A 57177-nucleotide genomic window follows, 5' to 3' on the forward strand; every position below is an offset into this window, starting at 1 on the left:
GTCAGCGACAGCGGCAGCACGCCATAGTGCTTGCCCGCACCCATGTGGCGGTAGGGCACCAGACGCTCCCAGGCACGGGCGAAGGGCTCCACCAGGTCGCTCTTGTTCAGGGCGATGAGGGGCTTGATGCCTTCGGCCTCGGCGGCAATCAGCGCGCGCGCCAATTGGCTCTCTGAAAACACAGGCTCTGCCGCGATGAGGATGAGGACTTGGTCCAGGTTGGCGGCAAACGACTTGGTGCGGATCTCGTCCTGCCGGTAGAACAGGTTGCGCCGCGGCTGCACCTTCTCGATGGTGCCCTCGTCGCCCTGGCCGGGCGGCGGCGCTTGCCACAGCACACGGTCGCCCACCACGGACTGGCTTTTCTTGCCCCGGGGGTGGCAGATGCGCCGCTCGCCGTCGGGGGTCTCGACCATGCAGTGGCGCCCGTGGCTGGCGACCACCGTGCCTTCCATGAGGGCGCTGCGCTCAGCCATGGTGGTGTGGGTGACGGGTCATGCGGCGGCGGCTGTGGTCAGGCCACGAGTGCATCGAACTGGGTCGCGCACTCGAAGTCGGTGGACGAGATGCCGTGCACGTCGTGGGTGTTCAGGCGCACCACACAGCGGTTGTAGTGCACCGACAGGTCGGGGTGGTGGTCCTGCGCGTTGGCAACGAAGGCCAGTGCATTCACGAACGAGATGGTCTCGTAGTAATTGGCGAAGTGAAAGGTCTTCTCGATGGCCACGTCGGCGCCGTCGCCGGTCAGCTTCCAGCCCTCGACCTTGGCCAGGTTGGCGACCACTTCGGTCGCGGTCAGGGCGCGGCGGGTCTGGGTGGACCAGTCTTTTTTCTTGAGCATGGAGGTTGTTGTCATGGTTGGGCCGTAGGTTGCATCCGCGCCAGCCGTTCGGTGGCGGGCGGGTGCGAGTAGTAGAACTTCACGTACACCGGGTCGGGTGTGAGTGTGGAAGCATTGTCTTCGTACAGCTTGAGCAGGGCCGACGACAGGTCGGCGCCGCTGGCCTGGGACACGGCATAGGCGTCGGCCTGGAACTCGTGGCGGCGCGACTGCTGCGAGAACAACGGCGAGATGAAGAACGTGAACACCGGCACCACCAGAAGGAACAGCAGCAGGGCCAGGGCGTCGTTGGGCGCAGCCGCCATGGCGGGGTCCAGCGAGATGTTGGGCCGCACGCCCAGGCCCGTGTAGAACCACACCTGGGTGGACAGCCAGCCCAGCAGCGCGAACCCGGCCAGGCTCAGGGCGAACATCGTGACGATGCGCTGGACGATGTGGCGGTGCTTGAAGTGGCCCAGCTCATGGGCCAGCACGGCCTCTACCTCGCCCGGGGCCAGCTGGCGCAGAAGCGTATCGTAGAACACCACGCGCTTGGCGGCGCCAAAGCCGGTGAAGTACGCATTGGCATGCGCGCTGCGGCGGCTGCCATCCATCACGAACAGGCCCTTGGCCGAGAAGCCGCAGCGCTGCATCAGCGCCGTCACGCGGGCCTTGAGCGATTCGTCTTCCAGTGGTTGAAACTTGTTGAACAGCGGGGCGATGAAGGTGGGGTAGACCACCATGAGCAGCAGGTTGAACCCCATCCAGAAGCACCAGGCCCACAGCCACCACAGCGGGCCTGCTGCGCCCATCAGCCAGAGGATCATCGCTGCGATCGGCAGGCCGATGACGGCGCCCACCAGCAGGCCTTTGGCCGCGTCACCCAACCACAGGCGCCAGGTCATCTTGTTGAAGCCGAAGCGCTCTTCCACCACGAAGGTCTGGTACAGAGAGAGCGGCAGGTCGATCAGCCCGCCAATGGCGGCAAAAGCCACCAGCAACGCCAACTGCTGCCCCATGCCGCCGCCCAGCTGTGCCAGCAGCGCCTGGTTCAGCGCGTCCAGGCCTCCCAGCAACGTCCAGCCCAGCAGCACGGCGGCGCCGAGCGACATCTCCAGCAGCCCCAGGCGGGCCTTGGTCACCGTGTAGTCGGCGGCCTTCTGGTGTGCGGCCAGCGGTATGCGTTCTGCAAAAGGGGCGGGCACGGTGTCCCGGTGGCGCGCGACGTGCCGGATCTGCCGGGATGCCAGCCAGAGTTTGAGCGCAAGCCCCAATGACAGCGCGGCGGCAAACGCCAGGGTCAGCAGCAGGGAGGGGGAGAGGTCGTCGGAGATGGGCATGTGGGCCGAGAGTTTACCGGGGGACGCTCTGAAGGGCCGCATGCTGCACCTGTCGCCGTCGGGGGCATCGGCGACAATGCCCGCCATGTCCGAAGCCCAACCTACCCCGACACCCGTGCTTGCCAAGTCCGACCAGAACCTCGTCTGGCTCGATTGCGAAATGACTGGCCTGGAGCCTGACACCGACCGCCTGATCGAGATCGCCGTTGTCGTGACAGGCCCCCACTTGGAGCCTCGCATCGAAGGGCCCGTGTTCGCCATCCACCAGTCCGACGAACTGCTCAATGGAATGGACGCGTGGAACAAAGGCACCCATGGCCGCAGCGGCCTCATCGACAAGGTGAAGGCCTCCACAGTGACCGAAGAGGACGCCGAGCAGCAGATCCTCGCCTTCCTGGCGAAATACGTGCCCAAGGGCGTGGCCCCGATGTGCGGCAACAGCATCGGACAGGACCGCCGCTTTCTGGTGCGCTACATGCCCAAGCTGGAGCGGTTCTTTCACTACCGCAACGTGGATGTGAGCACGCTCAAGGAGCTGGCCAAGCGCTGGAAGCCCGAGGCCTACACCACCTTCAAGAAGGCCCAGAAGCACACCGCCCTGGCCGATGTGCACGAATCCATCGAGGAGCTGGCGCACTACCGCAAGCACTTGCTGGCTGTAGACGTCGTGGATGCCGCGGGTGTAAAGGCATCCTGACCGCTGCGCCCGCCTGGAGGTTGCGAGGCGGAGCACGGCGGCGCATTTCGCCATCTCCCTGCGCGTCTCAAAAAAAAGGGGTTGCGGGGAAACCCTTAATCATGCGATAATCGCTGGCTGCGCAGGAATCCCTCGCAGTTTGTGCATCTCCCCTCACACACCGGGCTTGCCAGCCGACTGTCTCAAGATAGTGCAGGACTGGCGAATAACGCCCACCCGCTCAGGCCTTCAGAGCCAGCGCAGGTTTCGTTTGATGGTTGATGTTTTTTAACCATTTGACGAAGCCAATCGTGGGCTGCGCCCGCGACCGTCTTCGTGAGAGAAAAATCATGACTGACACCTCCTTGGTGCAGGGCGAATTCGCGCCTGCAGATACTTCCTTTGCTGCCGACATTTCCGTGCAGTCCTCCCCCCTCGACGCCGTGGCAGACATTGTGTCCGCTGAAGCCGACGTGGCCGTGACGGCTGAGCCCAACGGCTTCGTCGAACTGGGCCTGGCCCCTGAACTCGTTCAGGCCGTGGCTGATCTGGGCTACACCCAGCCCACCAGCGTGCAGCTCAAGGCCATCCCCCTGGCCATGGGCGGCGGCAACGATGCCACCAAGTTCATCGACTTGATGGTCTCCAGCCAGACCGGCTCCGGCAAGACGGCCGCCTTCCTGCTGCCCGTGCTGCACACGCTGATCAACCAGCAAGCCGCTGCCGAAGCCGAAGAACGCGCCGCTTTCGAGCGTTCTGTGGCCGAAGCCGCTGAGCGCGGTGAACCCGCTCCCAAGCGTGCCAAGCGCAAGGACCCCACCAGCTCGCGCAACTTCAAGGCTGCCACCCCTGGCGCCCTGATCCTTTGCCCCACGCGTGAACTGGCGCAGCAAGTGGCGCACGACGCCATCGACCTGGTCAAGCATTGCCGCGGCCTGCGCGTTGCCAACGTGGTGGGCGGCATGCCTTACCAGTTGCAGATCGCCAAGCTGCAGAACGCCGACCTCGTGGTGGCCACCCCTGGCCGCCTGCTGGACCTGCAGCGCTCGATGCAGATCAAGCTGGACAAGGTGCAGTTCCTGGTGGTCGACGAAGCCGACCGCATGCTCGACCTGGGCTTCTCGGACGACCTGGCCGAACTGAACCAGCTGACCGCCCAGCGCAAGCAGACCATGATGTTCAGCGCCACGTTTGCGCCACGCATCCAGCAGCTCGCCATGCGCGTGATGCACGACGGTGGTTCGGGTGTGCAGAAGGTCACCATCGATTCGCCGCAGGAAAAGCACGCCAACATCAAGCAGATGCTGTACTGGGCCGACAACGCCCAGCACAAGCGCAAGCTGCTGGACCACTGGCTGCGTGACACCGGCATCAACCAGGCCATCGTGTTCGCCAGCACCCAGGTGGAGTGCGACGGCTTGGCCAACGACCTGCAGCAAGAAGGCTTCTCGGCCGTCGCGCTGCATGGCGCCCTGAGCCAGGGCCTGCGCAATCGCCGCTTGATGGCGCTGCGCGCCGGTCAGGTCCAGATTCTGGTGGCGACCGATGTGGCTGCACGCGGCATCGACGTGCCCACGATCACCCACGTGTTCAACTTCGGCCTGCCCATGAAGGCCGAAGACTACACCCACCGCATCGGCCGTACCGGCCGTGCGGGCCGCGATGGCCTGGCCATCACGTTTGCCGAGTTCCGCGACCGCCGCAAGATCTACGACATTGAGTCGTACAGCCGCCAGCAGTTCAAGGCCGAAGTGATCCCTGGCATGGAGCCTTCGCAGCGCCCGCCACAGGCTCCCCGCGCTGGTGGTGATTTCAGTGGCCGTGGCCGCCCCGGCGGTGGTTACGACCGCGACAGCCGTGACCGCAAGTTCGGCGGCCCGGCACGTGGCAACGGCAACGACCGTGGCGGCTTCGGTGGTGGTTTCGGCGGCGGCTTTGCCGGTCGTGATGCCCCGCGTGGTGGCGCTCCCCGCGGTGACAACAATGGCGGCGGTTTTGGCGGCCGTGATGACCGCGGTTTTGCCCCTCGCCGTGATGGCGAAGGCTTTGGCCGCAAGCCTGGCTTTGGCGACGCTGGCCGCGGTGGGTTCGCTCCCCGTGCCGATGCCGGTGCACCGCGTGGTGACTTCGCGCCCCGCAGCAAGCCTGGCTTTGCCAAGCCGGCTGGTGGCGGTGCCAAGCCTTTCGTGGCCCACGATGCGCGCAAGCGCCCTGCGCGCCCCGCTCGCTGATCGACAAGCTTTGCTCTGATCCGCTGCCCGATGAAGGCCGCGAGCAGGATGCACAAGGAAAAGGCTGGTACCGAAAGGTGCTGGCCTTTTTTGTTTTGGCACCCGCCTGAAGGCCTGCAGAAGGTGAGGGCGGCTCGACAATAATGGCTTCGGAGGAATCTGTTGTGTCGTCTTCTTTATCTTCAGTCGCGGACTTTGAGCACATGTTCGACCTTGCGCCGGTCTCGCTCTGGGTCGAGGACTACAGCGCCGTGAAGCAGCTTTTTGACAGCTGGCGCGCTGAAGGCGTCACCGACCTGCGCGCTCACCTGGCGCAAGATCCCGCCCGTGTGCGGCAATGCAGCGCTGCCTTCAAGGTGCTGCAGGTCAACCGGCGCACCCTGGAGCTGTTTGCTGCCGACAGCCAGGACGCCCTGTTGGCAAACCTCGACAAGGTCTTTAGGGACGACATGCACGACGCGTTGACGCACGAGCTGGCGGCTCTGTGGGCGGGAGAGCAGGAGTTTTCGAACCAGAGCGTCAACTACGCGCTCGACGGCCGGCGCCTGGATGTGCAGATTCGCGGGCGCATCCTGCCCGGCTACGAAGACAGCTGGGCGCGCGTGCTGCTGTCGCTCGAAGACATCACGGCCCAGGTGCGCGGCGCCAGCCGGTTGCGGCGCAGCGAGCAATACGCCAGGGACCTGTTCGAGCATTCGCCCGTGTCGCTGTGGGTGGAGGATTTCAGCGCCGTCAAAAGCCTGCTCGATGGCGTGCGGGCCCAGGGCATCGACGACTTCAAGACCTTCATCACCGTGCACCCCGAGTTCGTGTCGCGCTGCATGCAGGAGATTCGTGTCATCGACGTGAACCAGCAAACCCTGCGCATGTTCGGCGCCAGCAGCAAGGACATGCTGCTCAACAACATCGGCCGAGTGTTTCGCGGAGAGATGCACGAATCCTTCGCCGAACAGCTGATCGACCTGTGGGAGGGCAAGACCTTCCAGCAGCGCGAGGTGGTCAACTACGCGCTCTCGGGCGACGCCGTGCACATCCACATGCAGTTCTCGGTGCTGGCCGACCACCTGGCCGACTGGGGGCTGGTGCTGCTGTCGCTGGTGGACATCACCGCCCGCAAGAAGGCCGAGGCATACCTCGAATACCTGGGCAAGCACGATGTGCTCACCCAGCTGCGCAACCGCGCGTTCTACGCCGAGGAGCTCAACCGCATCACCCGCAAGGGGCCGTGGCCGCTGTCGATCATCGCCATCGACCTCAATGGCCTGAAGGTGGTGAACGATGAGCAAGGCCACGCAGCGGGCGACTCCATGCTGCGGCGGGTGGGCGAGGTGCTGGCGAAAGCGGTCGACCTGCCCGCCTGCGCGGCGCGCATCGGCGGAGATGAATTCACCGTGCTACTGCCGGGCATGGATGAGCGCAGTGCGTTTGCATTGCAGGACCGCATCCTGTCGATGGTGGACCTGAACAATCAGTTCTATCCGGGCCAGCCGCTCAGCCTGGCGATGGGGGTGGCGTCATGCCGCTCGGGCGACGCGGTGGAGGCCACCATCCACCGTGCGGACCAAGCCATGTACGCCGAGAAGCTGCGCTACTACCAGGACAAGAGTGTGGACCGGCGGCAGTTGGGCAGGGACGGTGCTGGCTGACCCCTGCGGGGAAGCAGCGCTGCTGCTGTGGGCTTGCGCGCTGCTGAGCTCATGCCCAGCCGCAGCAGGCCGTCATCCGGCCGCCGGCGCGCGGCCGATCTCGGGCCAGCGGTGGTGCAGCACCATCCACGCGACCAAGCCCACGCACATCATCAACAGCGATGACAGCGCCAGCAGCACGGTGGAGTGCATCACCAACGGCACGATGACACCCGCGACCAGTCCATTGGCAGTGGAGCCCACGAAAGCCTGCATCGACGACGCCATGCCGCGCCGCTCCGGGTACAGGTCGAGCACCAGCAGTGTCACCACCGGCACCATCAGCGCCCAGCCAAAAGAAAAAACGGCGATGGGCGCCAGCGCCCACGCCACATGCACCGGAAACAGCAGGTTGGCGGCAAGATTCAGCACCGCCACGGTGAACATGATCACGAACCCATGCCGGATCTGCCGCTTGGGCGCGATCTTGCCCGCCAAACGCCCGCTGAGCCAGGCGCCGCCCATGATCCCCGAGATGGTGAGGATAAAGAACCAAAAGAACTGCGTGGGCGCCAGTGCCAGATGCTCGCCCAGGAACGCCGGAGCCGCCAGCACGTACAGGAACATGCCATTGAACGGCACGCCGCTGGCCAGCGCCAGCAGCACAAAGCGCGGGCTCGAGCCCAGTTGCCAGTAGCCGCGCATCAGGTGCGGTACGTTGAAGGGCTGGCGCAGGTCGGCGTGCAGGGTTTCGGGCAGCAGCTTGAAGTTGGCGACCCACAGCACCACGCCCACCAGGGTCAGAAACCAGAAGATGCTGTGCCAGCCCGTGTGCACGAACAGCCAGCCGCCCACGATGGGCGCAATCGCCGGGGCCACCCCGAAATAGATCGTGACCTGGCTCATCACCTGTTGGGCTCGCGCGGGCGGGAACATGTCGCGGATCACCGCCCGCGACACCACGATGCCCGCGCCCGTGGACAGGCCCTGCAGCGCCCGGAAGGCGATGAGTTGCCCGATGCTCTGCGACAGCGCGCAACCCGCCGAAGCGATGGTGAACATCGCAATGCCGCACAGCACCACCGGCCGCCGTCCAAAGCTGTCCGCCAGCGCGCCGTGGAACAGGTTCATGAACGCAAAGCCGAAGAGGTACGCCGACAGGGTCTGCTGCATTTCCACCGGCGTGGCGCCCAGTGCCGTCGCGATGCCGGTGAAGGCGGGGATGTACGTGTCGATGGAGAACGGACCCAGCATGCCCAGGACGGCGAGCAGGGCGGCCAGGGCCCATTGCGGGGCGCGCCAGAGCGATTGGGCGTTGGGATTCATGGGGCAGGGCGGGTGGGTGGCGTCACGGGCAATGCATGCCTTGTGGGCACTGTGTGTGGATGCGCGTGCGGGGAGTACGATCTTAAGGCGTCAGAGCGGCGACGAGGAGGCCGACGCCCTGGGCGCGACGCAGCAGCAAGGCCTCACGCAACAGTTCACGTTCACGAAGCTTTGCGCTTTTGGGGCGTGAGCTGCCCCGAAGCAGAAAACCTGTACCAGCCGTCCATCCAGCCTTGCCCAAATAGCGAGAGTGTTTGCTCGTAGTAGGCCGTGGGCCGGATGGGCGTGGCAGCCAGCCGACTGCGCTGCGCCTTCAGTGCACTGTCATCCCCTTGCGCTTGCAAGAACGGCAGCAGGGCCGCAGAGAACCCGGCCGGGCCGGGGCCGGAGCCTTGTCCTGTGAGCACATCAACAGCCTCCGGCGGGTGGCCTTGTTCGCGCACATACCGCGCCATGGGGGCCAGCGCTGCGAGCACCGCTTTGCGGCCTGCAGCACCGGGTGCCAGCATGCCCGCCCACAGGTAGACGCGGATGGCGTTGTAGCCACCCTGGCCCTTTTCCTTGCCCTTCTCGTCGACGAGGAAGCCTTGTTGCGCGTCATACAGCGTCCAGTCGGGGGTGTAGCCCTTGGGGGACGACCCCACGATGATCTTCTCGGAGCTTTGCGCCAGTTGCTTCCACGCGGGCTGTTGTGGGTACAGCGTGGCCAGCCGCTGCATCACCTGCAGCGGCATGTAGCTGGGGTTGAGCTTCCAGCGGCCCTCGCCCTCGGTAAAGCCGCGCGGCGCGGGCAACAGGCTCAAGCCCAGCGCGGGGATGTCCGCCGTTTCTTCGGCCACGATGCGCTGCGCCAGGCGCGCGCCCAGTGCGTGGTAGCGCGGCTCTTTCCACAGCCGCGCAGCCTCGCCCAGCACGTACGCAATCCAGATATCGGCGTCCGACGCCGCATTGCTGTCGATCACGCCCCAGCTCCCGTCCGGGCGCTTGCCCCACAGCCACGCGGACAGGCGGGCGCCCAGGTCGCCACCGCACAGGTTGTTCTCGGTCCACCGCAGCAGCGTATCGAAGCCCTTGCGGTCATTGGCCACCAGTGCAAAGAACAGCCCATAGGACTGCCCCTCCGAATAAGTGCGCCCACCTTCTCCGTCGTCAGAAATCACGCGCCCTTCGCCGCTCACGAACTGCGCCTTGAACGTGTCCCAGTCCGGCCAATGCCCACCTTTGGGCAGCGACGGGACCGGCGCAGCGTTGGGGGCAGGCTGCGCGCGTGCAGCCGACCAAAGCGCCGGCGTCAACGCACTGGCCCCGATGAGCAAGGCTTTGCGTCGGTGCAGCGGTGATGGCATGGCGGGATCTCCTGGGTGGTGTGTACAAAAAGTAGGGCGGGGCTGTGCAAGTGCTGCCTTGTGCATCAAGGACCCGGCAGGGATCGGATGACATTCGCTACTCAGGCAGGCAATGTTTTGCCCGGCGCGTGCGGAGACTGTAGACAGCAGGCAATGGTAGTCCACCAAAAATGGTAGATCACGAACGACACGTGAATGTTGACGGGTTGGAACGTGATTGACCGCAACCTTCTTGCCGTTCATGCACAGCGATTGCTGCATGAGTGCTGGGTGAATATGACAGTTGACTTCCGGGTGGAGAGGCATGAAGGCGGTCGCTGGATGGCGTTACGGCTGGATATATCGACTTTTCGCATCAAATATCTCAGCCGCAAGAATAATCGAGTTTCTCTTGTACTTTGAGTTAATAATTATTTCTGTGACCGTTTTGCCCGAAGTATATCAGCTTGTTGATAAACAAAATCTTTATTTTTCAAGGTGCCTATGATTTCTTTGAGAGATATTTTCCCCAATGGCGTTTCGATTCTCAATGGTGCACGAATAGCAAAGCTCAGGTGACGAGTCACTGCTCTAGCGGTGCTCATGGCCATGCAAGGCTCCAATAAATTTGACTCAGAATTTCATCTTCGCTTTTTCGGCACACAACAAGACAAGACTTGATCATTTCTTATCGCGCAAATTGAGTGTCTATAAGTGTTTACCCTTGTTTGTTAGATTTTTGTCTAGTACATTGTGATTAGTTTAATGTGTGTGCATATTAAAGATGCGTAGTGCCCCAATGGTTGGCGCAAGTCTGACTAACTCTTGCTGCGAGGCAAATTCATGTAGCTGGATGGATTTCAAAGTAATTCAAATTGTTGCAGAGAAAATGGTTCAACTTGGTATGTGTTGCAAATGCTGCAAAATTTTTGGTGTATTCGGCTTTATTGGCGGTCTACTGCGCAATTTCATGGTGCAAAAAATTCCATAGAATATTTTCTACTGCGAGTGTCCGGCTAGCTCGTCAGCGCATCAATCCAGCCGTGATAGCCAACCGAAAGGATCGAAATGCCTATCAAGATGACAATGAAGAAAATTGCAGTGGGGCTTTCAATGAGTGCCATTGCAACTTTAGCGGTTCTGCCTACGCCTAGTATCGCCGTCACTCCAGATCCACATTATTCTATCAGTGGCTTCTGGACTTTTCCAAGAGCCTTTACCGAATTGTTCGACTGGCGTTCTTTTGCGGGTTGGGGATCTGTCGGTGCAATCAATACCGTGGCGCTTGCACTGACTGGCGCCAGTGAAGGCGATGTGACTACTGCAGCCTTTACCACACTTTGCGGGTCAGGCACTGCCGCAGTTTTAGCCAACTGGAAGCCAGTTAGTGATCCGTCTGCCTCATCTCATATTAAAGCAATTATTAAGGCGGCTGGGGTTACTTCTGTTGCCTCAGCTTGCAATTGGGTTGCTCCCAGTATCTTTGGGCGTATGGATTTAGAGATTCGTAAGGCTCAGAACTATATAAATTATTCGATGAATGCCACTGATTTGGATGATCTCAAAACTGCTGCGTCGAGGATTACTGCATCGACTGAGTCGGCGAGAGTTACGTTCCGCAATATAGCTTTTCATCAATCGGAGTTGGATAAGGCCAAAAGAGAATATCATGCCCTTTACTGCGATGAGGGCGGTTCTGGTGGAATTGGTCTCATTGCGGCACGATGCATGCATCTATCAATTGAAATGGCGAAAAGTGCAACCAAAATTTCCGAAGCCGCAAAAGATGCCTTGTATTTTGGTGATACCAATTACTTTCTCATACAGCAAATTGGCCGACTCATTAAAACCTAAATAACAACAGCAATGCGCGTCATGACTCCAATATACCGTAAAGCGATTGCCGCCTTTCTTTTTGGTGCGGTTTTAATCAGTACTCTATTAATACTCACCAGAGAAGAGCCTGAAATTCACAAAAATTCTGGTGAGAGTCGGGCTGGTGTCATGGCGCGTGCGCCTTCCGTTGAGCGTGAAGTCAACAACGCCGCGTGGAGTTATGCGGCTATGCCGAGTGGTGCGTATTCGAAAATGGATCCTGCTGAATTTGCAAAAATACCCCTGCCTAGAAGCGGGCATCCTTCATTTGATCGGGCAAATTTTTTAATTTTTTGTCAGGATTATATTAATTCTGTCGACGCTTTACAAAACCCAATTGCAGAGCTCACAGCTCAAATGCCAAATAACCCGAGTGTTGAGTCATTCATCTTTATGCGTGAAGTGCAAAGAATTCGTTGCAAAGACACAAAGAAAGATGAGTACGAGAAAATTGAAGCATTGATGAATGAGGCCGCCGAGGCAGGTGATCCCGGAGCTCGTACCTATCTAGGGTCCAAGATTCTTTTGGCAGATTTGAAAACCTCCGAATCGTCGACTGGCACAATTGAAAAGCGTCCTACCCCGGCCGAAGTAAAGACTGCGGCAGAACAAATGCTTGAGTTGGCAATGACTGGAAACCGATTGGCCGTTAGCCAAGCATATATCGTGACCAGTACAGATCGCTACGGGTTGAATGATCCAATCGCAGCGGCAGCATGGAAAATGGTAATGTTTCAACGTCCAGATGCATCTTCATTTGACATGGATATCCCTGACGTACAACTACCAGAAACGATGAGTGAGTCCGATAAATCAAAGGCAGTTGCCAGGGCAAGGGAGTATTTCAATTTGTGTTGCAGACGCTTGGATACCTTGTCTGGTCAGGTCCAGTCGTCCAAGTGATTGTTGAATGGGACCTCTGAATATGGCGTAGTCACTCGCAGATCCCGAAAGCCACCTCATTGGTGGCTTTTTTTACGAACATGTGTTGGTGTATCCAGCCATCTTGCTACCCCAAATAACCGCACTCATGAGCTCTGGCACTGCCTTGCCGGCGGGCGACATGATGGGTTGTGCCGGATTTTGATGTCGTGACACGTAGTACCACTTCGCGATGAAGAGCGATCTATGGCGCGAGCAGGGGTAAGCAGGCGCACTTTCACCACTGGCCCCAATCGCGGCTTCGTACGTTCCGGCTTGGCAGCGAACACCGTGCATTGAGTGTCTGTTGGCTTGCTCCTGAAGCGATCGAAATGGCGGTAGCTTGGCTGTCAGCGACCGGCCTTCTCACGCCATTCAAAATTATTGCTTTTAGCGTCAACTGGGCTGAAGCAAAGGTATACATTGCACTTTGGAATGGGGTTGATCCCGATAACCAGAGCATGATAATTTTTTCGAACTAATGTCGATCCTTTAAACCACGAGGTAAATTTTGAGAGATCACTTGATGCTTTTGATTTTCGTCTTGTCGGTATCAGCTCTCACTGGATGTGCCCCACGTGGGGATGCGAGAGCGTCGCGGCCGGCTGTTCAGCGGGACATTGAAAGCTATGCAATAGCTAGCTGCCTAGCTCAACAAACGAACGAGTATGTCAAAGATCAAGGTGATGCTTGGGCGTCCGTCATCGTTCAGCGTATGAAAGGCGATTTTGATGCCCTAGCGGAGATTTCAGAGCAAGTAAAGCGTGAGAGTGCTCAAGACAAGATCCCGATGACGCGTGACGAGTCGAATCCTATGAGGTCCAAAGCGTTGCCAGTAATGCACTGCGGAGAGCTTATTGACAGGCCTGCGGTGCGAGCTGCGATCCAGAAGGCCGTTGTAGCTCTCCGGCCATCGTACGCGCAAGAGTGAGGCGGCGGACGGCAGGGGCCGTTGGCCTCTGCGCGAGCCCTCGTCGACTCGCCAGCACTAATGGATGGATATGAGACGGCCACATAAACATCACATATCCGCGCCAAAGAAAAAAGCCGCTGCTACCATTTTGATAGCTGCGGCTTTTCTGGCCATGCGGCCTAAGTTTGGTGGGTCCTGAGTGACTCGAACACTCGACCTACGGATTAAGAGTCCGCTGCTCTACCAACTGAGCTAAGAACCCAAACTTTTCGTAAATCTGTCTGCATTGCTGCAGAGCCTCGAATTATGCACTAGTTTTTCAGCACTTTGCAAGTGGTGCCAAAAATTATTGCTGCGCGTTGCGGCTGGCCAGCTCGATGAACAGGCCGCTGTGGTCCAGTTCGCCCAGGCCGTGTTCCACGCCTTCGGCGTACAGGTTTTCGAAGAGTGCGGTGATGGGGGCGTCGAAGCCGATCTCGCCGGCGGTGGCCAGGGCGTTGCGCATGTCCTTGAGCTGCACCGCCATGCGGCCGCGGGGGGCGAAATCGCGCTCGACCATGCGCTGGCCGTGCAGCTGCAGGATGCGGCTGTCGGCAAAGCCGCCGCTGATGGCTTCGCGCACCTTGGCCATGTCGGCGCCGCCCTTGGCGGCGAACAGCAGCGCTTCGGCCACGGCGCCGATGGTGATGCCCACGATCATCTGGTTGGCCAGCTTGGTCAATTGGCCCGCACCGTGTGGGCCGACGTGGGTGGCACGGCCAAGCGCCTCGAACACGGGTTGGCCGCGGGCGAAGTCTTCGGGCCGCCCGCCGACCAGGATGGCCAGGGTGCCGTTTTCGGCACCCACGGTGCCGCCGGAGACGGGGGCGTCCAGGTGCGTGAGGCCCATCTCGCCCAGGCGGGCGGCGTGGTCGCGGGCTTCGCGGGGCTGGATGGACGCCATGTCGATGAAGAGCGCGCCTTTGCGCATGGCGCTGGCAGCGCCGGTGTCGAAAAGCACCTGCCCGACCACGGGGCCATTTTCCAGCAGGCTGACCACGATGTCGGCATGCTGGACGGCGCTGGCAGGGGTGTCATGCACGGTGATGCCGAACGCGGCCAGGGGCTCGGCCTTGGCGCGGGTGCGGTTCCAGGCGTGGACCTGGTGGCCCGCTTCGCGCAGGCGGCGCGCCATGGGGCGGCCCATCATGCCAATGCCGAGGACGGCGATGCGAAGCCGTGGAAGCTGTGGAAGTGGCGGGGTGGTGGTCATGGCGCTGTCCATCCTCTGATCATTCTCTGATGTTGTCTCTCTGGACATCATGGTCCTTTTTGGTGCGCGTCCCTGTCACGGAGCTTGCAGCCCGGCCCGATTGCCCAGATGATTCCGCAGCACAAAAAAGGAGACACATCCATGAGCCTGCCCCTGAACGACCCCGCCTGGCTGGAGCGCATGTACAACAACCGCGCGCTGGTGCCCGACCACATGGATTACCTGCAGCGCTGGGCGAAGACGTCCGCCGACGTGCGTGCCAGCCAGCCCTGTGTGCTGGATGTGGCGTACGGCACCGGAGTGCGCGAGACGCTGGACATCTTCCCCGCGGCGCGCACCGCGCCGGGCGGTGTGCCGGTGCTGGTGTTCATCCATGGGGGGTACTGGCGCGCGCTCGACAAGTCCGATCATTCCTTCATCGCGCCGCCGTTCACGCAGGCGGGTTTTTGTGTGGTGGTGGTGAACTACGCACTGTGCCCCGGCACGCCCGAGGCGCCGGTGACCATCCCGCACATCGTGCGGCAGATGGAAAAGGCGGTGGCGTGGGTGGCGCGCAGCATCACGGGCCATGGGGGCGACCCGCGGCGCATCACGGTGGCCGGGCACTCGGCGGGCGGGCACCTGGCTGCCATGATGCTGACCAGCGTGTGGTCGCTGATCGGCAACGGCCTGCCCGACGGGCTGGTGCGCAGTGCGCTGTCGATCTCGGGCGTGCATGACCTGGAGCCGCTCAAGCACACACCGTTCCTGCAGGACGCCTTACACCTGACCGATCAGCACGTGCTGCAGGACAGCCCCTCGCGCCTGCTGGCGCCGGAGCACGGCATTCTGTACTGCGTGGCCGGCGGCGACGAGAGCGAAGAGTTTCGCCGCCAGAACGGCCTGGTGCTGCAGTCCTGGGGCGAGCATTCGGTGCCCCGCTGCCAGATATTGCCGGGGCTGCACCACTTCAGCATCCTCGACACGCTGGCCCAGCCGGGCAAGGACCTGCACCACATGGCGCAGAACCTGTTGCGGATGTAGGGCCGGCGGTCCGCGGCCTGGCGGCTACATCAGCAGGTGCTCGCCCGCGTTGTCGCCGCCCAGGATCACGTAGTTGACCTTGCGGATGTCCATCAGCTTCTTGCCGCCGGCGTAGCTGATGGAGCTTTGAACGTCCTGCTCCATCTCGATGAGCGTGTTGGCCAGTTGGCCCTTCACCGGCTCCAGGATGCGCTTGCCTTCGACGTGCTTGTACTCGCCCTTGTTGAAGTCGCTGGCAGAGCCGTAGTACTCCTTGAACAGCGCGCCATCGACCTCGACGGTCTGGCCGGGCGATTCTTCGTGGCCGGCGAACAGCGAGCCGATCATCACCATGCTGGCGCCAAAGCGGATGCTCTTGGCGATGTCGCCATGGCTGCGGATGCCGCCGTCGGCAATGATGGGCTTGGTGGCCACGCGCGCGCACCACTTCAAGGCCGACAGCTGCCAGCCGCCCGTGCCAAAGCCGGTCTTGAGCTTGGTGATGCACACCTTGCCCGGGCCCACGCCCACCTTGGTCGCGTCGGCGCCCCAGTTTTCCAGGTCGATCACGGCCTCGGGCGTGGCCACGTTGCCGGCAATCACGAAAGCCTTGGGCAGGTGCTGCTTGAGGTAGCCGATCATGTTCTTCACGCTGTCGGCGTGGCCGTGCGCGATGTCGATGGTGATGTACTCGGGCGTCAGGCCCAGGGCCACCAGCTGGTCCACGGTGTCGTAGTCGGGCTGCTTCACGCCCAGCGAGATGGAGGCGTAGCAGCCCTGCGCATGCATGTCCTTCACGAACTGGACATTGTCCAGGTCGAAGCGGTGCATCACGTAGAAGTAGCCGTTTTTCGCCATCCAGGTGCAGATCTTTTCGTCCACCACCGTCTTCATGTTGGACGGCACCACCGGCAGCCGGAACGAGCGCCCGCCCAGCTCCACGCTGGCATTGCACTCCGAGCGGCTCTCGACGAGGCACTTGCGGGGCAGCAGCAGAACATTGTCGTAGTCGAAGATTTCCATGAGATTCCAAGCTCCATCAAAGGACGCAGCAAAACGATTTTTGCTGCGGTGGGCGCTTGGCTTGCCCCGGCTTGGTTTGTGGGCGGGGCCGTGGTGGCCGCTCCGAACCCCGCACTGCGCGGGCACAAAAAAACCGGGCGTCAAGAAACTTGGGCCCGGTGATTGATTCTACCCGCCTGTTCAGTGCACGTTATAACGATGCGGGTATGACCGGTATGGCCTTGCTGCTTTCAGGTCGCAGGGTCGGCCCTTTGGGCGGCCACCGCGTTGGGGTCAGCGGCAGGCGGACTGTGCAGCCGCCACCATGCGCCCCTGAGCGTCCTGCACCCAGCCCACCATGCGCAAGCGCTCTGGCTGCGAGCCTTCGGGGATGCGCATGGGGCGAATCTCCTTCCAACCCGAACGCTCCTTTTTTGATAGCTGGTTGCGCCCGTCCCATGTGCCCTGCAGCAGATTGCGCACCACATTGCGCGCTACCGCGGTGCCTTCGGCGCCTGCAGGGATCGACTCCACCATCAGCAGGTTGAACGTCCAGGGGCCCTCGGCTGCACCGCGCTGCGAGCCGCCCCGTGGTGGGGTGAGCGAAATCGCCGCACCGAGATAGTCATTGAACGGCAACCCGTGGGCCACGCGCAGCCGGCCGGGCGCGGGGGCTTCGGTGGTGGCGATGTGCACATCCGATCGCGTCGGCACGCTGCGCCCCAGCGCCTGCAAACGTGCCAGCGCATCGTTGGTGGCCGCTGCCGACAGTGGGGCATCGTCGCCTGCGGCGGTCGGCACGATCCAGTCGATGACCAGTGCAGCGGACTGCGCCGACGGCGCAGGCGTGTTCGGCTCGCCCCAGCAGGCCTCGCAATCGGCGCTGATGAAGCGTTCGAGCACGGCGACAGGCCGGGGTTGACCGTCGCTGGAGCAGGTGGCTTGCGCAGAAGCAAGCAGCGGCAGGCAGGCGCTGATGAGCGTGGCAGCAGCTACGGCAGACCGCATGTCAGGTACCGGTCCGGCATTCGGGGGGGAGCGGCGTACCCGGAATCACAACCTCGGGGCGGCACGGATCGGCCTTGCGCACCTGCCGGATGCCTGCGGTGTAGTCCTCTTGTGCAACCCGAGCAGCGGTGCCGTCGGGCATATAGGCTGTGAATTCGTAGCTCAGGTTTGTGAGGGTTTGAGAATCCACGCTGATGGCGTATTTGCAAGCAGCCTCCTGGGCCCACAGCTGGCTGCTGGACTGGGCAAGGCCCTTGGCCTGGATCTGAGGTGCGTAGTGGCTCTGCAGCACCAACAGGTTGCTGGTCACCCGGTACTGGGCCAGACCTTGCGCGTTGCGCATCGGGGTATCCACCGTCTGCACCGACACAGGTGCCCATGTGCGGGGGCCGACCGCCTGGACCGGCCATGCAAAGGGCTGCACATGCGCAACCATCCAGGCGCACACGGCGGCATCCTGCGAGTACGTCAATGCAGGCATGGGTACAAGCGGCGGCACACCTGCGCCGGGGCCTTCTTGCGCCGTATCTCCGTTGCCACCGCCGCAGCCGGCCAGCACGACCGACAGTGTTGTTGCGCAAGCCAGCACGTGCCGGCGAATGTTGTCCTTCACAGCAGGTTCCTCCCATGGATGCATGTCACTGCATCATAGGACGAAGGCTTTCCTACAATGCCTGGATGTCCCCACAAGATTCGCTAGCTGGCTTCGAGCCCCTTTCTGCGTCCGCTGCGCAGCAGCCCACGTCGCCCCTGCTGCAAAACCTCAACGACGAGCAACTGGCCGCCGTCACGCTGCCGGCAGGCCATGCGCTGATCCTGGCGGGCGCGGGGTCCGGCAAGACGCGGGTGCTCACCACCCGCATTGCCTGGCTGCTGCAAAACGGCTACGCCACGCCCGGCGGCATTCTGGCCGTGACGTTTACCAACAAGGCCGCCAAGGAGATGGTGGCACGGCTGTCAGCCATGCTGCCGGTGAACGTGCGCGGCATGTGGATCGGCACCTTTCACGGCCTGTGCAACCGCCTGCTGCGCGCGCACCACAAGGCTGCGGGGCTGCCGCAGTCGTTCCAGATCCTTGACACGCAAGACCAGCTCTCGGCCATCAAGCGCCTGTGCAAGCAGTACAACGTCGATGAAGAGCGGTTTCCGCCCAAGCAGCTGTCGTACTTCATCGCCAGCTGCAAGGAAGAGGGCATGCGCCCCGGCGACGTGCCCACGCAAGACAGCGACAGCCGCAAGAAGGTCGAGGTCTATCAGCTGTACGAAGAGCAATGCCAGCGCGAAGGCGTGGTCGATTTCGGCGAGCTGATGCTGCGCAGCTACGAACTGCTGCGCGACAACGAACCCATCCGCGAGCACTACCAGCGCCGCTTCGCGCACATCCTGGTCGACGAGTTTCAGGACACCAACAAGCTGCAGTACGCCTGGCTCAAGCAGCTGGCCGGCAATGAGATCAGCGGGCGCTTCGAGGCGCGCGGCAGCGTGATCGCGGTGGGCGACGATGACCAGAGCATCTATGCCTTCCGCGGTGCACGCGTGGGCAACATGGCCGACTTCGTGCGCGAGTTCGACGTGCAGCGGCAGATCAAGCTCGAGCAGAACTACCGCAGCTACAGCAACATCCTCGACTCGGCCAACACGCTCATCAGCCACAACAGCAAGCGCCTGGGCAAGAACCTGCGCACCACGCAGGGCCCTGGCGAGCCGGTGCGGGTGTACGAGGCCAGCACCGACCTGGCGGAGGCGCAGTGGATGGTCGACGAGATCCGGCAGCTCGTGCGCAGCGATGGCTTCGAGCGCAAGGAGATCGCCGTGCTCTACCGCAGCAATGCCCAAAGCCGGGTGATCGAATCGGCGCTGTTCAACGCCAGCGTGCCCTACCGCGTGTACGGCGGCCTGCGCTTCTTCGAGCGCGCCGAAATCAAGCACGCGCTGGCGTACCTGCGCCTATTGGAGAACCCGCAGGACGACACCAGCTTCTTGCGCGTCGTCAACTTTCCGCCGCGCGGCATTGGCGCGCGCAGCATCGAGGTGCTGCAGGACGCAGCCCGCGCCACCGGCTGCTCACTGCACGATGCCGTGAGCGCGGTGCCGGGCAAGGCGGGGGCCAACCTGGGCGCGTTCGTCGCGATGGTGGACGTGCTGCGCGAGCAGACCCAGGGCCTCAACCTGCGCGGCATCATCGAGCAGATGCTCGAATCGTCGGGCCTGCTGGAGCACTACCGCGCAGAAAAAGAAGGCGCCGACCGCATCGAGAACCTGGAAGAACTGGTCAACGCGGCCGAGAGCTTTGTCACGCAAGAGGGCTTTGGCCGTGACGCCGTGGCCCTGCCGCTGGATGAGCACGGCAGCCCCCTCACGCAGAGCGCGGTCAGCCAGGGCCTGGACCCCAACGCCCCCGTGCTGGACGAGGCGCTGCAGCAGCCCACGCCCGGCATCGTCGACGCCGACACGGGCGAGACGCTGTCACCACTGGCCGCATTCCTCACGCACGCGGCGCTCGAAGCGGGTGACAACCAGGCCCAGGCCGGGCAGGACGCGGTGCAACTGATGACGGTGCACGCCAGCAAGGGCCTGGAGTTCGACGGCGTGTTCATCGGCGGCATGGAAGAGGGCCTGTTCCCGCACGAAAACTCCGCCAACGAGCGCGATGGCCTCGAAGAAGAGCGCCGCCTGATGTACGTGGCCATCACCCGCGCACGCAAGCGCCTGTACCTCAGCCATTCGCAGACCCGCATGTTGCATGGGCAGACGCGCTACAACATCAAGAGCCGCTTCTTCGAAGAGCTGCCCGAAGCCGCGCTCAAGTGGATCACGCCCAAGCAACAGGGCTTTGGTACGTATGCTCCTAATTCAGGAGCTGGTAGCGCTTATGGGTCCAGCGGTAGAGGCCCTTTTGGCTTCAAATCCGAGACCTTTGCCAGCCCCCCGGTGCCGGTGCAGAAGGCGGCGCCCTCGCACGGACTGCGGGCGGGTGTTGCGGTCTTCCACACCAAGTTCGGCGAAGGCAAGGTGCTGGCGATCGAAGGCACGGGCGACGACGCGCGCGCGCAGGTCAACTTTCCGCGCCACGGCACCAAGTGGCTGGCGCTGTCGGTGGCCAAGCTCACGGTGGTGGACTGAAGCAAGCCCGCCATGCCGATGAGCAGCACGCTGTCGTGGCGCACGCAGTGGGCCGAGTACCGCAGGCCCTGGAAACTGTCCGCCCTGGCCGTGGGCATCGGTTTGCTGCTGCTGGGAGCTGAGCTGACGCCCGCGCCAGACTGGGACGTCCCCATCAGCTTCATCATGGGCCTGCTGGCGTATGCCACCGCTCCCTGGAGCTTGCGCGTGCTCATGGAGCGGCAGTGGCGCGTTCTGCCCCTGGCGGTGTTCATGACATGGTTCACCGTCGACGGGTGCTACGCGATCTACTGGTATGTGAAGGACCCGGCCGTGCTGGAGCTGATGCGGGACGTGAACTTTCTCGCCTCACTGACGCTGTACGGCATGTGCGGCTTGGTGTGGCTGTACCAGGGGTCGCTGCGGCAGGGCTGGCAGGCCCTCTGTCAGCCCCGCTTGTCGCGCCGGTGAGCGCCATGCCGCACCACCGTTGAAAGGCATGTGTTGAGCGTTGCGGCTGCACCTGGTCCTATTTGGCTGTGGGTCCCGCCATCGTGATCTTCATGGCCTGCACAAGCCGTGGGAGTGTTTCGTGCTTCGCAATGCTGTAACGCACTGTGAGGCTCTTCATTGAGTTTTCATAACTCGGTGAAACGGTGGATTGCCCTGCACTATTGCGCCAGGCCTGCCTGCTCAGCGTCATTGCCCAGCTTCTTTGCCATTCCAACGGTCGTGCTGCAGCGCTGCAAAGCAGCCTACAACTCCTTACCCCTGCGCGGCCAGGGTCTCCAAGAATGGGTCAACGCATGGCGCCCATCCTCTGTTCCCTGGCGTCCACTGCGATCCATTCTGGGAGGACAACCATGGCATCACCCCCGTCGCTATATGCATCCGAATTTCGTTTCCAACCTGTGAGCCGGGCTGCCGCTGTCGTGCTGCTCGCCAGCTGGCTGGCCGCCTGCGGGGATCGCGCCAACGAGACAGCGGCAGCACCGTCGACAGGGGCGGCAGCGGCGGCATCACCGGCATCTCCCGCAGTGCCTGCAGTGGCTGCCACGCCGGTGTCGCCGGCCCATCCGACTGCTGCTCCTGCTGTCGCCGCTGTGCAGGCCGCACCCGTCAAGTTGCCACTGGCCGTACAGGGGGTCGCACCTGCGGGGCTGACCGTGCGCATCAAAGGTGCCGAAGTGGGTGGCGATGCCACCGTGCTGGACGTGAGCATCTCGTTCGCCAACCGCATCACCAACTCGACGATGCTGGCGCTGGCCGACACCTACCTGCAGGACGAAAGCGGCGCCAAGCTGCACATCCAGCGCCCCGAAGGCAACCGGGACATCACCATCCGCGAAGGACAAACGCTGGAGGGGCAGCTCGTCTTTATGGGCAGCGTGGCGACCAGCGCGCGGCAGCTCAAGCTGGTCTTCAACGACGGCAACCAGGGCGACAACATCGTGGCACCTGGCCTGGCCATCGACGTGCCACTGCCCGCCGCCAAGGGCTGACCGCGTGGGGTGTGTGCGATCCAATGCAGTCTCGCAAGGCCTGGTGCTTGCGTCGGTGGCAGTGGGGCTTGTGGCAACGCTGCTGATGACCCCGTCGGTGGGTTGGGCACAGCAGGTGCGAGGCGCTGATGTGCGCAGCGGCCGGTCGCTGAAAGACTTGCCCACGCAATTGCGGCCGGCTGCCGCAGCACCCGCCACACGGCTCAGCCCGGTAGATGGGCAGGGAGCGCTCGGCGCCTCATCGCGGCAGACCTTACTCCAGGCCGCAGCGCCCGCCACCTCGCTGGCGGCTGCAGCACAGCCGCAGACGACGCTGCTGCGGCAGGCAGAGGTGCCGCCGCAGCGGCTGGCCATCACCCGCAGCTTGCTCGCAGAGCTCCATGCGCGGCCTACCGCGCAGCAAGCGATCTCCATCGACCTGCCTGCCGACGTGCTGTTCGATTTTGACAAGGCCACCCTGCGGCCTGATGCGCTGCCCACGCTGCAGAAGGCGGCAGAGCTGATCCAGAGCTATCCGAGCGCGCCGTTGCGCGTCGTGGGCCACACCGACAGCAAAGGCTCCGATGACTACAACGACACGCTGTCGCAGCGCCGCTCTCAGGCAGTGGCGCATGCACTGCAAGAGCGCACGGGCCGCAGTGCCGCAGCCCAGGGGCGCGGCAAGCGCGAACCTGTGGCTGCCAACACCACGCCGGACGGCCAGGACGACCCCGCGGGCCGCCAGCGCAACCGGCGCGTGCAGATATTGATCGAGCCACCGGCGGGTGGCGTCCCCTCATGAAGGAGAGCTTATGGCGTTGATCACATGCCCCGACTGCAACCGACAGGTGTCCTCACTGGCCGTGGCCTGTCCGGGGTGCGGCTACCCCATCGCTTCGGCCCATGGCGAGTTGGGCCCGGGCGGCCAGAAGCCGCTCAGCGCCCTGCAGTCGCCCCAGGTGTGGGGCCGTGTGACCGGCGTGGTGGGCGCCTGGCTGGTCGCACCGTGGATCGCCCGCATGCTGGCCGTGGTGGGCGCCTGCGTGATGGGGTACTTTCTGTTTCGGGGCGGCCGGCAGTGAGCGGATGAACTGAGGGCTGTTTGGCGCGGTGCAGCGCGGTGATTCCGTCTGAAGCAGAGGCCGTAGCAGCCGCCGGTTCACAACCGCGTCGTCAGAGACGCACCCAGTGGTTGTCCATACGCGCACCGGCCAGGGCGTGGGCATGCGGATGCGCGACAGGGCGGTCCCCCTGCGCGTCCTGCAGCGTGCGCGTGAGCCCTGCCGCCCAGAGCTGGTCTTGCGCATCGGCGGCCAGCGCGCATACTTCTTCGAGCGGAATCAGTCCGCGCCAGGTGCCGTCGGCCGCGAAGTGCGCCACGCCGTCGACCCGGGGGCAGCTCACCGCCCAGCCAGCGCGGGTTGCGGCAATGCTGCCACCGTAGCCATACAGCGACCGCGGCGCCGCATGCGGCGTCAGCTGGCGTCCATCGAACCGCGCCAGGATGGGCGCCGCCGCCTTCGCGGCGCTGTCGCCATGCTCGGCCTGCAGGGCAATCCCCAATGTCTTGCCATCGGGGCTCCACGCCAGGTGGCGCAGGCTCAGGCGTTTGTCCTCCAGCCGCCATTGGCCCAGCAGGTCGCCCTTGCGGCCGTCGAGCCGTACCAGAGACGAATCCATGGTGTCCAGATCGCGCTTGACCCGGCCCGTTTCAGGCGATGTGGGCACGCCGCCGTTGGCAACGATCAACGTGGGCGCGCCACGACTGCCGGTGTCCCAGATCAGTTCGTGGGCGTCGATGCCGTGGGTGGGCCACTCGGCGATTTTTTGCAGCGTGGCGGCATGCCGCACGCCGATCAAGCTCTGGCCGGTTTCCGTATCGGTTTCGGTGGTGTAGACGCGTTGGCCGTCCGGGCTGCACAGTGCATGGCCGTTGAAGGAGCGCTCTCCGTCCTGCCACAGCCACAGGGGTGGGCGGCTGCCCCGGCCTGGCTGCCAGTGCACCATCCAGTCGCCCGGTCGGCGGGACACGGCCAGCACCGCGCCGCCGGGCAGCACGCACAGGCCATGGGCGCGGGTCGGCACCTCCATCGCAGCGCGCACCTGCAGGGCCTGGCCCGCGCCTTCGTGCGCTGACAGCGAGCCTATGTAGAAGCTGCCCTCGCGCTCCCAGGCAGCCGCGAGCGAGATGCCTGCAGGGCCGCCTGCGCCGGTGCTGGCCCATGCGCTGCGCGGCAGCACCGTCCACGCGCTGAGGCCAGCGAGCATGGCCAGCACCTGCCGCCGGTTCTGCCCGAGCAAGGGGGGCGCTGGCTGCGCGCAGGGGTTGTGTTTACTAGTCACCGTCCGCATCCGAAAACCCGATGCTCACCTGCAGCGCAGGCGCCACTTCGGATTCGGCCAGAAACTTCAGCGCCGTCAGGTCCTTGGCCGTCTGCTGGATGGCCGCCTTGCTCTGCAGGCCAGACTTCTGCACCTGGGCCATCGACGCGTCGACCTTGTCGGTGGCCTGGCGCAGCTTGTCGGCCAGCGGGTTCAGGCCCTTGCCGCGCAAGTACATCTCCAGAGGCACCAGGGCCTCGCCAGCCGCCGGTATCTCGGCGCTGGCGGGCAGGGTGGTCACGCTGCGCAGGCCGCCCCAGGTGGCCGCCCAGGCCGCCAGCGTGTTGCCGCTGGCGGTGCGGGGGTAGTCGGGTGTGCGCGTGCCCTGTGCTGCGCGCAGCGGCTTGTCCATCTGTGCCCAGCGCAGGCGCTCGATGCCGCCCACCCACTGGTTCACGAATTCGCTGATGGCCTGGGTGGACTGCTCCTGCTCGTCCTCGGCGCCCCAGTCGGTGGTCGCCGCGTCGGCGTAGGCCTTGGCCAGGGCGGCCGATTCCCGCGCCACGTCCTGGGCCACTTCGTGCGCGTAGCTGCAGGCGGGGCTGCCGGGCTGGGCCGGGCGCGTCCACAGCAGCCATTCCAGCGCGGGCAGGCCCTTGGCGGGCGTGCCGATGCGCTCGAAGGCCTTGGCGCCCTGGGGCTGGGTGGCGATGGCTTTTTCGATCAATGCGGGGCGCGTGGGCGTGAAGTCGATGGAGCGCTGACTGCGGCGTGCGATGACCGGGCCGACCGACACAGCGGCGAGCTGCTCCCACGAGCGGGCCGTGGCCTGCCAGGCGGTGCGTGCGGATTCGAGCGCGGCCTTGCCGTCTGCTGCCGGGGCCTGGCAAAGCGCAGCCACGGCGGGCACCAGGGCGCGGGCATCGCGGTCAAAGTCCTGTGCGCGTGGCAGGGCCCAGTGGCCGTAGATGCCTTGCAGGGCATGCACCGTGTCGTAGAACGGCACGGCGTTGCGCTGCCAGGCTGGGGCAGCGGCGGGCACCTGCGCTTGTGCCACCGCAGGCAGCACTGCAGGGGCCAGGGCCGTCAGCCAGAGGCTGGCGCGCAGCATGCGCCGCAAGGTGTTGATCTTCATAGTGACTCCACGAATTTCACAAGCGCGTCCCGGTCGGCCTTCTTCATCTTGAGCACCTGGTCCTTGGCCTCTTCGGCCTCGCCGCCATGCCACAGCACGGCTTCGAGTACGCCGCGCGCGCGGCCGTCGTGCAGCAGGCGGGTGTGGCCGTTCACGTCCTTGATCAGGCCCGTGCCCCACAGCGCAGGCGTCTTCCACTGCCGGCCGTTGGCACCGAAGTCGGGCCGGCCGTCGGCCAGGCGCTCGCCCATGTCGTGCAGCAGCAGGTCTGTGTACGGAAAGATGCGCTGCCCGCTCAGCGCCTTGCTCGTCAGCTGCGGGAAAGGCCCCTCCTGGGTGACGTAGCTCGGGCGGTGGCAGGTGGCGCACTGGGCCTGGCTGAACAATGCCTGGCCGCGCAGCACCTGTGCATCGTTGATGTTGCGGCGCGCGGGCGGGGCCAGCGTGGCCTGGTAGAAGATCACGTCGGCCAGGGTCTTGTCGTCGATCTCGACGCCGGGCTGACCCTGGTCGCCACCGCTCTTGCCGCTGGGGGCGGCCAAGCAGTCCTTTTGTGTGGGTGTGCAGGCCTCTTGCGCGAAGTGGCGCGAGGTGATGCCCATGTCGCCCAGGAAGGCACCGCCCGTCTGGTGTGCAATGGTGGCCACGTTGGCCTTCCAGCCGAAGCGCCCGATCATCATGCGGCCGGCAGGGCCGTCCCACACCTTGTTGGGTACGCCCTTGATGGGGCCGGGCGCGGCGGCCTGGTCGGCTGCATTGGCCAGGATGTCGGCCTCGGCAATGGCTTCGAGCAGGCCCACGCCGATGATCTGCGGCGCAATGCGCGGGCTCGTCATCACGTCCTTGTGCAGGGGGCCGTAGCCCAGGTCGGCAAAACCGTAGATGGGCTTTTGCAGCGTGTAGGGCGTGCCGTCGGCGAACTTGCCCTTGATGGTGTCGTAGCGCAGGGTCACGCGGCCTTCGGGCTTGACGCCATGGATGGCCGCGTTGTTGAACTGGTCGCCGTACACCGGGTCGTGCACCGGCCCGCCGTGCACGTCGGTGCCGGGGATGGACAGGCGAATCAGCAGTGCGACCGTAGGGTCCTTCGTTTCGCCCAGGCGGTTGAAGATCGCTGGCGGCTCGCCCCGGCCGTCCTGCACATGGCAGCCGCCGCACGAGCGCGCGATGAAGTGCGGGCCGAGGCCGTCGCGGGCTTTGGTGGACGCAGGTGCCTCCACCCAGTTGCGCCGGAAGAACGAGTTGCCGATGACGAAGCGCGTGCGCTCCTCATCGGTGAGGTTGGCGGCCGGGAACGAGAAGGCATTGCGGCCGGTGGCGAACACGGTGGTTTCGCCGCCGGTTTTTTCGCCCAGCGGGTCAGGCTGGGGCGCCGCCGTCAACGACTGCAGGCCCAGGCCGCCGAAGCCGGCGATTGCGACGATGCCGATGCTGGCTGCTGCCAGGCGCACGGTGCGCCGGCGGGCAATGGCTTGCGCAGGCTTCATGCTCAAGGCTGGACCAGGGTCAGTTTGGTGATGCCGATCGCGTTGGCTGCGGCCACCAGGTCTTTACTCTGCTGCGTGAGGCTGTCGATGGTCTTCTGGATGCGCTGGCGACCCGGCGCGTCCTTGCCGCCGATGATCTCGCGGTCGAACGGTGCCTGGATGCCCTCAGCGGCAGCGACCGAGGCCGCGATCTGCTTGGTGGTCTTGTCGGCCAGCGCCGCGTCCTTGGCGGCCACCAGGTCGCGCAGCGATGCGCCCTTGACCACGCTGCCGTCGGCACGCTGGTACTCGCCCAGCCACACGTTCTGGATGCCCTTGGCGTTGGTCACCGCGTCGCGGTGGGTGTTGTCCGAAAAGCACGAGTGCTCGTCTTCCTGGTCCTGGCTGTTCAGGGCCACTTCCAGGCGTTCGCCGGCCAGCTCGCCGCGCGAGAGCGAGCCCAGGCCCACGAGCATCTTGCGCACGGACTCCTGGCCGCCCCGCGCGAACTTGCTGCGGTAGTTGTTCTTGGTGTCGGGCGCCCAGGCCTTCACCAGCGAGGTGAGGTCGTCGATGAGCAGGTCGGTCACCACGGTCAGGTACTGGCGGCGGCGGTCCGCGTTGGGGGCCTTGCCGTCCACGAAGTCTTCGAAGTTGCGGTCGCCCGGGCCGGTCTCGGACAGGTCCTGGCCCCACAGAAAGAACTCGATGGCGTGCCAGCCCGTGGCGATGTTCTCCTCGCCGCCGCGCTCGTTCTGCGCCGACAGGTTTTTCTTGTTGATGACGAACTTGCGGTTGTTCACGAGGCCCGCATTGGTCTTGCCCTGCACGCTGTCCACGAACGATTCGTCCATGGGCCAGGCGTTGATGCGGCCCTCGGGCCCGTTGTCGTTGTCGATGGGGCCGCCGTAGAAGCGGAAGGCCTCTGTCTGGCCGTAGAACTCGCGCGCGGCCAGCCATTTTTTGCGGGCGTCGGCCAGCGTGTCTGCCGAAGGCTTGGCGGTGAAGGCCGCCACGGCCTCGCGCAGCGCCTGGGCGCTGGCAAGCGCGTCGGCGTAGTTGGCGTGCACCAGCTGTGCGTAGTGCGCGGCCACGGCCTGGTTCGTCACGGCCTGCTGTGCTTGGGCCTGCGAGGGTGCTGCTGCAGGGGCAGCGGTTTGCGCGCCCGCGCCAGTGCCGTATGCACAGGCGGACAGTGCGGCCACCAGCAGGGAAGTCTTCAGGGAGGGGAACGTCATGCAGGGTCTCCAAGGAATCGCGCAGGCTGCCGCACGGGCGGCCTGTGGCCGGGCGTGGCACCGCGAGGGGATGGCGGGAACGGAGAGGCCGCACTTGGCTGGGTGAGCCCGCGCACCGGTCGGTGCTGGGGCGCGGTAGTGGCTGGGTGGGCGGTGGGAGCCGAAATTATACAAATGGTAGTGATTCGTATTCGACCCAATCCCCTTGCGCGCAGCCGGGATCGGGTGTCACAAAACCGACGCAAAAGCTTCACGGCGATGTCACCTGCGGTTTTTACGCTCCACAGGCTTTGTAACCAATAACCCCCCGAGGAAGACCCCATGACTCAACGTGTGGATGCGCCCGAGCAGGCCATTGACTTCAACAACGAGAACGCCAACACCTCCGCCAACCCCACGTTCGAGTCGGTGCTGGGTGCCCGCCTGTCGCGCCGTGGCCTGCTGCGTGGCAGCGTGGGCTCCGCGGGTACCGCCATGCTGGCCGGCTTTGGCGTGAGCGCTTGCGGCGGCGGCAGCGACGACCCCGCGGTGACGCCTCCGCCCGTGACGCCACCGCCCACAGGCCCCAAGCTGCTGGGCTTCGGCGCTGTGCCCAAGAGCCTGGCCGACGTGCTGGCCGTGCCTGCGGGCTACACCGCCAGCGTGATCTTCGCACTGGGCGACCCCATCGCCGCTGGCGTGGCCGCGTACAAGAACGACGGCACCGACGGTGATTTCGACAAGCGCGCTGGCGACCACCATGACGGCATGGAATGGTTCGGCCTGGGCGCCGACAGCAAGCGCAACGACAACGCCACCGAACGCGGCCTGCTGGCCATCAACCACGAAGCGACTACCGACGAGAAGCTGTCCTCGTATTTCCTGCACGCCAACGGCGGAACCACCACCTTGCCCCGCCCCGCAGCGGAAATTGACAAGGAAACAGCCATCCACGGCATCGCCGTGATCGAAGTGGCCAAGTCGGGTGGCAAGTGGGCTTACGCGCAGAACTCTGCGCTGAACTTTCGCCTCACGTCGCTCAGCCCCATCGAGATCTCGGGCCCGGCGCGCGGCAATTCGCAGCTGTTCACCAAGTTCTCGCCCAACGGCACCACCACCCGCGGCACGCTGAACAACTGTGGCACGGGCAAGACGCCCTGGGGCACCTTCCTGACCGGTGAAGAAAACTGGTTTGGCTACTTCACCCGCGGCGCCGCGGACGACGCAGCGCGCAGCAACGACAAGAGCGTGACGTCCCTCAAGCGCTATGGCCGCACCCAGGGCGCTGCATCGCGCCACGGCTGGGAAAGCGGCGGCGCCGACGACAAGTATCAGCGCTGGAACAACAGCAAGACCGGCACGTCGGTGGACGGCACGGACGACTACCGCAACGAGATGAACGGCATGGGCTACATCGTCGAGATCGACGCCTATGACAAGACCCGCATGGCCAAGAAGCGCACGGGTCTGGGTCGGTTCGCGCACGAGAGCGCAGCGTTCGGCAAGGTGGTGGCCGGCCAGCCGCTGTCCATCTACATGGGCGACGACTCGCGCGGCGAGTACATCTACAAGTTTGTGTCCACCGCTACGTGGAACGCGGCCGATGCCAACGCCAACGACCGCCTGGCCATTGGCGACAAGTACCTTGACAGCGGCAAGCTGTACGCAGCCAAGTTCAACGCCGACGGCACCGGCAGCTGGGTGGAGCTGTCGCTCACCAACACCGCCATCAGCGGCTACACCACCTACAAGTTCGCCGATGCGGCCGACATCGTCATCAACACCCGCCTGGCCGCCGACGCCGTGGGTGCCACCAAGATGGACCGCCCCGAGTGGAACGCCGTGAACCCCGCCAATGGCGAGGTGTACTTCACGCTGACCAACAACAGCGCCCGCAGCGCCAACCCCGGTAGCGGCCAGTACCTGCCTGACGCGGCCAACCCCCGTGCCTACACCGACATGAAGGGCACCACCAAGCAGGACGGCAACCCCAACGGCCACATGGTGCGCCTGAAGGAAGGCACGTCCGTCCTGGCCTTCACCTGGGACGTGTACCTGTTCGGCGCCGAAGCCAGTGCCGACAAGACGCTGATCAACATCTCGGCCCTGACGGACGAGCAGGACTTCTCGAGCCCCGACGGCCTGGCTTTCAGCAAGGCCACGGGCATCTGCTGGATCCAGACCGATGACGGTGCCTACACCGACGTCAGCAACTGCATGATGATGGCGGCCGTGCCCGGCCAGGTGGGCGACGGCAGCAAGAAGACGCTGACGTACACCAAGACCGACGGCAGCAAGTTCGACGTCGTCACGCCCGTGGGCAAGGCGGCCACGGCCGATACGCTCAAGCGCTTCCTGGTGGGCCCCAAGGGCTGCGAGATCACCGGCCTGACCGAAACGCCGGACGGCAAGACGATCTTCGTGAACATTCAGCACCCGGGCGAATCCACCGGAATGGCAAACCTGGGCGACCCCGCCAAGTTCCAGAGCCAGTGGCCTGCCAACGCCGGCTACGGCGCAGGCAAACGTCCCCGCTCCGCCACCATCGTGATCACGAAGAACGACGGCGGCAACATCGGTACCTGAGGTCGGAGTGCGGGAGGGCTGACCTCTCGCGCGTTCGCATCGACCGTTCAGGCCGGCCCCATGGGGCCGGCCTTTTTGCGTTCTGGCACCGCTGAAGGGCTGTGATTGGCGGTGATTTGCAGTGATTTGCAGCAAGGCGCAGTGTCGGGTAGTGATGCTCACTCATGACCACCAATGCCACTGATGCCACTGATGCCACTGATGTCCCTCATGTCACTGATGGGCAGTGATGAGCAGTGACGGCCCCGGGCGCCGCTGTCTCAGTAGTCGGAGCCGTAGGGTGACGGGGGGCGGGTGCGGTACGTTGGCGCGGGTGCTGGCGTCGCTGGAGGCGCTGACGCCGGTGAGGACGCTGGCGCGGACCCCGCCGGTGCAGGCGATGCGCTGCTCCCGCCAGGCGCTGCGGGGTAGCCCATCTGCCCGGTGCCGTCCTTGCTGCCCTTGCGGCCCGCAATCTGCCAGGCGGTGCGCTGCTGGATGAGGCTGGCCAGGAACTCCATCTCCTCGTCCGTGTGGTTGATGGCGCCAGCGGGCGTGAGCAGGCGGCCATTGCGCGGCGCGTTCTCGACCCAGAAGGACTGGTGGTAGGACGCCTCGCTCACCACGCTCTCGCCGCCGGTGGCCAGGTCCACGATGCCGTAGCAATTGCAGAAATATCCCCGGTTGCCCTGGTCCGCAAAGACCTCGGCATACACCCCCGTGCCGCGGATGCCCGCAGTGGCCGTGGGCAGGATGACCTTGCGGTCGGCGCCCTTGCCCCAAACGCTGGCCACGGCGCCGCTGATGAGGCGCAGCACCTTGACGGCGGTGGGCGTGTCGCCCTCCAGCGCCACGTGGGAGTTCTGGCGCACCAGGAAGGCGCCGTCGCCCACGGCAAACACCACCGTGGCGCCCGGGCCGGTCTCGATGCGGTCTCCCGCGGTGATGGTGTGCTGCGGGGTCAGCGCCTCGCCGTTGCGCCGCACGTCGCCGCGCAGCTCCACGATGTTGCTGCGCGACTGGGCCTGGGCGGCCGTCCAGCCGCCACCGGCCACCCAGAGCGCGGCCGCCTGCAGCAGGCTGCGGCGCCGGTGCCAGGCCAGCTCGTCTTCAGTGCGACCCAGCAGCTGGATCGGAGGGCGGGGGCGGTGGGGCTTCATGGGTGGCCTCGTCAGAGGGGTGGTGGGGCGGCTCGAAACAATCGCGGAAGGTGAACACGACCGATGTGAAGAACATGGCGGCCAGCATCATCGCGGCACCCACCATCACACCACCGGAGGCCGCGCCGCTCAATCCCATCGCAGCCAGGAGCGCTGCCGCCAGCGTCACGACCACGCCGCCCAGCAGGAAAACGCCCAGCCACCCGACTCCATAAACCATGAAGGCGCCAAAGTTGCGCAGGCAGGCCACGATGCTGAAGAACAGCGCCTTGACCGGCGGCACGCCGTGCCAGTGCACCAGCCCGGGTGCATGCCAGAACAGCAGCGACAGCGGCAGGTACAGCAGCATCGCCGTCCACATGGCGCTCTGAAAGGCCGCGTCTTCCGCCATCTCCTTGGTCAGGGGTGCGCCGCCCAGGTACACCTTGGCAAACTGCCCGCCGTCGATCAGGGCCGACAGCCCCATCACCGCGAGGAACCCCACGGCGTACAGCGCGCCCAGGACCAGCATGTCGCGCAGCCGCTGCTGGCCGGTGCGAAACGCCACCAGCAGCACGGCCGGCGTGGGAAAGCGCCCTTGAGTGGCCTCGGCCGCCGCCACCATCATCGCCAGCGTGGCCGATGGCAGCAGCGCCAGCGCGATGGCCGGCCCCACCAGCGGGATCAGTGTGGCCAGCGACATGGCCGCCATGGTCATGAAGAACAGCGCCGCCAGCGCCATGGGCTGCCGCCAGAACGCGCGGACGCCCAGCTTGACCCAGGTCATGCCGGTGCGGGCGGGAACGATGTGGAGTTTCATGAATGCAATCGGGAAGAAAAGAGGACCTGCGCCCGCCTGTGCCATCCCCCACCGCCCTGGCCGGGGCCCGCGGCAAAGCGGTGGTGGGAGAAGAACAGGGCTGAATTTACCCCAGTGCCCCAATCCGGGCGCCATGAAGGGTGTCCAGGGTACGGGCTGCGAGGTGGATCTGTGGGCGTGGGGACGGCTAGCCGGTGTGTGGCCAGTGGGCTGCCAATGCGGGGGGTGCCGCGGTGGCGTGGCCGCGCATCAGGCCCTGCGCAGCGGCGACTCGGCTTGGTGTGAAGGGCAGTGGGGCTCAGACAATGGGGCTACAGATGAAGCGGGCGTGCAATTCTGTCCTGCAGCACGCGTTCGAAGTGCGTGGGGTCGTGCGGCGTGAGCATGGCGGCCTCGCGCGGCAGATGGAAGTCCCACAGCCGCGAGATCCAGAACCTGAGGGCCCCTGCGCGCGCCATCGCGGGCAGCAGCTCGCGCTCTGCGGCGGTCAACGGGCGCACGGCCTGGTAGGCGTCCAGCATGCGGGCGGCGCGTTCGGCATCGTGCCGGCCGGTCGGCAGGTCGATGCACCAGTCGTTCAGGCACACGGCCAGGTCGAACAGCCAGGTGTCCACACCCGCAAAGTAGAAGTCGAAGAAGCCCGTGAGCTCTTCGCCCTCGAACATCACGTTGTCGCGGAACAGGTCGGCATGCACGGGGCCGCTGGGCAGCGCCGCGTAGGCAGAGCCCGCAGCCACGTGGTTCTGGTAGGCCAGTTCGGAGCGCAACAAGGCTGCCTGCGATTCGCCGATGTGCGGCAGCACCACGGGCACGGTCTCGTTCCACCAGGGCAGGCCGCGCAGGTTGGGCTGGTGCCGTTCGAAGTCGCGCCCGGCCAGGTGCATGCGCGCGAGCATCGTGCCCACGGCCGCGCAGTGCACGCCCTGTGGCGCCAGCTGGCTCTTGCCGCGCAGTTTGTTGACCACCGCGGCCGGCTTGCCGCACACCGACAGCAGGATGTCGCCATCCTTGTCGGCCCGCGGGTCGGGCACCGGCACGCCACCGTGCGCCAGGTGCTTCATCAAGTGCAGGTAAAAGGGCAACTGCTCGGCCGTGAGGCGCTCGAACAGCGTCAGCACGAACTGGCCCTGGTCGCTGGTCAAGAAGTAGTTGGTGTTCTCGATGCCGCCCTCGATGCCGCGCAGCTCTACCAGCTCACCCAGTTGCAAACGGCGCAGCAGATCTTGCGCCTCGGTGTTGGAGACTTCGGTAAAAACGGCCATCGCTCAGGGGTGCGTAAGGTGAAGGACTGACGAGAGGGGTAGCGGGGCGTGCGGTACGCCCCGGGGGTGACTGCGGCGCAAGAGGCGCAGTAAGTGCTGTTTAGAACTTCAGCACGTTCCACACGCGCGGGCCGGTGGTCGTCTCGGCGCCGCTGTTGCTGCCAGCGCGGCTGCGGGCGCCATCGGGCGACTGCACTTCGTAGCTGGGCAGGTTGCCAGCCTTGGGCTGCACCGAAATCGTCTGCGTCTGGCCGCCCACGCGCAGCTCGTCGACCCGGCTGCCGGCGTCTTCGATCTGAATGCGCTCGGTGCGCTGATTGCCGCGTCCACCGGTCTGCTCTGGTTCTGATAGCGCCTCGCGCTTGTCTGCCGTGCCCTGTGGGGCAGTTTGACTGGTAGTTTGGGCCAGGACGGGGCTGGAGGCCATGGCCAGCAGCAAAAGGAGGTGTACAGCGCGCATGGGCGGGATTGTAGAGCGCCGGCCGTGGCCGGGCTGCGCGTGCACAATTCGCCCATGACCGAAGAATCCTCTGCATCCCCCAGCTCCGCCACAGCCCTTGAAGGCACGCTGACCTCCGCCGCGCAACCGTCTGGCGGCAAAAAGACGCTGGTGCTGGTGGACGGCTCCAGCTACCTGTACCGCGCCTTCCATGCCATGCCCGACCTGCGCGCGGTGCCGGGCGACCCGGAAAGCCCCGCCACCGGTGCCATCCGCGGCATGATCAACATGCTGCAGGTGCTGCGGCGCGAATTCCCGTCCGGCTATGCCGCCTGCGTGTTCGATGCAAGCGGCCCCACCTTCCGCGACGACCTGTACCCCGAGTACAAGGCGCAGCGCTCCCCCATGCCCGACGACCTGCGCGCGCAGATTGAGCCCATCCACGAGGTCGTGCGCCTGTTGGGCTGGCCCGTGGTCTGCGTCCCCGGCGTGGAGGCCGACGACGTGATCGGCACGCTGGCCGCGGTGGCGGCGGCGCAGGGCGTGGAGGTGATCGTCTCCAGCGGCGACAAGGACCTGTCGCAACTGGTGAACGAGCACATCACCATCATCGACACCATGAACGGCAAGAAGCGCGACGTGGCGGGCGTGACGGCCGAGTTCGGCGTGCCGCCATCACTGATGGTGGACTACCAGACCCTGGTGGGCGACACGGTGGACAACGTGCCCGGCGTGCCCAAGGTCGGCCCCAAGACGGCTGCCAAGTGGCTGGGCGAATACGGCTCGCTCGATGCCCTCATCGCCCGCGCCGGCGAGATCAAGGGCGTGGCGGGCGAGAACCTGCGCGGCGCGCTGCAATGGCTGCCCACCGGACGGCAACTCGTCACCATCAAGACCGACTGCGACCTGGCCGGGCATGTCGACGGCCTGCCTGCCATGGATGCGATCGCCATGCGCCAGGAAGACGCCGCCCCGCTGCGCGACTTCTATCAAAAGTATGGCTTCAAGGGCCTGGCCCGCGCGCTGGAATCCAACGCGCCTGCGGACGCCAAGGCCAATTCCAAGTCCAAGGTCACACTGCCGGGCGCCAGCGGCGACCTCTTCGAATCTCCCGAGGCGACCTTCGTGGCCGAGGCTGCGCAGGGCCGCGAGGTGTCGTACGAAACCATCCTCACCTGGGCCGACTTCGACCGCTGGTTGGCTAAGCTGCAGACGGCTGAACTGGCTGCCATCGACACCGAAACCACGTCGCTCGACGAACTGCGCGCCGAGATCGTCGGCATCAGCTTCAGCGTGGAGCCCGGTGCCGCCGCCTACATTCCGCTGCGCCACGCCGGGCCCGATGCACCCGAGCAATTGCCGTTCGACGAGGTGCTGGCCAAACTCAAGCCCTGGCTCGAAGACGCCAGCCGCCCCAAGCTGGGCCAGCACATCAAGTACGACCGCCATGTGTTCGCCAACCACGGCATCAACGTGCAGGGCTACGCGCACGACACCATGCTGCAAAGCTACGTGCTCGAAGTGCACAAGCCCCACGGCCTGGCCAGCCTGGCCGAGCGCCACACCGGCCGCAGCGGCATCAGTTATGAAGACCTGTGCGGCAAGGGCGCCCACCAGATCCCGTTCGCCCAGGTGGCGGTGGACAAGGCGGCGGCCTACTCGTGCGAAGACTCCGACCAGACGCTGGACGTGCACCGCGTGCTCTGGCCCATGCTCGAAGCCGAAGGCCCACTGCGCGGCATCTACGAGCTGGAGATGGCCAGCAGCGAAACCCTGTTCCGCATCGAGCGCAACGGCGTGCTGATCGACGCCGCCACGCTGGCCAACCAGAGCCACGAACTGGGCCAGCGCATCCTCAAACTGGAGCAGGACGCCTACGAGATCGCGGGCCAGCCCTTCAACCTGGGGTCCCCCAAGCAGCTCGGAGAAATCTTCTTCGACAAGCTGGGCATGCCAGTGGTCAAGAAGACCGCCACCGGCGCGCGCAGCACCGACGAAGAAGTGCTGGAAAAGCTGGCCGAGGACTACCCCCTGCCCGCCAAGCTGCTGGAGCACCGCAGCCTGTCCAAGCTCAAAGGCACCTACACCGACAAGCTGGCCCAGCTGGCCAACCCGCGCACCGGCCGCGTGCACACCCACTACGCACAGGCCGTGGCCATCACCGGCCGCCTGTCCAGCAACGACCCCAACCTGCAGAACATCCCCATCCGAACCGTCGAAGGCCGCCGTGTGCGCGAGGCCTTCGTGGCGCCGGCGGGCAGCGTGATCGCAAGCGCCGACTACAGCCAGATCGAGCTGCGCATCATGGCCCACATCAGCGGCGACGAATCGCTGCTGCACGCGTTTCGTAACGGCCTGGACGTGCACCGCGCCACCGCCGCCGAGGTGTTCGGGGTGGAGGTCGACCAGGTAAGCAGCGAACAACGCCGCTACGCCAAGGTCATCAACTTCGGTCTCATCTACGGCATGAGCAGCTTCGGCCTGGCCAAGAACCTGGGCATAGAGACCAAGGCCGCAGCCGCCTACATCGACCGGTACTTTCAGCGCTACCCCGGCGTGAAGCAGTACATGGACGAAACCAAGGCGTCCGCCAAGGCGCGGGGCTATGTGGAGACCGTCTTCGGCCGCCGCCTGTACCTGCCCGAGATCAACTCCCCCAACGGCCCGCGCCGCAGCGGCGCTGAGCGGGCGGCCATCAACGCGCCGATGCAGGGCACGGCGGCGGATTTGATCAAGAAGGCGATGGTGGCGGTGCAGCAGGAGCTGGATGCGAACAAGCCGGGCATCAAGATGATCATGCAGGTGCATGACGAACTGGTGTTCGAACTGCCCGAAGGGGAAGTGGAGTGGGTTGGCACGCACATTCCGCGGTTGATGGCGGAAGTGGCGGATCTCAAGGTGCCATTGCTGGCCGAAGTCGGTGTGGGGCCGAACTGGGACAAGGCGCATTGATGTCGGGGACGATCATGTCGCCAAGATTGGAAGCTACTGGCTTTTGACGTTAAGAACCGCAAGTGCCTGATCCGGTCGTAACGAACTGGCCGGCAAGAAAGCCGGAGTTCGGCCAGGAGCGTAGGTGCAATGACAGGTGTTGAGTTCATCGTTCTCGCTCTTTGGGTAATGCTCCCCCCATGGTTGGTGGGTGCGTTACTGCTCTGGCGTTTCAAGCGCGGAGTGGCGCCCCAGATCGCGTTCTTGCTGTTCACGATGTCAATCGCAGGCGCAACCTTTGTTCTTGCTCCACGCGGGATGGGGCGCTTGCTAGGAATTCATGATGTAAGTGTCATGGGTAGCCAGATCATGCTTTCGCCGCTCGGTCTGGTGTCAGCGTTCTTAGCTTGGCCGCTATCCGCACGCTTGTTGAACCGTCGGTGACCATGACTCCAGACATGTGACGTGGGCACGTATGGGCTGTGCACTTCGTCCGATAGACGACGTCAGGTCGTGGAGCCAAGGTTTTATTGAGGTCCGCCAAGGATCGACCTGACCGGGGCATAGGACCGATCCAGCGCTCCCTCATGGTTCAGCCGTTTTGCCGGACATTCTGCAATGCCCAGCGTTCCATCCATCGCATCGCTAAACTGGTTCATCGCTCGATCACGCCGCCTCTGCCCACCCATTCCTGGAGCCCCTGAATGTCCAACACTACCCCCTACACCCCACCCCCCATCTGGCAATGGAACAAGGAAAGCGGCGGCCAGTTCGCCAGCATCAACCGGCCCATCGCAGGTGCCACGCATGACAAGGAGTTGCCCGTCGGCAAACACCCGCTGCAGCTGTACTCGCTCGGCACGCCCAATGGCGTCAAGGTGACCATCATGCTGGAAGAGCTGCTGGCCCTGGGCCACAGCGGTGCGGAGTACGACGCGTGGCTGATCCGTATCAACCAGGGTGAGCAGTTCGGCAGCGGCTTCGTCGCTGTGAACCCCAACTCCAAGATCCCCGCGCTGCTGGACCGCAGCGATGCCGCCCACCCGGTGCGCGTGTTCGAGTCCGGCGCCATCCTGATGTATCTGGCCGAGAAGTTCGGTAGCGCCTTTTTGCCCAAGGACGTTGCTGCAAGGGCCGAATGCCTGTCATGGCTGTTCTGGCAAATGGGCAGCGCGCCGTTTCTGGGCGGCGGATTCGGCCACTTCTATGCCTATGCGCCCATGAAGATCGAGTACGCGATCGACCGCTACGCGATGGAGGTCAAGCGCCAGCTCGATGTGCTCAACCAGCGGCTGGCCGTCAACGAGTACCTGATCGGCAGCGAATACACGGTGGTGGACATCGCCATCTGGCCCTGGTACGGGTTGCTGGTCAGGGGCCAGGCGTACGAGTCCGGCGAGTTCCTGCAGGTGCACGAATACACGCATGTGGTGCGCTGGGCCGAGCAGGTGGCGCAGCGCCCGGCGGTGCAGCGTGGACGCATGGTGAATCGTGTCACGGGCGACACGGCCGGCCAGTTGCGCGAACGGCATGACGCCAGCGACTTCGATACCAAGACGCAGGACAAGCTGGACGCTGCCTCGGGCTCCTCGCCCGCACAGTGAGCGCCAGGGGCTGGCATCGGCCATAACGATAGCCGTGGAGCCTCTCTGGCCGACGCGCCGCTACCGCATGGCTCCGCAATGCGGACATGCAAGGATTGCGCAACCGGCCCATTCCTTGCATCGTCTCGCCATGCGCCTTCGCCACATTGAAGTTTTCAACGCCGTCATGCTCACCGGCAGCGTGAGCGCGGCGGCCCGCCTCATCAACGTCACCCAGCCCGCGGTCAGCCGCATCCTGGCCCACGCCGAACTGCAGCTGGGGTTTCCGCTGTTCAATCGCTTGAAGGGCCGCCTGGTGCCCACCACCGAGGCGCAGACGCTGTACCCGCACATCGAGCGCCTGTTCACCCAGCTCGACGACGTGCAGCGGCTGGCCAACAGCCTGAAGGGCGACCAGCGCGAAGGCGAGCTGCACATCCTGAGCGTGCTGGCACTCAGCTATGAAGTGCTGCCGCGCGCGCTGCGGTTCTTTCGCCAAGCCCACCCGGATGTGGTGATCACCATCGACGCGCTGCACTCGCCGCAGATCATCTCGGCGCTGGTGCTGCAAGAGGCCGACGTGGGCTTTGTGTTCAGCGCCGTGGCGCACCCCTCGCTCACGCAGGAGCATCTGGCCGATGGGCGCATGCTGTGCGTGGCGCCCAAGGGCATGCTCAATGCGGCTCTGGTGCAGTCCGGCACCGTGCATCTGGCCGACTTGGCGGAGACGCCCGTGGTGCGACTGGATGTGCGCGACCCCATCGGCACGGTGGTCAGCCATGCGTGTCGCGAAGCAGGCGTGGGCTTGAACACTGCCATCACGGTGCAGACGTACCACGCGGCGTTGGCACTGGCGCACCACGGGCATGCGGTGGCGGTGGTGGATGCATGCACTGCCGCATCGGCGGATCGCAGCAAGGTCGATGTGCTGGCGCTGGCGCCCCACATCGCCGTGCCCATCAAGTCGCTGCGCACTGTCAACCGGCCCAGCTCGCTGCTGGCGAGCGCCATGACGCGCTGCATGCGCCAGGCGGTGGCGGAGACCATGGAGTCTGTGGGCGTGCCGGTGGTCGAGTGACCTGGTCGCTCCGCATCGCCTCGGAACACAGTGTCCGTGGTGTGGATGTCGATGTGATGCGGAGGAGGGCGAGACGGCAGAAACGTCAGGCAGGCACCAGCCATTGCCCCACCTGCGCCGCCGTGCCGAACGCGAGCGTGAAGCCCAGCGCCCCGTGCCCGGTGTTCAGCAGCAAGTTGTCAGGGGCGCTGGCGTGGTGCCCCACCATGGGCACACCGGTGGGCGTGGCCGGGCGCATGCCCGTCCAGGGGCGCAGCTGCCCGAAGTTGCTGCAGCCCGGAAACACGGCGCTGGTGGCTTTGCACAGGCTATCGATCCGCGCAGGCGGGATGCTGTCGTCGTGGCCCACCAGCTCTGCCATGCCCGCGACACGCAGGCGCCGGCCGATGCGCGCGAACACCACTTTGCGCGCCGCGTCGGTCACGCTGACGTGTGGAGCAGTGCCGGGTGCGTCCGTGGTGTCCAGGGTGATGCTGTAGCCCTTGAGCGGGTAGACCGGCAGGCGAAACCCCAGCGTCTGCGCGGCCTGGTAGCTGGCGCTGCCCAGGGCCAGGACGAACTGCTGCGCTTCGACGTCACCGGCGCTGGTGCGGGCGGCCACGATGCGCCGGCCCTCGCGCGCAAAGCCGTGCACCCGCGCACCCAGCACAAAGCGCACACCGCGCTCCGCCAGCCGTTGTTGCAAGCCCAGGCAGACCTTGAGGCAGTCGGCAGCGCATTCACTGGGCGTGTGGATAGCGCCTGCAATACGGCTTTGGTAGTGGGCCAGGGCCGGCTCTATCTCCACGCACCGCTGTGCAGACACGGCTTCCTGCCGGCTGCCCCAGGGGCGTTGCAGTTCCATCTGCCGGCCTGCCGCAGCCAGGCCTGCAGGCGTGTCGTACAGCACCAGTTTGCCGGTGGTCGAGAAGTCGCAGTCCAGTGCTTCTGTCTGCAGCATGGCGTCGAAGTGATGGCGGCTCAGCGCAGCGAGGGCCAGTAATTGCCGGGTGCTCTGCTCCGACGTGCGGCGGTTGCAAGCGCGCAGAAATTCCAGGCCCCAACGCCACTGGTGCACATCCCACTGCGGGCGTAGCTTGAGGGGCGACCGGGGCGACAGCAGCAGCTTGGGCAACTGGCGCCAGATGCCGGCATCCGCCAACGGCTGCACGTAGCTGTAGCTCAGTTGCGCGCCGTTGCCGCCGCTGGCGCCCGCCCCGGGCTGGGCCTGGTCGATCACGGTCACGGCCAGGCCGCGCTGGTGGAGTTCGTACGCTGTGGCCAGGCCAACGATGCCTGCGCCGAGAACACATACCTGCATTGGGTGGGACTGGGGGGTGAAGGGGTTGGAGGATGGGGTGCGGGACTTGAGGCCACTGTAGGGCGCGGGCCCTCGCCTGAACAATGCCAATGCCGCCGGTGGCCATGCCGGGAAGTTATGTGCGCCGCCCGAAGCGGTGCGCGGATGCGCAAGGTGGGCCTGCGGGCGCGTGAAATGGCACTTGGATGGTGCGGCTGCCTGCACCAAACTGGCGGCATAACTTTTGGTCATGGCCTACCTGTGCAAATGAATTGTTCAAGGGAAGCGCAAGTTCCTACAGTGCACCTGCGTTCCGGTTTTTTGCATTTGCCGGTTCACACGGCCACTGGATGTTTTCTGTGTCAGTGTGATCCGGCCCCCCCCGGCTTTTTTCGGTCGCACCACGTCCATTCACTGCTCATTGTTTTGCACAAAGGGATTTCCATGAAGCTCTCTGCCGTCACCTCCGCCGCCTTCGTTGTTGCCACCGGCCTCCTGGCCTGCACTGTGGCCCAGGCCGACACCCTCAAGAAGGTGGCCGAGTCGGGCAAGATCACTGTGGCCTACCGCGAGTCGTCGGTGCCCTTCAGCTACCTGGCGGGCCCGGGTGCGCCGGTGGGCTTTGCGGTGGACATTACCAACGCCGTGGTCGATGCGGTGAAAAAGCGCGTGAACAACCAGTCCCTGAAGGTGGACCTGCAGGCCGTCACGTCGCAAAACCGCATTCCGTTGCTGCAAAACGGCACCATCGACCTGGAGTGCGGCTCCACCACTAACAACAGCACGCGCGGCAAGGACGTGCAGTTCGCCATCAACTATTTCTACACCGGCACGCGCTTGCTGACCAAGAAATCGTCGGGCGTGAAGAACTACGCCGACCTGGCCAAGAAGAAGGTGGCCAGCACCTCGGGCACCACCAACGCGCAGGTGATCCGCAAGTACAACCGCGACAACAACCTGGACATGGACATCGTGCTGGGCAAGGACCACGACGACGCCGTGCTGCTGGTGGACAGCGGCCGCGCCGAGGCCTTCGCGATGGACGACATCCTGCTGTTCGGCCTGATGGGCAACATGCGCAACCCGGCGGACTGGACGGTGGTGGGCGATTCGCTGCAGGTCGAGCCCTATGCCTGCATGCTGCGCAAGGACGACCCGCAATTCCAGGCGCTGGTCAACGGCGTGATCGGCGGGATGATGAAGTCCGGCGACTTCGACAAGCTCTACACCAAGTGGTTCAACTCGCCCGTCCCCCCGCGCAACCAGAACCTGAGCCTGCCCATGAGCAAGGAGTTGCGCGACAACCTGGCCGCGCAGAGCGACAAGCCCGCCATCTGACGCACGGACCGGAGCGCGCATGCCAGTGTCTGCAAGCCACAGCCCGCAGCCCCAGGTGGTGGGGATCCTCGGCGGCATGGGCCCTGCCGCGGGGGCCGACTTCGTGCGCCTGTTCGTGCAGGCCTGCACCGACCGCATGGGTGCCCTGGGCATCCCCGTGCACGACCAGGCCTACCCCGAGCACTGGCTGGCCCAGGTGCCCATTCCGGACCGCACGGCGGCGCTGAACGACACCCGCGAGGGCGCGCACCAGCCGGCCGAGCCCATGCTGCAGGCCACCGGCCGCCTGGCCGCGCTTGGCGCGCGCGTGGTGGCCATTGCCTGCAACACGGCGCACGCCTGGCATGGCCTGCTGCAGCAGCGGTTTCCGCAGATGGTGGTGCTGCACGGCATGCAGGAGGTGGTGGCGGGCTTGGCTGCCCAACAGGTGCAGGGAGTGGGCCTGCTGGCCACCCGCGGTGCCTACGACGCGGGCCTGTACCAGCGCGAGCTGGCACGCAGCGGCATCGAGTGCTTCGTGCCCACGGCGGCGGAGCAGGACGTGCTGATGCAGGGCATCTACGACGGCGTGAAGGCCGGCAACTACCGCCTCGCGCGCGACCGCTTCGAATCCGTGTCGCGGGCCCTGCAGCAGCGCCACAACGTGTCCACGCTCATCATGGGCTGCACCGAGATCCCGCTGGCGCTGAACGACAGCCCGCGCCTGCCGGGTGTGGCGCTGGTCAACCCCACCCTGGTGCTGGCCGGCGCATTGGCGCGGCATGCCTACCGCGATGCGGCGCAGCCCGCATCCTGCCGGGGCTGAACACCATGCGCCACTTCGTTCCCGGCCTGCGGCAGCCGCTGAGACCCGCAGCGCTCTGTGCCGCGCTGGCTATGGCCTGGGCCGGCTGTGCTGCTCAGGCCCAGCCTGCCGCGGGCGTAGTGGCAGGGGGTTCCACGGCACCACAGGCCCCAGGCCGCACGCTCGATCGCATCCGCACCACCGGCACGGTGGTCATCGGGCACCGCGAGTCGTCCGTGCCCATGTCGTACGTGGCCCATGGCACGCCCATGGGGTACAGCGTGGACGTGTGCCTGCAGGTCGCGCAGGCGCTGGGCCGCCACCTCAAGCTGCCCGCGCCACGGGTGGCCTACCGCCTGGTCACGTCGGGCAACCGGTTCGACGCCATCGAGAAGGGCGAGGTGGACCTGGAGTGCGGCTCCACCACCAACACCGCGGCACGCCGTGATCGCGTGGCCTTCACCATCGCGCACTTCATCGCCTCGTCGCGTATCGTGGTGCAAAGCGGCAAGCCGTATTCGCGCATCGAAGACCTCGATGGCAAGACGCTGGCATCCACCGTGGGCACGACCAACATCGACTCCCTGGCGCGCGAGGCCGCGGCCAAATCGGTGCGGGTCAAGATCAAGCCCGCCAAGGACCATGCCGAAGGCTTTGGCTGGGTGGTCGATGGCAAGGTCGAAGGCTTTGCGATGGACGACGTGCTGCTGTTCGGCCTGCGCGCCAGCCACAGCCGGCCGGAGGACCTGAAAGTCATCGGCAAGCCCATGACCATCGAGCCCTACGCCATCGCGTTCGAGCGCGGCAACCCCGAACTCAAGGCCGTGGTGGATGCCGAACTGCGCCGGCTCATCCAGGCGCGCGAGCTGCACCGCCTGTACGACAAGTGGTTCACCGCGCCCATCCCGCCCCACGGGCTGAACCTGCACATGCGCATGCCGCACCTGCTGGTGGATTCGCTCAAGTACCCGTCGGACTTTGTGCCGCAGTGAGTGCGGCGGGCGGCGGCGCGAACACCTCGAACCGGTTGCGTCCCGCGCGCTTGGCGCGGTAGAGCGCGGCGTCGGCGGCCTGCACCAGGGTGTCGGAGCCTGCATCGGGCTGGGGCACCACGCTGGCCACGCCGAGGCTCAGCGTGAGCATGGCGGCCGTGGGCGAGCGCGGATGGGGCAGGGCGGCGGCGCGCAGGCTGTCCATGCAGCGCTGGGCCACGGTGGCGGCATCGGGCAGCAGGGTGTCGGGCAACAGCAGCACGAACTCCTCGCCGCCATAGCGCGCGGCCACCTCGTCGGCCCGGCGGATGGTGGCCTGCAGCAGCTGCGCCACGCGGCGCAGGCACTCGTCGCCCGCGATGTGGCCGTAGTGGTCGTTGTAGAGCTTGAAGTGGTCGATGTCGATCAGCACCACCGCCAGCGGCGACCGGTGGCGGCCGCAGCGTTGCCATTCGGTGGCCAGCCGCTCGTCGAAGCGGCGCCGGTTGCCGATGCCGGTGACGCCGTCGGTGGTGGACAGCAGGGCCAGCTTTTCGTTGGCGGCCGCCAGCTCCTGCTCCTTGCGCACCAGTTGGGTCACATCGGTGCGCACGCCAGCGATGCCGCCCTGCGGTGTGCGCCGTTCGTCGGCCTGCAGCCAGCGCCCCTCCGGCAGGCGCTGCAGAGCGGCCTGGCTGGCGGCGCGGTGGTCGGCGACACGTTGCACGATCCAGGCCTCCTCGTTGCCCACGGCGTCCAGGTATTGCCCGCGCTCTGCGCCGTAGCGCGCAATCTGCTCGAAGGTGCTGCCCGCCACGATCATCGGCGCGGAGATGGGGTAGAGCTTGCGGTACTGGGCGTTGCACACCACGAGCTTGTCGTCCGCGTCGAACAGGGCAAAGCCCTCGGGCAGCGATTCGACCGCGTCCTGCAGCAGTTCGCGCGCAGAGTGCGCGGCCTCTTGCGCGGCCTCCAGCGCCTGGCGCTGCTCGATCAGGTCGGTGATATCCAGGCGCACCGCCACCACATAGTTCTCGGGTGTGCGGGTCTCGTAGATGTTGATCCAGCGGCCGTCGGCCAGCCGCTGCACCAGCGTGGAGGTGCGGCTGCCGTGCTCGGACAGGCGCTCGGCGATCCAGGCCTCCTCGCGGCCGTGGGCGGACGGTATCAGCCCCCGGTCCACCGAATGCCGCAGGATGTCGGCAAAGTGGCTGCCCAGGTGCTCGGCGTAGTTCATGTGCGGGTACATGCGCGACAGCTGCTGGTTGTACAGCACCAGCCGGTCCTGCTCGTCGAAGATCTCGATGCTGACCGGCAGCGCCTCGACGGCACGCTCCAGCAGTTGCCGGATGCGCAGGCTCTCCTGGCGGGCGGCCTCGGCCACCTGGCGCTGCTCGATCAGGTCGGTGATGTTGAGGCGCACGCACACCGTCATGCCCGATGGCGTGCGGCTTTCGTGCATGTGCATCCACGCGCCCCCGGGGTAATGGCGCACCTCGGGGCCGGGGCGGTGGCCGCGGATCGCCAGCTCGTGCGCCAGCCACAGCTCTTCCTGCCCCGCGGCCTCTTCGGGGATGCCGTGGCGCAGGCCTTCGCGCAGCAGCTCTTCGTAGGTGCGGCCCAGCATGGCCTGCACCGGCACCTGCGGGCGCAGGCGGGCCATGTGCTCGTTGCACAGCACCAGCCGGTCGTTCTCGTCGTAGATCTCCAGGCCCGCGGGCATCGCATCCACCGCTTCGCGCAGGCTGCGCTCGGCGCGTTCAGCGTGCTGCAGCGCCTGCTTGAGTGCGCGCTCCTTGTGCACGATGTCGGTGATGTCGCTGCGCAGCACGACCACGCCGCCGCCGTCCAGCGTGCGCTCGGTCAGCTGCATCCAGCGGTCGCCGCGCACCTCCTGCACTTCGGGCCCGGTGGGTGCGCGGTGGCGCGCCAGGCGGCGGGCCAGCCACGCCTCGACGTCCGGCACGGCATCCATGATCTGGCCCGAGCTGGCGGCGCGGCGCAAGGCATCTTCGAAGCGGGTGCCATAGGCCAGCGGCATGTCGGTGCCCGGCGCCACCTCGCGGTAGCGCGCGTTGCACAGCACCAGGCGGTCGTCCGCGTCGTAGATGGCCAGCCCGTCGGGCAGGATGTCGAGCGTGGCCAGCAACTGCGCGCTGGCCCGCTGGGCTGCCTGCAGCGCAGCATCGGCATCCGCCTGCAGCCGCTGCGTGCGCCGCGCCAGGCGCCAGTGCAGGCCAGCGATCACCAGCAGCAGCAGGCCGGCCACGACGAACGCGGCCAGGACGGGCGTTGTCAGGGTGTGGCTGGCCAGCGCCCAGGCCAGCAGGCCCAGCCCCATGGCGAGGCACACACCGCACACTGCGGCCACCAGGGGTGCCACAGGTTCTTCGCGCGGTGGGGCAGCGGTCATGGTCGGTGGGTCCCAGGTTGGCGGACGCAGGGCGGGGCACGGGGGGCGATGGGCCGTTGCGCGGGTGCTGACGTGCACCTGCATGGTGCGGCATGGCGGGCGGACCGGTCAAACCCTGGACAGGTTCGCAGAAAGTTCGGGGCGTGTCATCCATTAATTCCCCCAGAGTTCCAACCTGCGCTGCAGCCGTTGCATAAAGCCCCTAGACTGCGGGGCCGTTCCTGAGAACAGGTTCTGTTGTCTGTCTTTGTTTCAATTCCTGGAGAAACCGATGCTCACTGAAGACCTCCATTCCGACGCCAACGCACTGTTGCCCGGCCGCACCACCGAGTCCGGCGCCACCCGCCGCACCGCGCTGCAAGCCGCACTGGGCCTGGGCTACGCCGCCGCTGCCGCGCCCATCATGGCGCAGACGGCCATCGCCACGCCCAGCGACGGCCTCACGGCCGGGGAGGTGAGCTTCACGGTCAATGGCTTCAAGGTGCCGGCGTACCGCGCCGCGCCTGCGGGCAAGACGGGCCTGCCGGTGATCCTGGTGATCCAGGAGATCTTCGGCGTGCACGAATACATCGCCGACACCTGCCGCCGCTTTGCCAAGGCGGGCTACCTGGCCATCGCGCCGCAGCTGTATGCGCGCCAGGGTGACCCATCGCAATACACTGACGTCGCGAAGCTGATGGCCGAAGTCGTCTCCAAGGTGCCCGATGCCCAGGTGATGGCCGACCTGGACGGCGCCGTGGCCTGGGCCACGGCCAACGGCGGCGACGGCGCGCGCGTAGGCATCACCGGCTTTTGCTGGGGTGGCCGCATCACCTGGCTGTACGCAGCCCACGGCCCGGTGAAGGCCGGCGTGGCCTGGTACGGCCGCCTTGTGGGCCAGGCAAGCGACCTCACGCCCAAGCACCCGGTGGACATCGCACCCATCCTCAAGGCGCCGGTGCTGGGGCTGTACGGTGAAAAAGACACCGGCATCCCCCTTGACACGGTTGATAAGATGAAAGCTGCCCTGACCGGTGGTTCGCCGCAGGCCAAGGCATCGGAGTTCGTGGTGTACCCTGACGCGCCCCACGCCTTCCATGCCGACTACCGCCCCAGCTACCGCAAGGAAGCGGCCGAAGACGGCTGGAAGCGGGCGCTGGCCTGGTTCAGCAAAAACGGCGTGGTGTGACAGCCACGGCCCATCTGCCGCAGCCGAAGCCGCCCCGAGGGGCGGCTTTTTTTACCCCTGCGGCAGGGCACGGACATTTGAAAGAAAATACGCGCTGGCGCTGATCCATAAAGCACAAGAAGCTATGACTTTGATAGCAATCATCCTGGCCACATTGGCCGCAGGCATTGGCAGCGTATGGCTGGCCGCGTTGTTGATGCGGCTGGGCCTGGGCGGGCGTTCGGACAGCGTGGGCCCCCAGCACCTGCTGAGCCTGGCGGCCGGCGCGCTGCTGGCCACGGCCTTCATGCACCTGCTGCCCGAAGCCTTCGAGAGCCAGGCCGGCGCGCACGACCTGTTTGCCACGTTGTTGGTGGGCGTGGTGTTCTTCTTTCTGCTCGACAAGGCCGAGCTGTGGCACCACGGGCACGAGCACAGCCACGGCGCACAGGCCGCCGTGCCCGCGCACCCGCACGGCGGCGCTGAGCACAGCCACGACCACGACCATGCGCACCACGACCACCACCATGGCCCGCGCGCTGGCGGCTGGGCGGTGCTGACGGGCGACAGCGTGCATTGCTTTGGCGACGGCATCCTCATCGCATCAGCCTTCCTGGCCGACATCCGCCTGGGCGTGATCGCCGCCGTGTCGGTGCTGGCGCACGAGGTGCCGCACCACATGGGCGACCTGGTGGTGCTGCGCCAGACCAGCCCCAACCGGCGCATGGCGCTGGTCAAGGTGTCCCTGGCAGGCGCGGTGACGGCGTTGGGCGGCGTGGTCGGCTACTTTCTGGTGGGGCAGCTGCAGGACCTGCTGCCGTACTTTCTGGCCGTAGCCTCCAGCAGCTTTGTCTACGTGGCCCTGGCCGACCTGATCCCGCAACTGCAAAAGCGCCTGACCGCGCGCGAAACCGTGGCGCAGATCGCCTGGCTGATCGCGGGCATGGTCATCGTCACGCTGGTGAGCGGCGCGGCGCACGGGCATTGAGCCTGGGCCCCTGCACGGGGCCCACAGAGGCAATGTGCATTGGCTGAATTGCTATCTTATTAATAGCTGTTGGCGCAATACAGGCAAGCGGTAGGGGCTAAATTTAATCCAATTTCGGTGCACCAAGCACGGACGGCTGCGGTCGCCGCTGGCGCGCCACCTTGCGAGCGACACCGTTGATCTGGCGGCGCCAGTCCACCGTGTGGCGCCCCCCGGCGGGAAGGTGCTCAGCGCCTCAAAGGGACCTTACTTCGCCAGCTCTTCCCGCACCGCCGCCACCTGCCGGCGCGACACCGCCAGCAGTTCTGTCGACCCTTGCAGCCGCACGGCCCAGCCTTCGCCTTCTTCGGGGTCGTAGTGCTTTTCCAGCGCGCGCACGGCGCGGCGGGCGACCAGGGCGTTGCGGTGGATGCGCATGAAGCGGGGCGCGAACTTGGTCTCCAGCTCGCTCAGCGCGCCGTCCATGATGTAGCTGCGCGTGGCGGTGCGCACGGTGACGTACTTCTGCTCGGCTTTGAAGTACAGCACCTCGGCCAGCGGCAGACGCTCAGTGCGGCCGCGGTCCTGGATCAGCAGGGTTTCGCCGTCGCTCGCTCCTCCGGGCGCGGCGGCGGTGCCCGGCGGCCGGGCGCTGCGCTGCACCTTGGCCAGGGCCTGCTGGAGGCGTTCGCGGCGCACCGGCTTGGTCAGGTAGTCGGTGGCGTCCAGTTCGAAAGCGCTGACCGCATGGTCCATGTGGGCCGTCACGAACACCACGGCGGGCGGGTGGGGCAGGCCCTGCAGGGCGTGGGCCAGCGACAGGCCGTCCTGCCCAGGCATGTGGATGTCCAACAGCACCACGTCGAAAGCGCGCCCGCCCGTGGGGCCCAGCTGGGCCATGGCCTCGCCGGCATTGGCGGCCTCGGCTACCGTCATGCGCGGGGTGGGCATGCCTTCTGCGCAGTCGGACAGCAGGGTGCGCAGCCGGCTGCGGGCCAGGGTTTCGTCGTCAACGATGAGGATGTTCATGGGCGGTCGTCGGTGGGCAATGAGGCATCGGCAGGGGCGGGCACGGCGCCGCGCCGGGGAGTGGGGGCGCCCCGGCCCGGAGTACCCGGCGCTCCACGGTCACGGTCACGCGTGCGGCCCCTGCCTTCGGTGCGGGGGCTGCGGTGCTTTTCTTCAGGGGCGGGCAGGGTGATGCGGACCTGGTACAGGCCGTCCTGCACGCCCGCTGTGAATTCGCCCTGCACATCGTGCAGCAGCGCCAGCCGGGCGCGCACGTTGGCCAGGGCAATGCCGTGGCCTTTGGTGCTGGGCTCGTCGCCCTTGCCGCCCCGGTCGTCCTTGGCCGGCAGGGTGTTGGTGATGCGCACCACCACGCGGCTGCCGCGCAGCTCGGTCAGCACGCGCAGCCGGCCGCCACGCGCGCTGGGCTCCACGCCGTGCTTGACGGCGTTTTCCACCAGCGGCTGCAGCAGCAGCGGCGGCAGGCGCGCCCCGTCGGTGCGCGGGTCCAGGCTCCACTGCACTTGCAGCCGCGTGCCAAAACGCACCTCTTCGATCGCCAGGTAGCGCCGTGCCAGGGTGATCTCCTCGGCCAGCGTGACCGATTCGCCCTGCTCGATGAGCGCGTGGCGGAACAGGTCGGACAGGTCTTCCAGCAGCGACTCCGCCTTGGCGGGTTCTTCGCGCACCAGGGCGATGGCGCTGTTGAGGGTGTTGAACAGGAAGTGGGGACGAATGCGCGACTGCAGCTCGGTCAGGCGCGCCGTGGTGGCCGCGGGTGTGCGGCCGCGTGCGCGCAGCACCAGCGCCGCCACCAGAATGGCCGCCAGCAGTGCTCCGGTGGCGGCGCTCGCCATCCACGGGGGCGCCGTGGTCTGCGACACGAGCGTGAGCATGGCGCAGGCGTACGCCCCGGCCAGCGCGCCCAGCAGCAGGCCCGCGGCGTACTGCAGCGCCGTGGACAGGCGCTGCAGCAGCGTCTTCAAGCTGCAGGCCGTGATCAACCACACCAGCGTGGCCGGCAGCGCGCCGCCGGTCAGCAGCGCCAGCGTGGCCAGCCACTCCGCCGGGGAGCGCGCGCCATACATGGCGCCCACGCCCACCACCAGTTCCACGAACAGCACGGCCCGCAGCACCACGCCCACTTGGCAGGCGTCAAACACCAGCGCGCGCCGCGGTGGCGCCGTGCCGCCACGGGACTGTCCGGGCCCGGGGCGCAGGCCCCGCCCAGCACCGTTCAACGGGGCGGAATCCGGAGGGGGAGGCGGGGTCGATAAAATTTGCGTGTTTTGCATTGCGGCATCCGGGCAGTCCGGGTGTCTGAACTTCCGGATTATTGCCCTCCTATGTCCAAAGCCCAAGCCACCAGCGCCACGCCGTCTGCGCCGTCCCACAACCAGCTCGACACCAAGGCACAGGCCTGGTCGGCGCTGTTCTCCGAGCCCATGAGCGACCTGGTCAAGCGCTACACCTCCAGCGTGTTCTTCGACAAGCGCCTGTGGCAGGCCGACATCGCGGGCAGCCTGGCGCACGCCGAGATGCTGGCAGCGCAGGGCATCATCGGCGCTGAAGACCATGCCTCCATCCAGCGCGGCATGGCACAGATCACGTCCGAGATCGAGTCCGGCGCGTTCGAATGGAAGCTCGATCTGGAAGACGTGCACCTGAACATCGAAGCACGCCTGACCCAGCTGGTGGGCGACGCCGGCAAGCGCCTGCACACCGGCCGCAGCCGCAACGACCAGGTGGCCACCGACGTGCGCCTGTGGCTGCGCGGCGAGATCGACCTGATCGGCGACCTGCTCAAAGAACTGCAGGTGTCGCTGGTGGATGTGGCCGAGGAGAACGTCGAGGTGATCCTGCCCGGCTTCACCCACCTGCAGGTGGCCCAGCCGGTGAGCTTTGGCCACCACATGCTGGCCTATGTGGAAATGTTTGCGCGCGACGCCGAGCGCATGGCCGATGTGCGCCGCCGCACCAACGTGCTGCCGCTGGGCAGTGCGGCCCTGGCCGGCACCACCTACCCGCTGGACCGCGAGCGCGTGGCCAAGACGCTGGGCATGGTGGACGTGAACGGGTCCCCCGCGGTGTGCCAGAACAGCCTGGACGCCGTGAGCGACCGCGACTTCGCCATCGAATTCACCGCCGCCGCCAGCCTGTGCATGGTGCACGTGAGCCGCCTGTCCGAAGAGCTCATCATCTGGATGAGCCAGAACTTCGGCTTCATCAAGATCGCCGACCGCTTCACCACCGGCTCATCGATCATGCCGCAGAAGAAGAACCCCGACGTGCCCGAACTCGCGCGCGGCAAGACCGGCCGCGTGGTCGGCCACCTCATGGGCCTGATCACCCTGATGAAGGGCCAGCCCCTGGCCTACAACAAGGACAACCAGGAAGACAAGGAGCCGCTGTTCGACACGGTGGATACGCTCAAGGACACACTGCGCATCTTCGCCGAGATGGTGGGCGGCCAGCTGAACCCCGCCACCGGCCAGAAGGAAGGCGGCATCACCGTCAACCCGCAGGCCATGGAGCAGGCCGCGCTCAAGGGCTACGCCACGGCCACCGATCTGGCCGACTACCTGGTGAAGAAGGGCCTGCCTTTCAGGGATGCCCACGAGACGGTGGCCCACGCCGTGAAGGCGGCCCAGTCGCATGCGTGCGACCTCTCGGAATTGCCCCTGACGGTGCTGCAGGGCTTTCACCCCCAGATCGAAAAGGACGTGTACGAGGTGCTGAGCCTGCGCGGCTCGCTCAACGCGCGCAACACGCTGGGCGGCACCGCGCCCGCGCAAGTGCGCACGCAAGTCGCACGCCACCGCGCCCGTCTGGCGTGATTTTTGCGCCTGCGTTGCAACCACCTCACCGACCCGGAGTTCCGACATGACGACGACTTCTCGCCGCAGCCTGCTGTCCCGCCTTTTGTGTACCGGTGCCCTGGCGGGCGCCGCGCTGACCATGGGCCTGGCCTTTGCCCAGACCCCCAAGCCCATCCGTCTGCTGGTGGGCTTTCCGCCCGGCGGCGGCACCGACGCCATTGCGCGCACGCTGGCCGAAAAGCTCAAGGACGAGCTGGGCCAGCCCGTGGTGGTGGAAAACCGCCCCGGTGCGGGCGGCCAGATCGCCGCGCAGGCGCTCAAGTCTTCGGCACCGGACGGCACCACGCTGTTCCTCTCGCACGACCACACCATCTCGATCCTGCCGCAGGTGGTGAAGAACCCGGGCTTCGACCCGGCGCGCGATTTCGTGCCCGTGGGCGGCTTCGCCACCTTCGTGAATGCGTTCGCGGTGTCGGGCGGCACGCCCGCCAAGTCGTTCACCGAATACGTGGCGTGGGTCAAGGCCAGCGGCGGCGGCAAGGGCGCGGTGGGCATTCCGGCACCTGCGTCCACGCCCGAATTCCTGGTCAAGCTGCTGGGCCAGAAATACCAGCTGGATCTGGTGTCCGCCCCCTATCGCGGGAGCGCCCCCATGATGGCCGACATGCTGGGCAACCAGATCAGCGCGGGCGTGGCGTCGGTGCAGGACTTCATCGAGAACCACAAGGCCGGCAAGGTGCGCGTGGTAGGCGTGCTGGGCACCAAGCGCCAAGCCGCCATGCCCGATGTGCCCACTTTCGACGAGATGGGCCTCAAGGGCTTCGAAGACCTGCCGTACTACGGCATCTACGCGCCCACCGGCACGCCGCAAAAGTTCATCACCGACTTCTCCACAGCGTTGGCCAAGGTCGTGGCCATGCCCGACGTGCGCGACCACCTCACGGCCATGGGCCTCACCGTGGGCCACATGACGCCGCAGCAGCTGGGCGCGCGCGAGAAGGCCTACACCGAGGCCTGGACGCGCATCATCAAGACCAGCGGCTTCGTCGCGCAGTAAGCCGGCGCTGCACGCCCGCCTTCCAGCACCTGCCGGGCCGTGGCCGGGCCCACTTCACTGCGTCCCGTCGCCCCAGCTCCCATGCACCAGCGCCACCTGCCCGCCAACTGGATCCACCACCGCCGGCTGCCGCTGGTTGCCGGGCTCTGCAGCGGCGCGCTGGCCGCGCTGCTCGCCTGGGTGGTGATCGACATCGCGCACACCAAGGCGCGCACCGAGATCGCCGCGCAGGCCCAAAGCCACCTGCTGCAGATCCGCGACCGGCTGGACCGCCAGCTGCAAAGCACGCTGTCGGTGCCCGAGACGGTGGCCGCCTTCGTGTCCGCACAGGGTGGCATGTCGCCCGAGATCTTCTCGACGGTGGTGGGGCGCCTGCTGGAGCACCAGCGCAACATCCGCAACCTGGCGCTGGCGCCGGACAACGTCATCAGCGACATCTACCCGCGCCTGGGCAACGAGCGGGCGCTGGGCCTGCACTACCTGGACAACCCGCAGCAGCGCAACGCGGTGGAGCGGGCCATCCAGACACGTCGCACGGTCGTGGCTGGCCCCATACCGCTGGTGCAGGGCGGCCTGGGCATCGTGAGCCGCACGCCGGTGTTCCTGGCCACCCCGCCCGGCAAGACGCCGGTGGGCGGGCCGCGCTACTGGGGCATCGTGTCGCTCACCGTCAACGCCGACACGCTGTTTGCCGACGTGGGCCTGCACACCGAGCAGATGGGCTTTCAGGTGGCCGCCCGGGGGCTGGACGCCATGGGGGCGCAGGGCGCGGTGTTCGTGGGCCGGCCGCAGCTTTTTGACGAATCGCCGGCCACGCTCGACATTCCGCTGCCCGGCGGCGGCAGCTGGATCCTGGGTGCAGTACCTGTGGGCGGCTGGAAGGCTGCTGGCCAGGCGCCCGCGTTGATCGTGATGCTGTCGTACGTGTTCGCGGTGGTGGTGGGCCTGCTCAGTGCCCGGCTGGTGCGAGCGCACCAGCAGGTACTGGCCCTGGCCACGCACGACCGGCTCACCGGCTTGCCCAACCGCCGGTTGTTCGAGGACCGCCTGTCGCAGGCGGTGCTGGCTGCGCAACGCGACCACCGCGCGGGTGCCTTGTTGTTGCTGGACCTGGACGGGTTCAAGGCCGTCAACGACGAGCGGGGACATGCCAGCGGCGACCAAGTGCTGGTGCGCGTGGCCCAACGCCTGTCGAGCCTCACCCGCGCCAGCGACACGGCCGCGCGGCTGGGTGGAGACGAGTTTGCCCTGGTGCTCAACGCCGTCGAATCCCCCGAGGCCGCCATGGCGACGGCCCACGCGGTGCTTGCTGCACTGCTCACGCCGATGGGGCTCGACAACGGCCAGCACGTGTTGATCGGGGCCAGTGTGGGTGTGGCACTCTTCCCGCAAGGCTCTGCGGTGGAGGGCGTTCCCGCGCTCATGGACCGAGCCGACCGTGCGCTCTATGTCAGCAAGCGCAATGGCAAGGGCCTGGCAAGCCTGGCCGATGCGCCGGGGGTGCCAGGTGTTCCTGGTGTGCAGGGTTCGGTGGCGTAGCCGATTTGCCCGTAGCCAGAGTCGCTGCAGACCCCTATCGCCATGCAGCCTCAAGGCGACGCAGCCGTGCTACCCGCCCGGCCGGGCGCCGTTGCTGCCAAGACATGACTGCCAACTCAGCCGCCACGCCCTGACCGTTGTCAGGGCCGTGGCAGTCTGCTGCGTCATGTCACCGGTGGCTCTCACGGCACCGGTGGCCTCTCCACAGGCTCAGGTTCAAGCCAGATTGCGCAGCTTGGGCTCGCGGGCCCACTGGCGGGTCTGCGCCGCGGCGATGAAGCCCTGCACATTGGCCGGGTCCACCACACCGGCGTCGGGCTCGATGCCGGCAGCGCTCAGCAGCGCTTGCGACCCCTTGCCGGCAGCGATGGCTTTGAGGTGGCCGAACGCGTCGCGGAACCAGTCCACCGCCGCCGCTTCGCGCGACAGCTGCTCGCCCATTTCCGACGTCAACACCGACACCACTGCATCGAACACCGTGGATGGCGTGCCCGCCAGTTGCCCGTGGGCCGCCAGCAGCGTGCCGTCGCGCAGCTTGGCGCCGCCCACCCGGGGCGACACGATCTTGACGGTGGCGCCTACCTTCTCCAGCGCCTTGCGCAGCGTGGTCACCGTATCGCCATTGGAGCCATCGGCCACCAAAATGCCGATGCAGCGGCCTTGCAGCGTAGGCTTCATGCGGTCGATGATGCGCAACTGGGGTGACAGCGGGAGGTCACGCACCGGCTCGGCGGCCGGCGGGGCGGCAGGCACCTGCGGCAGGCCAAGGCCTGCGGCCACGCGCTCGGCCAGGGCCGGCTCCACATGCACCAGGTGGCCGACGACCGCCTCGCGCACGTGGGGCGTACCCACCTTGGACAGCTCGAACACCAGGGCGGACGCGATGTGCGATTGCTCCAGAGGGCTTTGGCTGCGAAAGAACATGCGCGCCTGGCTGTAGTGGTCGGCAAAGCTCTCTGGGCGGATGCGCCCTTTGCCTTGGCCACTGCCATCGTCCACCTGCGCGAAGTGCCTGAAACCCTGCGCCTGCGATGCGCGCGGCGTGTCGGACTGCAGGCTGCTCGGCTCGTAGTTCACGCGGCCCTTGGGCACCTGCATCTGCATCTGGCCGTCGCGCTGCATGTTGTGGAAGGGGCACTTGGGCGCATTGATCGGGATCTGCGCAAAGTTGGGCCCGCCCAGGCGCGACAGCTGCGTGTCCAGGTACGAGAACAGACGGCCTTGCAGCAGCGGGTCGTTGCTGAAGTCGATGCCTGGCGGCACATTCGCGGGGCAGAAAGCCACCTGCTCGGTCTCGGCAAAGAAGTTGTCGGGCCAGCGGTTGAGCACCATGCGGCCGATGACCTGCAGCGGCACCAGTTCTTCGGGTACGAGCTTGGTGGGGTCGAGGTGGTCGAAGGGGAAACCCTCGGCCTCTTCCTCGGTGAAGAGTTGCACGGCCAGTTCCCATTCCGGGAAGTCGCCCGCCTCGATGGACTCGAACAGGTCGCGCCGGTGAAAGTCGTTGTCGGCGGCCTGCAGCTTCAGCGCCTCGTCCCACACCGTGGACTGGATGCCCAGCTTGGGCCGCCAGTGGAACTTGACGAAGGTGCTATCGCCGTCCGCATTGACCAGCCGGAAGCTGTGCACGCCAAAGCCTTCCATCATGCGCAGGCTGCGGGGCAGGGTGCGGTCGCTCATCGCCCACATCACCATGTGCAGGGTCTCGGGCATCAGCGAGACGAAATCCCAGAACGTGTCGTGCGCACTTCCCGCCTGCGGAAAACCGCGGTCGGGCTCCATCTTCACCGCGTGCACCAGGTCGGGGAACTTCATCGCGTCCTGAATGAAGAACACCGGAATGTTGTTGCCTACCAGGTCCCAGTTGCCTTCGGTCGTGTAGAACTTCACCGCAAAGCCGCGCACATCGCGCGGGGTGTCGACCGAACCCGCGCCGCCGGCCACTGTGGAAAAGCGCGTGAACACGGGCGTCTGCACGCCCACTTCGGTCAGCACGCGG

Annotated in this window: 46 protein-coding genes and 1 tRNA gene (2 of these 47 running past the window's edge); 23 read left to right on the plus strand and 24 right to left on the minus strand. The window is 65.8% G+C overall.

Annotation, left to right across the window (positions count from 1 at the left end):
- The 3 genes in view from rsgA to ASF16_RS02040 are tightly spaced (at most 38 nt apart) and all read right to left on the minus strand, a layout consistent with a single transcriptional unit that may run on beyond the window.
- On the minus strand, positions 1–476 hold the 5' portion of the coding sequence (gene rsgA / locus ASF16_RS02030; RefSeq protein WP_056161912.1) for a ribosome small subunit-dependent GTPase A. Its footprint begins 469 nt before the window's first position; the window shows 476 of its 945 coding nt (coding positions 1–476); its start codon is at positions 474–476; its stop codon lies beyond the left edge, outside the window.
- A gap of 38 nt (positions 477–514) precedes the next feature.
- Positions 515–856, minus strand: coding sequence for a 4a-hydroxytetrahydrobiopterin dehydratase (locus tag ASF16_RS02035; protein WP_056161914.1), 342 nt, complete (start codon positions 854–856; stop codon positions 515–517).
- Positions 853–2160 (minus strand): M48 family metallopeptidase, encoded by a 1308-nt coding sequence (locus ASF16_RS02040; protein ID WP_056161916.1) that lies wholly within the window; start codon positions 2158–2160, stop codon positions 853–855. The genes ASF16_RS02035 and ASF16_RS02040 overlap by 4 nt, the downstream gene beginning before the upstream one ends.
- An 85-nt stretch (positions 2161–2245) precedes the next feature.
- On the opposite strand from ASF16_RS02040, the gene orn reads away from it, so the two are divergent.
- From orn to ASF16_RS02055, 3 genes are all read left to right on the plus strand, one after another.
- Positions 2246–2857, plus strand: coding sequence for an oligoribonuclease (orn, locus tag ASF16_RS02045; protein ID WP_056162581.1), 612 nt, complete (start codon positions 2246–2248; stop codon positions 2855–2857).
- A 329-nt stretch (positions 2858–3186) separates the two neighbouring features.
- Entirely contained in the window at positions 3187–5067 is a 1881-nt protein-coding gene (locus ASF16_RS02050) for a DEAD/DEAH box helicase (RefSeq protein ID WP_056161918.1), read from the plus strand.
- A 164-nt stretch (positions 5068–5231) separates the two neighbouring features.
- Positions 5232–6713 (plus strand): diguanylate cyclase domain-containing protein, encoded by a 1482-nt coding sequence (locus ASF16_RS02055; RefSeq protein WP_082516686.1) that lies wholly within the window; start codon positions 5232–5234, stop codon positions 6711–6713.
- A 72-nt stretch (positions 6714–6785) separates the two neighbouring features.
- On the opposite strand, the gene ASF16_RS02060 is transcribed toward ASF16_RS02055, so the two are convergent.
- The 3 genes from ASF16_RS02060 to ASF16_RS25805 all read right to left on the minus strand — a co-directional run bounded on the left by ASF16_RS02060 (position 6786) and on the right by ASF16_RS25805 (position 9954).
- The gene (locus ASF16_RS02060) at positions 6786–8018 is read right to left on the minus strand and encodes a multidrug effflux MFS transporter (RefSeq protein ID WP_056161921.1); all 1233 of its coding nucleotides are present in this window, start codon (positions 8016–8018) and stop codon (positions 6786–6788) included.
- Positions 8019–8179: 161 nt separating this feature from the next.
- On the minus strand, positions 8180–9364 hold the full coding sequence (gene bcsZ / locus ASF16_RS02070; protein WP_056161926.1) for a cellulose synthase complex periplasmic endoglucanase BcsZ: 1185 nt from the start codon (positions 9362–9364) through the stop codon (positions 8180–8182).
- A 410-nt stretch (positions 9365–9774) separates the two neighbouring features.
- A complete protein-coding gene (locus ASF16_RS25805) occupies positions 9775–9954 on the minus strand; it encodes a hypothetical protein (protein ID WP_156371841.1) in 180 nt (59 codons plus the stop codon).
- 457 nt (positions 9955–10411) lie between these two features.
- Between ASF16_RS25805 and ASF16_RS25810 the strand changes: the two genes are divergently transcribed.
- Positions 10412–11197 carry a hypothetical protein gene (locus ASF16_RS25810; protein ID WP_156371843.1) on the plus strand — a complete coding sequence of 262 codons (786 nt, stop codon included), beginning with the start codon at positions 10412–10414 and terminating at the stop codon, positions 11195–11197.
- Positions 11198–11218: 21 nt separating this feature from the next.
- Positions 11219–12121 carry a hypothetical protein gene (locus tag ASF16_RS25815; protein ID WP_156371845.1) on the plus strand — a complete coding sequence of 301 codons (903 nt, stop codon included), beginning with the start codon at positions 11219–11221 and terminating at the stop codon, positions 12119–12121.
- Between the two features lie 1117 nt (positions 12122–13238).
- Here the strand turns inward: ASF16_RS25815 and ASF16_RS02075 are convergent.
- Together ASF16_RS02075 and ASF16_RS02080 are read right to left on the minus strand one after the other, a co-directional pair.
- Positions 13239–13314 (minus strand) — tRNA-Lys (locus ASF16_RS02075).
- 84 nt (positions 13315–13398) lie between these two features.
- A complete protein-coding gene (locus tag ASF16_RS02080; protein WP_369817098.1) occupies positions 13399–14316 on the minus strand; it encodes an NAD(P)-dependent oxidoreductase in 918 nt (305 codons plus the stop codon).
- A 129-nt stretch (positions 14317–14445) separates the two neighbouring features.
- Between ASF16_RS02080 and ASF16_RS02085 the strand changes: the two genes are divergently transcribed.
- Positions 14446–15327 (plus strand): alpha/beta hydrolase, encoded by an 882-nt coding sequence (locus ASF16_RS02085; protein WP_056162586.1) that lies wholly within the window; start codon positions 14446–14448, stop codon positions 15325–15327.
- A gap of 24 nt (positions 15328–15351) precedes the next feature.
- Here ASF16_RS02085 and ASF16_RS02090 read toward each other — a convergent pair whose 3' ends face one another.
- From ASF16_RS02090 to ASF16_RS02100, 3 genes are all read right to left on the minus strand, one after another.
- On the minus strand, positions 15352–16329 hold the full coding sequence (locus tag ASF16_RS02090) for a GMP reductase (protein ID WP_056161928.1): 978 nt from the start codon (positions 16327–16329) through the stop codon (positions 15352–15354).
- Positions 16330–16602: 273 nt separating this feature from the next.
- Positions 16603–17316 carry a hypothetical protein gene (locus ASF16_RS02095; RefSeq protein WP_056161930.1) on the minus strand — a complete coding sequence of 238 codons (714 nt, stop codon included), beginning with the start codon at positions 17314–17316 and terminating at the stop codon, positions 16603–16605.
- A 1-nt stretch (position 17317) separates the two neighbouring features.
- Positions 17318–17929, minus strand: coding sequence for a hypothetical protein (locus ASF16_RS02100; protein ID WP_056161931.1), 612 nt, complete (start codon positions 17927–17929; stop codon positions 17318–17320).
- 65 nt (positions 17930–17994) lie between these two features.
- Between ASF16_RS02100 and ASF16_RS02105 the strand changes: the two genes are divergently transcribed.
- From ASF16_RS02105 to ASF16_RS02125, 5 genes are all read left to right on the plus strand, one after another.
- Complete coding sequence (locus tag ASF16_RS02105; protein ID WP_056161933.1) at positions 17995–20439, plus strand: UvrD-helicase domain-containing protein; 2445 nt, start codon at positions 17995–17997, stop codon at positions 20437–20439.
- A gap of 12 nt (positions 20440–20451) precedes the next feature.
- Complete coding sequence (locus tag ASF16_RS02110; RefSeq protein WP_082516688.1) at positions 20452–20889, plus strand: hypothetical protein; 438 nt, start codon at positions 20452–20454, stop codon at positions 20887–20889.
- Between the two features lie 392 nt (positions 20890–21281).
- On the plus strand, positions 21282–21920 hold the full coding sequence (locus tag ASF16_RS02115) for a hypothetical protein (protein ID WP_235507224.1): 639 nt from the start codon (positions 21282–21284) through the stop codon (positions 21918–21920).
- 13 nt (positions 21921–21933) lie between these two features.
- The gene (locus ASF16_RS02120) at positions 21934–22701 is read left to right on the plus strand and encodes an OmpA family protein (protein WP_235507225.1); all 768 of its coding nucleotides are present in this window, start codon (positions 21934–21936) and stop codon (positions 22699–22701) included.
- A 10-nt stretch (positions 22702–22711) separates the two neighbouring features.
- Positions 22712–22981 carry a hypothetical protein gene (locus ASF16_RS02125; RefSeq protein ID WP_056161941.1) on the plus strand — a complete coding sequence of 90 codons (270 nt, stop codon included), beginning with the start codon at positions 22712–22714 and terminating at the stop codon, positions 22979–22981.
- Positions 22982–23072: 91 nt separating this feature from the next.
- On the opposite strand, the gene ASF16_RS02130 is transcribed toward ASF16_RS02125, so the two are convergent.
- The 4 genes from ASF16_RS02130 to ASF16_RS02145 all read right to left on the minus strand — a co-directional run bounded on the left by ASF16_RS02130 (position 23073) and on the right by ASF16_RS02145 (position 28060).
- Positions 23073–24167: a DUF1513 domain-containing protein gene (locus ASF16_RS02130; protein ID WP_235507226.1), complete on the minus strand. Its 1095-nt coding sequence runs from the start codon at positions 24165–24167 to the stop codon at positions 23073–23075.
- Positions 24168–24234: 67 nt separating this feature from the next.
- A complete protein-coding gene (locus ASF16_RS02135; protein WP_056161945.1) occupies positions 24235–25356 on the minus strand; it encodes an imelysin family protein in 1122 nt (373 codons plus the stop codon).
- Positions 25353–26843, minus strand: a complete 1491-nt coding sequence (locus ASF16_RS02140; protein ID WP_056161948.1) for a di-heme oxidoredictase family protein — start codon at positions 26841–26843, stop codon at positions 25353–25355. Before ASF16_RS02140 ends, ASF16_RS02135 begins: the two co-directional genes overlap by 4 nt.
- A gap of 2 nt (positions 26844–26845) precedes the next feature.
- Positions 26846–28060 carry an imelysin family protein gene (locus ASF16_RS02145; RefSeq protein ID WP_056161951.1) on the minus strand — a complete coding sequence of 405 codons (1215 nt, stop codon included), beginning with the start codon at positions 28058–28060 and terminating at the stop codon, positions 26846–26848.
- 321 nt (positions 28061–28381) lie between these two features.
- Here ASF16_RS02145 and ASF16_RS02150 point away from each other — a divergent pair, with 321 nt between their 5' ends.
- Positions 28382–30625 (plus strand): PhoX family phosphatase, encoded by a 2244-nt coding sequence (locus tag ASF16_RS02150; RefSeq protein WP_056161954.1) that lies wholly within the window; start codon positions 28382–28384, stop codon positions 30623–30625.
- Between the two features lie 260 nt (positions 30626–30885).
- On the opposite strand, the gene ASF16_RS02155 is transcribed toward ASF16_RS02150, so the two are convergent.
- The 4 genes from ASF16_RS02155 to ASF16_RS02170 form a co-directional block, all read right to left on the minus strand.
- A complete protein-coding gene (locus ASF16_RS02155) occupies positions 30886–31764 on the minus strand; it encodes an iron dicitrate transport regulator FecR (protein ID WP_056161956.1) in 879 nt (292 codons plus the stop codon).
- Positions 31715–32563 carry a BPSS1780 family membrane protein gene (locus ASF16_RS02160; RefSeq protein WP_056161959.1) on the minus strand — a complete coding sequence of 283 codons (849 nt, stop codon included), beginning with the start codon at positions 32561–32563 and terminating at the stop codon, positions 31715–31717. The genes ASF16_RS02155 and ASF16_RS02160 overlap by 50 nt, the downstream gene beginning before the upstream one ends.
- A gap of 311 nt (positions 32564–32874) precedes the next feature.
- Entirely contained in the window at positions 32875–33825 is a 951-nt protein-coding gene (locus ASF16_RS02165) for a homoserine kinase (RefSeq protein ID WP_056161961.1), read from the minus strand.
- Between the two features lie 100 nt (positions 33826–33925).
- Positions 33926–34285, minus strand: coding sequence for a hypothetical protein (locus ASF16_RS02170; RefSeq protein ID WP_056161963.1), 360 nt, complete (start codon positions 34283–34285; stop codon positions 33926–33928).
- 54 nt (positions 34286–34339) lie between these two features.
- Here ASF16_RS02170 and polA point away from each other — a divergent pair, with 54 nt between their 5' ends.
- From polA to ASF16_RS02185, 3 genes are all read left to right on the plus strand, one after another.
- Entirely contained in the window at positions 34340–37216 is a 2877-nt protein-coding gene (gene polA / locus ASF16_RS02175; protein ID WP_082516711.1) for a DNA polymerase I, read from the plus strand.
- Positions 37217–37899: 683 nt separating this feature from the next.
- Positions 37900–38799, plus strand: a complete 900-nt coding sequence (yghU, locus tag ASF16_RS02180; RefSeq protein WP_056161965.1) for a glutathione-dependent disulfide-bond oxidoreductase — start codon at positions 37900–37902, stop codon at positions 38797–38799.
- 130 nt (positions 38800–38929) lie between these two features.
- Entirely contained in the window at positions 38930–39856 is a 927-nt protein-coding gene (locus ASF16_RS02185) for a LysR family transcriptional regulator (RefSeq protein ID WP_056161967.1), read from the plus strand.
- 85 nt (positions 39857–39941) lie between these two features.
- Here the strand turns inward: ASF16_RS02185 and ASF16_RS02190 are convergent, their stop codons facing one another.
- Positions 39942–41156 carry a D-amino acid dehydrogenase gene (locus ASF16_RS02190; RefSeq protein ID WP_056161969.1) on the minus strand — a complete coding sequence of 405 codons (1215 nt, stop codon included), beginning with the start codon at positions 41154–41156 and terminating at the stop codon, positions 39942–39944.
- A 423-nt stretch (positions 41157–41579) separates the two neighbouring features.
- Here ASF16_RS02190 and ASF16_RS02195 point away from each other — a divergent pair, with 423 nt between their 5' ends.
- The 3 genes from ASF16_RS02195 to ASF16_RS02205 are packed head-to-tail and all read left to right on the plus strand — an operon-like array spanning position 41580 to position 44249.
- On the plus strand, positions 41580–42473 hold the full coding sequence (locus ASF16_RS02195) for an amino acid ABC transporter substrate-binding protein (protein ID WP_056161970.1): 894 nt from the start codon (positions 41580–41582) through the stop codon (positions 42471–42473).
- A 19-nt stretch (positions 42474–42492) separates the two neighbouring features.
- Positions 42493–43278, plus strand: coding sequence for an aspartate/glutamate racemase family protein (locus ASF16_RS02200; RefSeq protein ID WP_056161972.1), 786 nt, complete (start codon positions 42493–42495; stop codon positions 43276–43278).
- A gap of 5 nt (positions 43279–43283) precedes the next feature.
- A complete protein-coding gene (locus ASF16_RS02205; protein WP_082516689.1) occupies positions 43284–44249 on the plus strand; it encodes an amino acid ABC transporter substrate-binding protein in 966 nt (321 codons plus the stop codon).
- Here the strand turns inward: ASF16_RS02205 and ASF16_RS02210 are convergent.
- A complete protein-coding gene (locus ASF16_RS02210; protein WP_056161974.1) occupies positions 44218–46641 on the minus strand; it encodes a GGDEF domain-containing protein in 2424 nt (807 codons plus the stop codon). The genes ASF16_RS02205 and ASF16_RS02210 overlap by 32 nt on opposite strands.
- A gap of 271 nt (positions 46642–46912) precedes the next feature.
- Between ASF16_RS02210 and ASF16_RS02215 the strand changes: the two genes are divergently transcribed.
- Positions 46913–47809, plus strand: coding sequence for a dienelactone hydrolase family protein (locus tag ASF16_RS02215; RefSeq protein WP_056161977.1), 897 nt, complete (start codon positions 46913–46915; stop codon positions 47807–47809).
- 124 nt (positions 47810–47933) lie between these two features.
- Complete coding sequence (locus ASF16_RS02220; RefSeq protein WP_056161980.1) at positions 47934–48776, plus strand: ZIP family metal transporter; 843 nt, start codon at positions 47934–47936, stop codon at positions 48774–48776.
- A gap of 246 nt (positions 48777–49022) precedes the next feature.
- On the opposite strand, the gene ASF16_RS02225 is transcribed toward ASF16_RS02220, so the two are convergent.
- Both ASF16_RS02225 and ASF16_RS02230 read right to left on the minus strand, forming a co-directional pair.
- Positions 49023–49784 carry a LytTR family DNA-binding domain-containing protein gene (locus tag ASF16_RS02225; RefSeq protein ID WP_056161981.1) on the minus strand — a complete coding sequence of 254 codons (762 nt, stop codon included), beginning with the start codon at positions 49782–49784 and terminating at the stop codon, positions 49023–49025.
- Complete coding sequence (locus ASF16_RS02230) at positions 49781–51058, minus strand: sensor histidine kinase (protein WP_082516690.1); 1278 nt, start codon at positions 51056–51058, stop codon at positions 49781–49783. The genes ASF16_RS02225 and ASF16_RS02230 overlap by 4 nt, the downstream gene beginning before the upstream one ends.
- 51 nt (positions 51059–51109) lie before the next feature.
- On the opposite strand from ASF16_RS02230, the gene argH reads away from it, so the two are divergent.
- From argH to ASF16_RS02245, 3 genes are all read left to right on the plus strand, one after another.
- Entirely contained in the window at positions 51110–52600 is a 1491-nt protein-coding gene (gene argH / locus ASF16_RS02235; protein WP_056161984.1) for an argininosuccinate lyase, read from the plus strand.
- A 46-nt stretch (positions 52601–52646) separates the two neighbouring features.
- Positions 52647–53639 carry a Bug family tripartite tricarboxylate transporter substrate binding protein gene (locus tag ASF16_RS02240; protein ID WP_056161986.1) on the plus strand — a complete coding sequence of 331 codons (993 nt, stop codon included), beginning with the start codon at positions 52647–52649 and terminating at the stop codon, positions 53637–53639.
- A gap of 81 nt (positions 53640–53720) precedes the next feature.
- Positions 53721–55178 carry a diguanylate cyclase domain-containing protein gene (locus ASF16_RS02245; protein ID WP_056161988.1) on the plus strand — a complete coding sequence of 486 codons (1458 nt, stop codon included), beginning with the start codon at positions 53721–53723 and terminating at the stop codon, positions 55176–55178.
- Between the two features lie 216 nt (positions 55179–55394).
- Here the strand turns inward: ASF16_RS02245 and ASF16_RS02250 are convergent, their stop codons facing one another.
- Positions 55395–57177, minus strand: partial view of a catalase gene (locus ASF16_RS02250; RefSeq protein WP_056161990.1) — the 3' portion only. 344 nt of this gene lie beyond the right edge of the window; 1783 of the gene's 2127 nt are visible here — the last part of the coding sequence; its start codon lies beyond the right edge, outside the window — the gene reads right to left on this strand; the stop codon is at positions 55395–55397.

The organism is Acidovorax sp. Leaf78 (genome assembly GCF_001422735.1).
Lineage (GTDB): Bacteria > Pseudomonadota > Gammaproteobacteria > Burkholderiales > Burkholderiaceae_C > Acidovorax.

Bases quoted from the DNA above. Each gene is read 5' to 3' on its own strand.
- ASF16_RS02035 (WP_056161914.1), bottom strand. From the start codon at position 856: ATGACAACAACCTCCATGCTCAAGAAAAAAGACTGGTCCACCCAGACC.
- ASF16_RS02040 (WP_056161916.1), bottom strand. From the start codon at position 2,160: ATGCCCATCTCCGACGACCTCTCCCCCTCCCTGCTGCTGACCCTGGCG.
- orn (WP_056162581.1), top strand. From the start codon at position 2,246: ATGTCCGAAGCCCAACCTACCCCGACACCCGTGCTTGCCAAGTCCGAC.
- ASF16_RS02050 (WP_056161918.1), top strand. From the start codon at position 3,187: ATGACTGACACCTCCTTGGTGCAGGGCGAATTCGCGCCTGCAGATACT.
- ASF16_RS02060 (WP_056161921.1), bottom strand. From the start codon at position 8,018: ATGAATCCCAACGCCCAATCGCTCTGGCGCGCCCCGCAATGGGCCCTG.
- bcsZ (WP_056161926.1), bottom strand. From the start codon at position 9,364: ATGCCATCACCGCTGCACCGACGCAAAGCCTTGCTCATCGGGGCCAGT.
- ASF16_RS25805 (WP_156371841.1), bottom strand. From the start codon at position 9,954: ATGGCCATGAGCACCGCTAGAGCAGTGACTCGTCACCTGAGCTTTGCT.
- ASF16_RS25810 (WP_156371843.1), top strand. From the start codon at position 10,412: ATGCCTATCAAGATGACAATGAAGAAAATTGCAGTGGGGCTTTCAATG.
- ASF16_RS25815 (WP_156371845.1), top strand. From the start codon at position 11,219: ATGACTCCAATATACCGTAAAGCGATTGCCGCCTTTCTTTTTGGTGCG.
- ASF16_RS02080 (WP_369817098.1), bottom strand. From the start codon at position 14,316: ATGGACAGCGCCATGACCACCACCCCGCCACTTCCACAGCTTCCACGG.
- ASF16_RS02085 (WP_056162586.1), top strand. From the start codon at position 14,446: ATGAGCCTGCCCCTGAACGACCCCGCCTGGCTGGAGCGCATGTACAAC.
- ASF16_RS02090 (WP_056161928.1), bottom strand. From the start codon at position 16,329: ATGGAAATCTTCGACTACGACAATGTTCTGCTGCTGCCCCGCAAGTGC.
- ASF16_RS02095 (WP_056161930.1), bottom strand. From the start codon at position 17,316: ATGCGGTCTGCCGTAGCTGCTGCCACGCTCATCAGCGCCTGCCTGCCG.
- ASF16_RS02105 (WP_056161933.1), top strand. From the start codon at position 17,995: ATGTCCCCACAAGATTCGCTAGCTGGCTTCGAGCCCCTTTCTGCGTCC.
- ASF16_RS02110 (WP_082516688.1), top strand. From the start codon at position 20,452: ATGCCGATGAGCAGCACGCTGTCGTGGCGCACGCAGTGGGCCGAGTAC.
- ASF16_RS02115 (WP_235507224.1), top strand. From the start codon at position 21,282: ATGGCATCACCCCCGTCGCTATATGCATCCGAATTTCGTTTCCAACCT.
- ASF16_RS02125 (WP_056161941.1), top strand. From the start codon at position 22,712: ATGGCGTTGATCACATGCCCCGACTGCAACCGACAGGTGTCCTCACTG.
- ASF16_RS02130 (WP_235507226.1), bottom strand. From the start codon at position 24,167: ATGCTCGCTGGCCTCAGCGCGTGGACGGTGCTGCCGCGCAGCGCATGG.
- ASF16_RS02135 (WP_056161945.1), bottom strand. From the start codon at position 25,356: ATGAAGATCAACACCTTGCGGCGCATGCTGCGCGCCAGCCTCTGGCTG.
- ASF16_RS02140 (WP_056161948.1), bottom strand. From the start codon at position 26,843: ATGAAGCCTGCGCAAGCCATTGCCCGCCGGCGCACCGTGCGCCTGGCA.
- ASF16_RS02145 (WP_056161951.1), bottom strand. From the start codon at position 28,060: ATGACGTTCCCCTCCCTGAAGACTTCCCTGCTGGTGGCCGCACTGTCC.
- ASF16_RS02150 (WP_056161954.1), top strand. From the start codon at position 28,382: ATGACTCAACGTGTGGATGCGCCCGAGCAGGCCATTGACTTCAACAAC.
- ASF16_RS02155 (WP_056161956.1), bottom strand. From the start codon at position 31,764: ATGAAGCCCCACCGCCCCCGCCCTCCGATCCAGCTGCTGGGTCGCACT.
- ASF16_RS02160 (WP_056161959.1), bottom strand. From the start codon at position 32,563: ATGAAACTCCACATCGTTCCCGCCCGCACCGGCATGACCTGGGTCAAG.
- ASF16_RS02165 (WP_056161961.1), bottom strand. From the start codon at position 33,825: ATGGCCGTTTTTACCGAAGTCTCCAACACCGAGGCGCAAGATCTGCTG.
- ASF16_RS02170 (WP_056161963.1), bottom strand. From the start codon at position 34,285: ATGCGCGCTGTACACCTCCTTTTGCTGCTGGCCATGGCCTCCAGCCCC.
- polA (WP_082516711.1), top strand. From the start codon at position 34,340: ATGACCGAAGAATCCTCTGCATCCCCCAGCTCCGCCACAGCCCTTGAA.
- yghU (WP_056161965.1), top strand. From the start codon at position 37,900: ATGTCCAACACTACCCCCTACACCCCACCCCCCATCTGGCAATGGAAC.
- ASF16_RS02185 (WP_056161967.1), top strand. From the start codon at position 38,930: ATGCGCCTTCGCCACATTGAAGTTTTCAACGCCGTCATGCTCACCGGC.
- ASF16_RS02190 (WP_056161969.1), bottom strand. From the start codon at position 41,156: ATGCAGGTATGTGTTCTCGGCGCAGGCATCGTTGGCCTGGCCACAGCG.
- ASF16_RS02195 (WP_056161970.1), top strand. From the start codon at position 41,580: ATGAAGCTCTCTGCCGTCACCTCCGCCGCCTTCGTTGTTGCCACCGGC.
- ASF16_RS02200 (WP_056161972.1), top strand. From the start codon at position 42,493: ATGCCAGTGTCTGCAAGCCACAGCCCGCAGCCCCAGGTGGTGGGGATC.
- ASF16_RS02205 (WP_082516689.1), top strand. From the start codon at position 43,284: ATGCGCCACTTCGTTCCCGGCCTGCGGCAGCCGCTGAGACCCGCAGCG.
- ASF16_RS02210 (WP_056161974.1), bottom strand. From the start codon at position 46,641: ATGACCGCTGCCCCACCGCGCGAAGAACCTGTGGCACCCCTGGTGGCC.
- ASF16_RS02215 (WP_056161977.1), top strand. From the start codon at position 46,913: ATGCTCACTGAAGACCTCCATTCCGACGCCAACGCACTGTTGCCCGGC.
- ASF16_RS02220 (WP_056161980.1), top strand. From the start codon at position 47,934: ATGACTTTGATAGCAATCATCCTGGCCACATTGGCCGCAGGCATTGGC.
- ASF16_RS02225 (WP_056161981.1), bottom strand. From the start codon at position 49,784: ATGAACATCCTCATCGTTGACGACGAAACCCTGGCCCGCAGCCGGCTG.
- ASF16_RS02230 (WP_082516690.1), bottom strand. From the start codon at position 51,058: ATGCAAAACACGCAAATTTTATCGACCCCGCCTCCCCCTCCGGATTCC.
- argH (WP_056161984.1), top strand. From the start codon at position 51,110: ATGTCCAAAGCCCAAGCCACCAGCGCCACGCCGTCTGCGCCGTCCCAC.
- ASF16_RS02240 (WP_056161986.1), top strand. From the start codon at position 52,647: ATGACGACGACTTCTCGCCGCAGCCTGCTGTCCCGCCTTTTGTGTACC.
- ASF16_RS02245 (WP_056161988.1), top strand. From the start codon at position 53,721: ATGCACCAGCGCCACCTGCCCGCCAACTGGATCCACCACCGCCGGCTG.